Origin of the sequence: Variovorax sp. YR216 (assembly GCF_900107745.1) — a bacterium.
Classification (GTDB): Bacteria; Pseudomonadota; Gammaproteobacteria; order Burkholderiales; family Burkholderiaceae_C; genus Variovorax.
The window spans coordinates 456094-511571 of the sequence record NZ_FNRO01000002.1; the positions used below are offsets into that span (position 1 = coordinate 456094).

Sequence of the window (55478 nt, forward strand, 5' to 3'; positions counted from 1 at the left end):
CGCTGCGCTGTACGCCGCCCGCGACGCATGAAACTGCGCAGCCCGGCTCAGGGCACCTGCGGAACCGGCTTTGCCGGGCCGCTGGGTGCGCCCCCGGAGAGGGGGTTGGCGCAGCGACACGAAGTGCGCGAAGCCTGGGGGAGATTTTGAATATGCGATCGCTGCTGCTGCGCCTTTATGGCGCGTTCACGACGATGGCCAAGCCGCTGGTGCGCCGCAAATTGCGGCGGCGCGCGGTGGCCGAGCCCGGCTACGCGGTGGCCGTGGAAGAACGCTTCGGTTACTACGACGAATCGGCCCAGGGGACCGGCTGGTGCTGGATCCACGCCGTGTCGCTTGGCGAAGCGCGCGCGGCCGGCATCCTGATGGCCGAGCTGCGCCGGCAGATGCCCGGCATCCCGATCCTCCTGACCAACGGCACGGCCACCGGACGGGAGGAGGGCGCCAAGCTGCTCGAACCCGGCGATCTGCAGGTGTGGCAGCCGTGGGATTCGCCCGATGCGGTGGCGCGCTTTCTCGACCGCTTCCGGCCCCGCATCGGCGTGCTGATGGAAACCGAGGTCTGGCCCGAGATGACGGCCGCCTGCGCGGAACGCCACATTCCGCTGGTGCTGGCCAACGCCCGCTTGAACGAGAAGTCGCTGGCCGGCGCCGAGCGCCTGGCCTGGCTCGCGCGGCCCGCCTATTCGTCGCTGGCCGCGGTCTGGGCGCAGACGGAGGCCGATTCGCACCGCCTTGTGTCGCTGGGTGCGAAGGTTTCGGGCATCTTCGGCAATCTCAAGTTCGACGCCACGCCCGATGCGCGGCAACTCGCGGCCGCAGCCAAGCTGCGCACGCAGCTCCCGCGGCCGGTGATCGTGTTCGCGAGCTCGCGCGACGGCGAGGAGCAGCAACTGCTCGATGTGCTCAAGCGCTTCGGCGCATTGGCGCCGGTTCCGCCGGAGCGCGAAGGCGTCCAGTCGATCGTCAAGCGGGTGCACGACGTGCAATGGATGATCGTGCCGCGGCATCCGCAGCGTTTCGACGAGGTCGCGGCGCTGATCCAGGCAAACGGCTTCACGGTGGCGCGGCGCAGTGCCGCCGGTGCGCCGACGGAGTCGGAAATCTGGCTCGGCGATTCGCTGGGCGAAATGGCGCTGTACTACGGCCTGGCGGACGTGGCGCTGCTCGGCGGCAGCTTCGAGGCGCTCGGCGGCCAGAACCTGATCGAGGCGGCCGCGTGCGGTTGTCCCGTGATCATGGGGCCGTCGACCTTCAACTTCGCGGAGGCGGCCGAGTTGTCGCTGGCGGCGGGCGCGTCAATGCGCGTGCCCGACATGGAGCATGCAGTGACCGCGGCGCTCAAGCTGGTCGAAAAGGCGGAGCGGCGCGAGGCGATGGCGCAGGCGGCGCTGGCGTTCGCGTCATCCAATCGCGGCGCGGCCGAACGTACGGCCGCCGCACTGCTGGCGATCGCAGAAAACGCGGTTGTCACGGAAACAGCACCGGTGCCGCCGGAAGAGCGTACCGAGCCGAGCCTCGACTGAAACCCTACCAGGCGTACCGCATGCCCGCGCGCACCGTCCACGCCTGATAGGACTGCTGGCCCCACTGCATGCCGAGGTCGCCCCAGGCGGCCATGCCCGGCGAAACGTCCACGTTGACGCCAGTCTTCAGCTCGTAGCGATTGCTCGGATAGAGCGTGGTGGACGAGTAGGTATTGGCGATGACCTCGGCGTTCGACTCGTCGTGCCACCAGTTCGCCGCAGCGTACGGGCGCAGCTTCATCCCCCAGGCCTGGAGGCCTTCCGGCTGCACGCGCACGCCGAGCCGCGACATCCAGCCGTTGCGCCGCATGCCGTCGACGGTGGTGAACTGCGTATCCGCAAGGTTGTAGTTGTTGCTGCGCAGATAGATCAACTGCCCCTGTGGTTTGATCGTCCAGGGGCTGCTGTCGCCAAGTTGCAACGAATAGCCGGCCTCGGCGGATGCGACGCCAGCGTTCGAAGGGTAGTTCGTGCGATTCACCCAGGGGGTCTCGGCGCTGTTGTCCATCCAGGCGACCTGGCCGGAGACATCGCCGTACCAGCCGAGGCGCGAACGGTCGTCCTGATACCAGGTGCTGTAGACGCCCGCACTGCCGCTGCTGGCGCGGCCTGTCGTGTCAAAGGCATTGCCCGAGGAGCCGGCCCCGCTCTGGCCAAAGCCGTAGCCGCCCATGGCGCCCAGATGCAGCTTGTCGGCGGTGTTGAAAAGCGACCACTGGCTCGTATCACCGCCAAACCGGGCGGTGCCGGTGCGGCTGTCGGTCTTGAGACCCAGCGCACCCAGGGTCGAACCCAGCCCCTGGCCGGCCACGCGCATCGTGAGCGGCTGCGCGGCGGAGCCGTCGGCGAGCGACTGGCCGCTGCTACGCGACGGATCGCCCCAGCGCTCGTCGAGCGAGTGGACAAGAAGAATGCCGGAGGTCTGCTGATCGCCAAGGTACGCCGCCGCCAGGGGCGGGCGGCTCGGTGAGCAAAGGCTCGTCGAGCCGGCCGACGGCGGGCCGCACTGGGCGAAAACCGCGTAGCTGCCGGCGCAAAACACCATCGCGACGGCCCGCGGCAGCACGGGTCGCCCCAACCTCTCCCCAATTTTTTCCGCCTTGCGTGTCAGCACCCAACGCATGGTGTACCCCCATCAGGCAAGTCCGGCGATTTGTAAGAACCGTCAGGAAACGGATCAGCCCGCGGACATTCTGCGTCGGATCGGCGGCCGAAGCCAGCCCCCGTCGATGTGCGGGAGCAAATCGGGGAATCAGCGGGTCGGCGGGGGGACGATCGTGGGCGGCGGCAGGGGTGCGCCCTGGCCAGGCGAGTGCTGCGGGTTGACCGGCGGCGCCTGCACCGCGGGCGGCGCGAAGGGCTGGGTGGGCGGCACCGGGACCGGGCTTTGCGTCGCCGCCGAGGGCTGGTCGGGCGATGCGGCACTGGCGCCGCTCGCCGGCCCGTTGGTCGCCAGCGTGTTGTTGATGGCCTGCAGGTCGTCCTGCTTGAGCGAGCCATTGGCCTGCCGAAGCTTCAGGTTGCCCACCAGAACGTTGTAGCGAGCCACCGCGAGGTCGCGCTTGGTCTGGAACAGTTGGCTTTGAGAGTTCAGCACGTCGATATTGATGCGCACGCCGACCTGGTAGCCCAGCCGATTGGCGTCCAGGGCGCTCTGGCTCGAGGATTCGGCGGCTTCGAGCGCCTTGACCTGCCCGGCGCCGGAGACCAGCCCGAGATAGGCCGACCGCGTGGCCTGCGACACGCTGCGGCGCGTCGATTCGAGCGACTGGCGCGACTGCTCCTCGAGGGCCAGGGTCTCCTTGATCCGGTTCTCGGTTGCGAAGCCGGCGAAGAGCGGCAGGTTGAACACCACGCCGATGCTCGCGGCGCGCACGTTCACGCGGCCGGTCGACGTGCTGGTGGTGGTGCCCTGCGGGTTGTTCGTGGCGTTGTAGCCGAGCTGCGCATCCAGCGTCGGCTTGTGGCCGGCGCGTGCCTTGTCGACTTCGAGCGAAGCCACTTCGACGCCGAGCCGTGCCTGCTGGATCGCCGGGTGTGCCGCGTCAGCCTGCGAGACCCAGGCCTCCATGTCGGCCGGGAGCACCGGCGGCAGGAGCACCGGCGCCGCCAGCGGGATCGGATTGGTGCCCGGCCGGCCGACCAGCTGGTCGAGCGCGATCTTCTTGACCTGCAGGTCGTTCTCGGCCGCGATCTCCTGCGCGATGACGAGGTCGTAGCGGGCCTGCGCCTCGCGCTGGTCGGTGATGGTGGAGGTGCCGACCTCGAAGTTGCGCTTGGCCGAAGCGAGCTGCTCGGCGGTCGCGACCTTCTGCGCGCGCACGAGAGCCAGCGTGTCCTGGCTCGACAGCACGTCGAAATAGGCCTGGCTCACGCGAACGATCAGGTCTTGCTCGGCGATCGTGAGCGTGTCCTGGGCGATGTCGACCTGTCGCTTGCTCTGCTCGTACGCAGCCCAGTTGGCGGGGCGGTACAGCGGCTGCGTCGCGTTGACGCCGGCCGTCTGCGACGGAAGGCCGCGGCGAATGCTCAAGTTGGCGGTCGAAAGCTCCTGCTCGGTCGACGTCGCATTTGCCGACAGCCCGACCTGCGGAAGGATCCCCGCCTTGGCCTGTGCGGCCCGTGCCACGCTCGCGTCGTACTGCGCGAGCGCGCCCTGGTAGGTCGCGTCGTACCCTCGCGCCGATTCATACAGATCGATCAGGCTCTGGCCGTGAGCCGGCAGCGCGAGGGCAGCGGCGAACATCGCCGCAAGCGCTGCCGAAAGGGGAAGAGGCCTGGGAACGGGCATGAATCGTCCTTGAAGTCAGTAACTTGGTTTTCTTATTCAGACCAGGAACACCGCGGAACCGGCTCCGCCGGGCCGCCGGTGTTGCCCCCGGTGGGGGGTGGCGAAGCGACACGAAGTGCGCGGAGCCTGGGGGCGAGCATCAGTACCGGGGCACGGAAGGATCGTGGCCCGACCACGCATCGATCCCGCCCGCGATGTTCGCGACCTCGGTGAAGCCGTTCTGCGCGAGGAAGGCCGCCACGCGCTGGCTGCGTGCGCCGTGGTGGCACAGGCACGCGATGCGCTGGTCGGCGTTGAGCTCCGAGATGCGGGCCGGGATCTCGTTCATCGGGATCGTTGCGAGCGTGAAACCCTTGGGCGCGACGCTGGCGGTCTGCAGCTCCCAGGGCTCGCGCACATCCAGCACGACCGGCGTCGCGCTCGGGTTCCTGGCGAACCAGTCGGCAACCTCGGCCGGGTGGATTTGATCGATCATGAAATAAGGAGGCGGATCAGAAGTTGAAGCGCGAGGGCTCCGGGAAGTTCAGCAGGCGCGGAGCGACCGTGTCCCACGGCTGCACCGTGTCCCACTTGCCTTCACCGACGCGGGTGACGAAGTGGGCGCGCATCATCGGCTCGTCGCCGACGATCGCCGCGAGGCGGCCGCCCATCTTCAGCGAGCCGAGCAGGCCCTGCGGAACGCGCGCGACCGAACCGCTGAGGACGATCACGTCGAAGGTCGGACCGCTGGGCAGCGGTTGCGCGCCGTCGGCATGGCGGACTTCGACGTTCATCACGCCGTTGCGGCGCAGGGTCTCGGCCGCGGTTGCGGCCAGCTTGGAGTCGATTTCGAGCGTCAGCACCTGCGCGGCGCGCTGCGCGAGCAGGGCGGCCATGAAGCCGGAGCCCGTGCCGATCTCCAGCACCGTCTCATGCTTCTGGATATGGAGGTCCTGCAGCATGCGTGCTTCCACCTTCGGGGAGAGCATGCACTGGCCCGGCTCGCGGGCAGTGGCGACATCTTCGAGCGGGATTTCCAGGTCGAAGAAGGCGAGCCCGCGGTGCGCGGCGGGCACGTAGTCCTCGCGGTGGATCTTGGCGAGGAGTTCGAGGATCTCGAAATCGAGCACATCCCAGGGACGGATCTGCTGTTCGATCATGTTGAAGCGAAGGTGCTCCAGATCAGTTGTGGCGGCGTTCATGTGCTTTTCCTAGGTGGGGCTCAGGACAAACCTTCCATTTTAGGGGGCGCCTCCGACGCCGCCGTGACGGCGTCCGGCTTCGGCTGGCGGTGCCACTTGCGGCGCGCCCAGTTCGCGAGGTCGTCCATGTAGCAGTAGACGACCGGCACCACGACCAGCGTCAGCAGCGAAGAAGTGATGACGCCGCCGATCACCGCCTGGCCCATCGGCGCGCGCTGCTCGGAGCCCTCGCTGATCGCGAAGGCCAGCGGCACCATGCCGAAGATCATCGCCAGCGTGGTCATCAGGATCGGGCGAAGCCGCACGCGGGCGGCGAGCAGCAGGGCTTCCGAGCGCGGAAGACCCGGCACTGCGTTGCCCTGGTCGTCGACGCCGGGCTCGCGAGCGCGGATGGCGAAATCCACCAGCAGGATCGCATTCTTGGTCACGAGGCCCATCAGCATCACGATGCCGATGATCGAGAACATCGAAAGCGTCGAGCCGAAGACCAGCAGCGCGAGCACCACGCCGATCAGCGTGAGCGGCAGCGAGGTCATGAGCGCCAGCGGCTGCAGAAAGCTCTTGAACTGGCTCGCCAGGATCATGTAGATGAAGATGATTGCCAGCGCGAGCGCCGAGACCGCGTAGCCGAAGGACTCCTGCATGTTCTTGGTCGAGCCGCTGAACTGCCAGCCGTACCCGGGCGGGAAGGCGATGCCGGTGAGCGCCTTGCGGATGTCGGCCGAGACCTCGCCCGCCGAGCGTCCGTCGACGTTGGCGGTGATTGCGACTTCGCGCGACAGTGCGCGCCGGTTGATCTGGTTCGGGCCGGTGGATTCGCGAACATCCGCCACTTGCGCGAGGCGCACGATGCGGCTCGATCCGTCGGCATTCGCGCCCATCGCGGTGCTGATGAAGGGCAGCCGTGCGAGGTCCTCGGGCGAATTGCGCACTTCCGGCGCGAGGCGCACGTTGACGTCGTAGGTCTGGTCGTCCGGCGCGCGCCAGTTGCCGACAGTCGTGCCGGCCACCAGCGTGCGAAGCGACGCGGCGATCGGCGCCACGCCGAGGCCGAGGTCGGACGCGGCATCGCGACGCACCACGACGCTCACCGTTGGCTTGTTCGGCTTCTGGCTGGTATCGAGATCGACCAGGCCCGGGATGGGGCGGACGGCGTCCAGTACCTGCTGCGCGAGGCGCTCGAGTTCCTTGAGGTCGGTGCCCTGCAGCGAGAACTCGATCTGCTTGTTGCCGCCGACCGAGTCTCGCAGGCCGACGTGAGTGACCGTGATGCCCGGGATCGCGCGCAGCCGCTCGCGCAGCACGCTCGACATCTGGTCGACGCTGCGCGTGCGCGCCCTGCGGTCGACCAGCCGCACGTAGATGCTCGCGTACATCTTGCCCTGGGCATCGCCGGTGTTGATGGTGGTGAGCGTGTAGCGCACTTCGGGCATCTCGCGCAGCACCGCCTCGACCTGCCGGGCCTTGGCCTCGGTGACTTCGAGCGCGGAACCGACCGGTGTGTAGAAGCTGATCGTGGTTTCGGAAAAGTCCGCCTTCGGCACGAACTCGGTGCCCAGCAGGGGGACCATGAAGATGCTGCCGACGAAGATGCCGATGGATGCGAAAACCGTCGCGAGCTTGTGCTTGAGCGCCCAGCGCAGGATCGACTGGTAGCCCTCGGCCAGCCGCTCGGTGGCGCGATCGAACCAGCCGGTCACGCGGCCGATGGTCTTGTCATAGAACGTGACCGGCTCCTCGCGTTTGCCGTGCTTGTCGATCGACGGGTCGTGCCAGATGCTCGACATCATCGGGTCGAGCGTGAAGCTCACGAACATCGAGATCAGCACCGCCGCCACGATGGTGATGCCGAACTCGTGGAAGAACTTGCCGATGATCCCTTCCATGAAGCCGATCGGCAGGAACACCGCGACGATCGACAGCGTGGTCGCCAGTACCGCAAGCCCGATCTCCTGCGTGCCGTCGAGCGATGCCGCGTAGGGCGACTTGCCCATCTGCACATGGCGCACGATGTTCTCGCGCACCACGATCGCGTCGTCGATCAGGAGGCCTACGCACAGCGACAGCGCCATCAGCGTGACCATGTTGATCGTGAAGCCGAACATCGCCATGAACCAGAAGGTGCCGATCAGCGCGATCGGCAGCGTCAGGCCGGTGATGACGGTCGAGCGCCACGAGTTCAGGAACAGGAACACGATCAGCACGGTAAGCGCCGCGCCTTCGATCAACGTCTGGCGCACGTTCTGAACCGCGACGCGGATGGGGCGCGAGGCGTCGGCGATGGGCTGGAGCTTCACGCCTGCCGGCAGTTGCGGCTGGATCTCGGCGATCGCTTTGGTCAGGCCGTCGACCACCTGGATGGTGTTCTCGTCCTGCGCCTTCTGCACCGACAGCAGCAGCGTGCGCTCGCCGTTGTAGAGCGCGAGACTGTCGAGTTCCTGCGCGCCGTCCTTCACCGTGGCGACCTGGTCCACGCGGATCGGCGCGCCGCCCTTGCGCGTGATGATGATGCGGCCGAAGTCCTCGGGCCGCTCCATGCGCGCATCGACCTGCACCACGCGGTCCTGCTCGAGCGAGCGCACCGAGCCCACCGGCAGCGCCTGGTTCTCGTTGCGCACCGCGTCGACCACCTGCGTGGCGCTCACGCCGAAGGCCTCCATCGCCTGCGGATTGAGATAGATGTTGATCTCGCGCTTGGTGCCGCCGACGAGGGTGACCGAGCCGACGCCGCGGACGTTCTCCAGGCGCTTCTTGAGCACCTGGTCGGCCCAGTTCGTGAGTTCGACTGCGCTCGGCTGCTTGCCCTTCTCGCCTTCGGGCAACACCGCGACGGACCACACCGCGCGCGATGCCGGATCGAAGCGCAGCACGCGCGGCTCCTTCACCTCGTCGCGGAAGAGCGGCCGCACGGACGCGACCTTCTCTCGCACGTCATCGGCCGCCTTGCGCCCGTCGACATAGAGCTGGAATTCGATGATGACGACCGACTGGCCTTCGTAGCTGCGCGAGGTGAGGGCGTTGATGCCGGCGATCGAGTTGACGCCTTCCTCGACCTTCTTGGTCACTTCGCTCTCGACGATTTCGGGCGATGCCCCGGGGTACTCGGTGATCACCACCACCACCGGAAAGTCGATGTTCGGGAACTGATCGACCTGGAGGCGCTGGTACGAGAACGCCCCCAGCACGACCAGCGCGAGCATGAGCATCGTCGCGAAGACGGGGTTTTTCAGACTGACGCGGGTGAACCACATGGCGCTCTCGTCGCTCAGGGCGCGGTGCGGGCCGCTGCCGGCGTGCCGCCGGTGGCCGCCACCGGCGCGAGGCGCACCGCGGTGCCGTCGCGCAGCGTGCCGACGCTGCCGGCCACGACCACGGCACCTTCGTCGATGCCGCGCACCGCGACCATGACCTGGCCGTTGGCCTGTCCGCGCAGCCCGGTCTCGACCTGACGGTGGACGATGCGCCCTTCGGTCACGAGCTGAACGTAAGGCGCCGGCTTGTCGGTGCGCACGGCCGTCAGCGGCAGGGCGAGCGTGTCGGTGCGGCCCACGTCGATCGAACCCTGCGCGAACAGCCCCTGGCGGAAGCCGGTGCTGCGGTCGAGTTCGAGGTAGACGAGCACGCTGCGGCTGCCCGCCTGCGCCGTGGGGTTCACGCGCACCACCGTCGCGCCGACACTGCGTTCGCCGCTCTTGGGGTCGATCGCGCTGCCGCCTTCGATCTGCAGCGTCGCGCGCTGGCCCACGCGCACGGCGACCGAATCGGCGGCGGCCAGTGTGGCTTCGACCTCGATGCGGCTCAAGTCGACCACCTCGATCACCTTGGCGTCGATGCCCACGCGCTCGCCGGGTTGCGCAAAGCGTTGCGACACCTGTCCGTTGATGGGACTCTTGAGGACCGTGTCGTCGAGCGACTTGCGCATCACGTCCACCGCAGCGAGGGCGGCGCGATGCGTCGCCAGCGCGGCATTGAGGTTCGATTGCGAGGTGTCGAGCGCGGTGCGGGAGATGAAGCCCTGGTCTACCAGCGCCCGGTTGTTGTCGTAGTTGCGCTGCGCGACTTCCGCCTGGGCGCGCGCCGAGTCGGCTTGCTCCTGCGCCTGCCGCATGCGCGAATGGAATTCGATCGGATCGATGCGCGCGATGACCTGCCCGGCCTTGACCGTGTCGCCTTCGCGCACCGTGAGGCCGATGAGCTCGCCGGCCACGCGCGCCTTGAGCTGCGCGGAGTCGACCGCCCGGAGCGTGCCGGAGACGGGGAGCGTCTCGGCCAGCTCGCGCCGCTTTGCGCGGACCACGTCGGCGGCCGACAGCTCGATCACGGTTTCGGCCGGCTTCGCGCTGGCCGCGGCGGCCGACTGGTGCGCCCTGCGCGCACCGATGGCGCGCAGCACGCCGCCGATCACGAGGACGAGGATGAGGGCCACGACGACCCACTTGATGGAGCGCTTCATGCCGCCGCCTTGGGCTTGCAGAGCCCGTTGAGCACGATGTCGGTCTGGATCGCGAGGTACTTTTCGGGATCGATGTCGGATTCTCCGTCGACGCAGATAGGTGCGGAGTGCTTCCACAGCATCAGAAAGATCATGGGTGAGATGACGGCATAGATGGCGTTGTCCACGTCGACCGGCGCGAATTCGCCGCTGTCGACGCCGCGCCGGATGATTCGCCGGAGCAGCGTGTGCCCGGGTTTGACCACTTCGCGGCGATAGAACTCCGCCAGTTCGGGAAAATTGCGTCCCTCGCTCAGCATGAGCTTGGTGAGGCCGGACGCCTTGGTCGATCCGACCCGCTCCCACCAGATGCGCATGCAGTAGCGCAGCATGTCGATGGTGGAGCCCTCGAACTCATCGAACTCGCGGTTCCATTCCGTGAAGCGGCCGGCGAGGTTCTCGACGACCACCGCCTTGAACAGCTCTTCCTTGCTCGGGAAGTAGAGGAAGAGGGTGCCCTTGGAGACACCAGCGCGGGCGGCGACTTCCTCCGAACGGGTGGCTGCGAAGCCCTTCTCGACGAAGAGATCGAGCGCCGCTTCGAGCAACTCGCCAGGACGGGCTTCCTTGCGACGTTCGCGCTTGGCGCGAACGGTGCAGATCTTGTCGCTGAGGAATCGGGGGGCTGGCATGGGAGTTAATGACTGGCGGGTTAGTAATGTAGTGAGGGCCTTGGTTGCCGTCAAGACGCCACAATCTCCGGTTTGGCCTGTCACAGCCCCTTTGTCTTCAACGCCAAAAATCGGAGTTCCCATGACCCACCCATCCACGCAAACCGAAACCATCGTCCTCGGCGGCGGCTGCTTCTGGTGCACCGAAGCGGTGTTCGATCGCGTGCGGGGCGTGGTCGACGTCGAGTCGGGCTACAGCAACGGCCAGGCGCTGAACCCGAGCTACGAACAGGTCTGCACCGGGCGCACCGGGCATGCGGAAGTGGTCAGGGTGGTGTTCGACCCCGAGGAGATCTCGCTGCACGAAATCCTCGAGATCTTCTTCGTCGTGCATGACCCGACCACGCTGAACCGGCAGGGCAACGATGTCGGCACGCAGTACCGCAGCGGCATCTACTACACGAGCGACGGGCAGAAGCAGGTGGCCCAAGAGGTGATCCGCGAGATCACCGACAGCAAGATCTACCGCGCGCCCGTCGTGACGGAAGTGCAGCCGCTGGCCAACTACTCGACCGCCGAGGCCTATCACCAGGACTATTTCCTGAACAACCCGAACCAGGGGTACTGCGCCTTCGTGGTCGGTCCCAAGGTCGAGAAGTTCCAGAAAACCTTCGCGAAGTACCTCAAGGCCTGATGCATTCCGTTTCCCGATCCACCGCGACCCGCACGCTCGTCTGCGTGCTGGCGCTCGCGTTGTGGGTCGCGGCGACGCTGGGGCTCGTGCACCGCACCCTGCACGTGCATGCGACGGACGATCATCCTGCACTGGCCGGGAAGGCGAGTTCTTCTCCTCCATCATCCCCTTCTTCTTCGCACGGCCTGTTCGCGCTTTTCGGCGACCACACCGATGCGGAATGCCGTCTCTACGACCAGCTTTCCCATGGGCCGGCCGCCATCGGCGTGCCGCTCGTGGTCTTGCCCGTGACGCTGCCTGCCGCCACCTTCGCCTGGCTCGAAGGTGAGGTGCTGGCGCGCTGGGCCGCGCTCTTCGACGCGCGCGGCCCACCTCCCACTCGCTGAATCCCCTTCCGTTCGCAGTCGCCTCCCGCCTGGCGGGTGGCGGCCTGCGTCTGTCGATTCAACGAGTGTTTCAACATGCCATTTCCATTCCGTCGCAATGCCGTGGGCATTGCCGTCCTGTCGCTCGCGTGCTGCGCATCGTGGGCCCAATCTTCCACGCTGGGTGAAGTCACCGTCACCGGCAATCCTCTTGGCGCGAGCGACCTGATCGCGCCCACCACGTCGCTGGCGAACGACGCGCTGCTGATGCGCTCGCGGTCGACGCTCGGCGAGACCCTGAACGGTCTCCCGGGCGTCGGCAGCACCTACTTCGGTCCCAATGCCAGCCGGCCCACCATCCGCGGGCAGGACGGCGACCGCATCCGCATCCTGCAGAACGGCGGTGCCGCGCCCGATGCCTCGTCGCTGAGCTACGACCACGCGGTGCCGGTCGACGCGCTCGTCACCGACCGCATCGAAGTGCTGCGCGGCCCATCGGCGCTGCAATATGGTGGCAGCGCTGTAGGCGGCGTCGTGAACCTGCTCGACAACCGCATCCCGACCGAGCCGATCGAAGGCTTTGGCGGGCGTGCGGATCTGGGCTACGCCACGGGCAACCGCGAGACATCCGGGGGCGTGGTGCTCGAGGGCGGCAACAACCGCTATGCGCTGCACGTCGATGCGTTTCACCGCGATTCGGACGATGTCTCGGTGCCGATCGATCTGCCGTGCGCCAACCCGCAGCGGCCGGGCACCGCCCGCAAGATCTGCAATTCGGCCAACCAGGCCGAGGGCGGTGCCTTCGGCGGCACGCTGTTCTTCGACCAAGGCTGGATCGGTGCATCGGCCAGTACGTACCGGAGCACCTACGGCACGGTGGCCGAGGACGACGTGACCATCCGCATGAAGTCAGACCGCTATGCGCTGGAAGGCGAATGGCGTCCCGGCGGGTTCTTCAGCAGCGTGCACGCCAAGCTGAGCCGCACCGACTATGGCCACACAGAGTACGAGGGCCCGGCGCCCGGCACCGTGTTCACGAAGAAGAGCGACGACTTCCGCATCGAGGCGCGGCATCGCAGGATCGGCGATCTGGAGGGCCTGATCGGCTTCACCAACGAGACCGGCGATTTTTCCGCCGAGGGCGAGGAGGCCTTCGTGCCGGCGAGCCGCACGCGCAGCAATGCGCTGTTCCTGCACGAGGAACTGGGCACCTCATGGGGGCGACTGAGCTTCGGCGCGCGCACGGAGCGGGTGAAGGTGCAGTCCTTCGGTTCGGACGATCCGTCGGTCACGCGCTTCTTCACCGGCGAGCGCGACTTCAGTCCGCGCAGTGCGGCAATGGGCGCGCTCGTCGACCTCGCGCCACAGTGGCAGTTGACCTCGAACCTCGCCTACACCGAGCGCGCACCCAAGGACTACGAGCTGTTCGCCAACGGCCCGCACGTGGCGACCGGCACCTGGGAACTCGGCAACCCGGACCTGCAGAAGGAGAAGTCGACCGGATTCGATCTCGGCGCCCAGTGGCGCTCGGGGCCGAACAATGCGAAGGTCAACGCCTACGCCACGCGGTTCAGCAACTACATCGGGCTCAATGCCACGGGCAATGTGCGTGGGGAGGACGGCGAGGTGAATCCGGCCGCGTCCGACGAAACGTTGCCCGAGTATGCGTACACCGGCGTGCGGGCGCGTTTCACCGGCCTCGAGGCCAGCGGGACCTGGCGCCTGTTCGGCAAGGACGGCTTCTCGCGTCCGGGCGATGCGGGCACGGTGGACCTCGAGTGGCGCGGCGACCTGGTGCGTGCCACCAACACCAACACCGACCAGCCCCTGCCGCGCATCGCGCCGGCGCGTGCCGGCGCGACGCTCGCCTATGGCAATGGCCCGTGGACCGCGCGCTTCGGCTTCGACTACTACGCCGCGCAGCGCCGGGTGCCGCCGGGCGATCGCGAAACCGATGCCTACACGCTGTGGAACGCCTCGCTCACCTACAAGATGAAGGTGCAACGCGCCAACCTCACCTGGTATGCGCGCATCGACAACATCACCAACGAACTGGCCTACAGCGCGACCTCGATCCTGACGACGACGGCCTTCCCGAACGTGCCATTGCCGGGGCGATCGGCGAAGGTGGGTCTGCGCGCGACCTTCTGAGGCTCGTTGCCGCGGGCCCGCTCACCATTTGAAACTTGGCGCGGCGAGCCCGTTCGACGATGCTCGCGCTTCATCCGTGAAGGACCCAGGGCGATGGACGCAGGCGACAACACTGGCACGGTCGATTGCCGCTTGATCCGGGTGGTCGGCAGGGTGCAGGGCGTGGGCTATCGACAGGCCTGCGTGCGCCATGCCCGTGCGCTCGGCATCACGGGCTGGGTTCGCAACCGGCTGGACGGCTCGGTCGAGGCGATGCTGCAGGGCTCGCCGAACCAGATCGCGCACATGTGCGACTGGCTGCGCACCGGGGTGCCAGGCGCGCGGGTGTCGTCGCTCGAAGTGAAGGAAGTGCCGCGGCCGTTCGACCGCCTTGCCGAGTTCGAGCGCCGGCCCACGGCCTGAACCCGCGCAGATGCGGCTTGGCGCGCGGGTATGCTCGCCGCGGTGAATGCGACCGTCCTCTCGTCCCTCCTGCCTGTCGTCCTGCTCATTGCCGTCGGATTCGTGGCAGGTCGCCGGGGCTGGGTCGGCGGCGGCGCGGTGCGCGACCTCTCGAATCTGATCTTCCTGCTGCTTGCGCCTGCGCTGCTGTTCCGCTCGATGAGCACGGTCCGCGTGGAGCAGCTCAGCCTGCGTCCGGTCGCCGCGTATTTCATTGCGGCGGGGCTCATCTTCGCGGGGACGCTGCTCTGGCGCGGCTTCAACCGCACGGCGGCGGTCCTCGCGCTGGCCAACACCTACAGCAACACCGTGATGATCGGCATCGCGCTGATCGGCCTTGCCTACGGGCCGGATGGAACGGTGGTGCTGCTCACGCTCATTTCGCTGCATTCGCTGGTGCTGCTGACGAGCGCGACCGTAGTCCTCGAACTCGCCGTGGCGCACGAACAGGCCGCCAGCAGCGGCGAGGCACGCAAGCCGATGATGCGCGTCGTCGGGCGCGCGCTCTACAACGCGATCATTCATCCGGTGCCGCTGCCGATCCTGGCCGGTCTGCTGTTCGGGCAGTCGGGCTTGCGGATGCCAGATGCCATCGATACGACGATCGCACTGCTCGGCGGCGCGTTCAGCCCGGTGGCGCTGGTCATGGTGGGCATCACGCTGGCGCTGACGCCGGTGGGCATGCACTGGCGCGCCGCGCTCGTGCAGGCGCTGATCAAGAACCTCGTGCATCCGCTGCTCGTCGCCGCGCTGGGCTGGGTGCTCGGGCTGCGCGGGTTGCCGCTGACCGTGATGGTGGTCGCGGCCGCGCTGCCGATCGGCGCGAATGTCTTTCTCTTTTCGCAGCGCTACCGCACGGCGGAAGAACTGGTGACCGCGAGCGTGGTGGTGTCGACCGGTCTCGCGCTGGTCACGTTGACGGTCGTGATGGCGCTTGCGGGCCGCCTCTGAGCTGCCTCACGGGGCGAGGCGTTCCCGCAGCCAGTCGCCACCTTCGAGCCGATAGCGCAGCCGGTCGTGCAGCCGGCTCCTGCGGCCCTGCCAGAACTCCCAGCGATCGGGCACGAGGCGGAAGCCACCCCAGTGCGGTGGGCGCGGCGGCGAAAGCAGGTGCCTGGCGGCGTAGACCGCGGCGTTCTTCACCAGCACGTCGCGGCCGCTGATGACCTCGCTCTGCGGGCTTGCCCAGGCGCCGATGCGTGAGTCGAGCGGCCGGCTCGCGAAATAGGCGTCGCTCTCGACGTCGCTGACTCGCTCGACCCGGCCCTCGATGCGCACCACGCGTTCGAGTTCGACCCAGTGGAACTGCAGCGCGGCAAAGGGATTGCCGGCGAGATCCTGACCCTTGCGGCTCTGGTAGTTGGTGTACCAGACGATGCCGCGTTCGTCGTAGCCCTTGATGAGCACGATGCGGGTGGATGGACGCAGGTCGCCGCCGACCGTGGCGAGCGTCATCGCGTTCGGTTCGGGCAGCTTGGCGTCGATGGCTTCGGCCAGCCAGCGCTCGAATTGCTTCAGCGGGTCGTCGGCGCTGCTGATTTCGTCGAGTTCGGCACGCTCGTAGCTTTTGCGCAGTGCGGCCAGCGATTCGTTGGGAGAGCTCATCATGGCGCCATTGTTGCGCAAGCAATGCGGAGATACTGCGGCGCATGAACGCCGCATCGCCATCTTCAGCTCTGCCGACCGTCATCGTCCTCGCATCGGGCCGCGGCGAGCGCTTCAGAGCGGCGGGCGGCACCGGTCACAAGCTGCAAGCGCCGCTGGTCGGGGCGACGGTGCTGGAGCACACGCTGGCAGCCGTGCGTGCAAGCGGACTCCCCTGGCATCTGGAGGACGTCGGGCACCCCGGCATGGGCGATTCGATCGCCGCGGCCGTACGGGCGACGCCGCAGGCACATGGATGGCTGATCCTTCCGGCCGATCTGCCGCTGGTCCAGCCGGCGACGCTGCAGGCGGTGGCGCATGCCCTGCAAGGCGCGGTGCAGGCGGCACAGCCGAGCTATCGCGGCTCGCGCGGGCATCCGGTCGGCTTTGCGGCGCCGTGCGGTCCCCGGCTCGCCGCCTTGTCGGGCAACCAGGGGGCCGCGCCGGTGCTGCGCGCCTTGCGCGAAGCGGGGCAGGTTGCCGAACTCGAACTTGATGATGTCGGCATCGTCACCGACATCGACACGCCCGAAGAACTGGGGCGCGCGGAAGCCCTGCTGCGGGAGCGGCTCAGCCGCGGGTGATCACGCCGCAGGCGACGCGCGGGCCGGAATTGCCGGCCGGCTGGGTCGTGAAGTCGTCGCGGTCGCGATGCACCACGACCGCCCGGCCGACCGCGTTGTTGGCGGCGCCTTCGGTCAGGGAGATGCTGTGCACCTCGACGCTGAACTTCGCCACGCCACCGGCGTCGGCCACGAGGCTCGGCAACTCGCCGGCATGGCTGCCGGGTGCGGCGAACTTGCCGTGCGTTCCGCCGGCGGGATTGAAGTGGCCGCCAGAGGCATTGCCGTTGTCGCCGCAGTCGCCCTTCTCGTGGATGTGGAAGCCATGCTCCGTCCCCGGCGGGAGTCCGCGCACTTCGCCCGATACACGCACGCCGTTGCCGATCGGCGTGAAGGTCACCTTGCCCATGGTCGGATTCGGCGAGATCGCGCCGGTCGGTGCAAGCGTGGCCGTGGCTCCCGGGCCGCCCTGGCCCATGGTGCCGCAGGCGGCGAGCACGCCGGCTGCGGCGAGGATGGCGGCAAGGCCGATGATTCGACGGGACATGCGAACTCCTTGAATGTTGATCAGGTCTGGGATTCGGGAGGGTATAGCGAAGACGGCAGCTTTTCGCTATCAGCCTCCGCCGACAAACGGAATTCGGCCAGCTTGATAAGCCGCGCCAGTGCGGCGTCATGAATCGAGTGACGCCTCAGCTCCAGCAACGTCTGATGCGCATAGTCAAGCGAGCTGCCGTAGCGGCCGACCGCGCTCGCGAAGATGTGGCGGTAGCGCTCGTCGCTGAGTTCCCCGGTGAAGTTCGGGCTGCGCCTGGACAGCGTGAAGGCCAGCGCCTTCACCCTGGAATGCGGCGTGTTGCATTCGAGCCAGCGCGGGTCGTAGACGCCAGTGGGCATCTCCCGCAGCCAGAGGCGGCCCAGCGTCTCGAGCCCATCGGCTGCCGGCACGCGGAAGACCATGCCGCGGCAACTGCCGCCCGACAGCAGCCCGAAGACGAGGCCCGGGTTCTCGACCGTGCCGCGATTCACCCGGCTCCACATCTTCAGGGCGCGATGCCAGCCATGCACGCGCGCCGGGTGCCGTTCGACGAAGCCGAAGTCCGGTCGCCAGATCAGCGAGCCGTAGCCAAAGAGCCACAGGTCCTGATGACCGCCCCATTCCTCGATGACGCGATCGAGCATCGGCTTGGGATCGCGCAGCGGTTTCGGCAGCGGATCGAGGCCAGGAGGACCCGGATCGCCCTTCGGCGGCTCGGGGGCGGCACCTACAATTTCGCGGTCATGGTTCACCGCACCATTATTTACCGACCCCTCAACTACGGAGATCCGCCCATGTCTGCGATCAGCGACGACGAGAGTCAACAGAATTTCATCCTTGCCTTCGTGCTCGGCCTGATCGCGCTGGTGATCCTGTTCGTGATCGGCATCGTGCTCTACTTCAAGAGCCACAACGCCAGCGTGCCAGAGCGGCCCGTGGCCGCGGCGGCGCCTGCGACGACCGTGGCAGTCGTGACCGAGACGGTGACGGTCGTGATCCCCGAAGGCGCGAGCATCCGTGTCGCGGGCGGCGTGGTGAACTTCTACTTCGCCACAGCCAGCGCCGACATCGCGCCCGGAGCGGCCGAGGCGCTGGCCATCGTGCTCAAGGGTGTCGAAGGCGGCAAGAAGGCGCTGATCTCGGGCTTCCACGACACCACCGGCGATCCGGCGCTCAACGACGAGCTTGCCAAGCGCCGCGCCCAGATGGTGCGCGACGTGCTCGTCGGCCTCGGCTGCCCGCCCGACAAGGTCCAGATGGAGCGGCCCGCGATCACCACCGGCAGCGGCAACAACGCCGAGGCGCGGCGCGTCGAGGTCAAGCTCATCGATTGACGCTCGCCCCCAGGCTGCGCGCACTTCGTGTCGCTCCGCCAACCCCCTGCCGGGGGCAATACCAGTGGCCCGGCGGAGCCGGTTCCACGGTATGAATAGGCCCGAGGTGAACGTGGAGCCTTCGAGCCCTTTCACACTGGCTTGATACCATGCACTCTCGGGCTGCCAATACAGGCGGCCCACCGGCAGTGCGACATATCCCATGACTACACACCCCACAGTCCGCGATGTCACCGACCGCATCCGCGAGCGCAGCCGAACGCTGCGAAGTGCCTACCTCCAGCGATTGAACGAAATCCGCCACCGCGAACGCGGCTCCGACCGCATGGGCTGCGCCAACGTGGCGCACGCCGTCGCGGGGATTCCGGCCAACGACAAACTCAAGGTGGTGACCGAACGCGCGCCGAACATCGGCGTGGTCACCGCCTACAACGACATGCTTTCGGCGCATGCGCCGTTCCAGGGCTATCCGGACATCGTGAAGCACGAGGCGCGGCGGCATGCCGCCACCGCGCAGGTTGCAGGCGGCGTGCCCGCGATGTGCGACGGTGTCACGCAGGGCACGCCCGGCATGGAGCTCAGCCTGTTCAGCCGGGACGTGATCGCGATGGGCACCGCGGTGGCGCTCACGCACGACATGTTCGATGCTGCGCTGCTGCTCGGCGTATGCGACAAGATCGTGCCGGGCCTGCTCATCGGTGCGCTGCACTTCGGCCACCTGCCGATGGTTTTCGTGCCGGCCGGCCCGATGCCTTCGGGCCTTTCGAACAGCGCGAAAGCCAAGGTCCGCGAGCAGGCTGCGCAGGGGCTGGTCGGCAGGCAAGGGCTGCTCGATGCCGAAATGCAGGCCTATCACGCACAGGGCACCTGCACCTTCTACGGCACAGCCAACAGCAACCAGATGCTGCTCGAGGCGATGGGCCTGCATGTGCCCGGAACCGCGTTCATCCAGCCCGGCGATTCGATGCGCGAGGCGCTCACGCGCGAGGCGGTGCGTACCGTGCTCGGGCGGGCGTCCGACAAGGCGTACGCGGTGCCGCCGATCGGCGAACTGGTCGACGAGCGCGTGATCGTCAACGCCATGGCCGCGCTGCTGGCCACCGGCGGCTCGACCAACCATCTGATCCATTGGGTCGCGGTCGCGCGTGCGGCGGGCATCCTGATCGACTGGAACGACTTCTCCGAACTCTCGGAAGTCGTGCCGCTGCTCACGCGGGTCTATCCGAACGGGACCGCCGACGTGAACGAGTTCCAGGCCGCGGGCGGCCCCGGCTTCGTGATCGGTGAACTGCTGGATGCGGGGCTGATGCACGCCGACGTGCAGACTGTGCGTGCCGGCGGCATCCGCGAGTACGCGAACATTCCCTCGCTCGCGGCGTCGCCGTCGGATGAGCACGCGCTGGCGTGGCATCCCGCCCGCCCGACGAAGGACGATGCAGTCGCGCGTCCGGTCGCATCGCCGTTCAGCGCCACCGGCGGGCTCAAGGTGCTGGTCGGCAATCTCGGCCGCAGCGTGATCAAGGTGTCTTCGGTGCCGGACGATCGCCATGTGATCGAGGCGCCGGCGCGCGTGTTCGACTCGCAGGGTGAGTTGCAGGAAGCCTTCAAGGCCGGCGAACTTCAACGCGATGTCGTCTGCGTCGTGCGCTGGCAGGGACCGCAAGCCAACGGCATGCCTGAGTTGCACAAGCTCACGCCGCCGCTGTCCGTGCTCCAGGGCAAGGGCTTCCGCGTGGCGCTGGTGACCGACGGCCGCATGAGCGGCGCTTCGGGCAAGGTGCCGGCGGCGATCCATGTGTCGCCCGAGGCCGCCGCGGGCGGGCCGCTCGCCAAGGTGCGCGATGGCGACCTGATCCGCCTCGATTCGATCGCCGGCACCCTCACCGTGCTCGTGCCCGATGACGAATGGGCGCAGCGCGAAGTCGCCCGGCAACCCGAAGAACAGCGCACCGCCAACGGTCACGGCCTGGGCCGCGAACTGTTCGCCGGCATGCGCCGCAATGCATTGACAGCAGAAGAAGGAGCCTGCACATGGCTGTGAATTTGACCGCGCTCGACGTGATGCGCGATGCACCGGTGATCCCCGTGATCGTGCTGCATGACGTGAAGGATGCGGTGCCGCTGGCGCGCGCACTGGTGGCTGGCGGGATCCGCATGCTCGAAGTGACGCTGCGCACGCGCGAGGCGCTCGAGTGCATCGAGCTGATCGCCAAGGAAGTGCCCGAGGCAGTGGCCGGTGCCGGCACCATTCGCAGCGCAGCCGACGCGCAGGCCTCGGCGCTTGCCGGCGCGAAATTCGGCGTGAGCCCGGGCTACACGCGCGCGGTCGGCAAGGCATGCCACGACCTGGGCCTGCCGCTGCTGCCCGGCGTGGCCACTGGAAGCGAAATCATGCTGGCCCAGGAAGACGGCTTCACCGAGCTCAAGTTCTTCCCGGCGGTGCAGGCGGGCGGCCTGGCGATGCTCAAGGCATGGCAGGGGCCTTTCGGCGATGTGAAGTTCTGCCCGACGGGTGGGATTCACGCGGGCAACGCACTGGAGTTCCTGGCGCTACCGAATGTCGCCTGCGTCGGCGGCTCGTGGATCGTGCCGACCGACGCCATCGCCGCCGGCGACTGGTCGCGCATCGAAGCGCTCGCACGCGAGGCGAGCCAGCTCGCACGATGAGTTCCGACACCAGCGAACTCAAGGTCATCGCCTTCGACGTCTTCGGGACAGTGGTCGACTGGTACTCGGGCATCGCGGCTGAGACCGAGCGCATCCTGCCGGGCATCGACGGCGGTGCCTTCGCGCTGGCCTGGCGTGCCGGCTACCAGCCGGCGATGAAGGGCGTGATGGAGCGCCTCGCGGCCGGAGAAGGCGGCTTCACGCTGCTCGACGAGCTGCACATGGGCATCCTCGGCGGCGTCCTGCGCGACTTCGGCATCGAGGATCTCGATGCCGCGCGCAAGCGCGATCTCAACAAGGCCTGGCACCGGCTGCCTGCTTGGCCGGATTCCGTCCCGGGGCTCGCGCGGCTCAAGCGGAAATACATCATCTGCTCGCTGTCGAACGGCAACATCGGCCTCTTGACCGAGATGGCGAAGAACGCCGGCCTGCCGTGGGATTGCGTGCTGTCGGCCGAGGTCTTCAAGGCCTACAAGCCGGACCCGCGGACCTACCTCGGTGTCGCGGCGGTGTTCGACGTGTCACCGGGGCAGGTGATGCTCGCCGCCGCGCACCATGACGATCTTGCGGCCGCGCGCACATGCGGCCTGCGCACCGGCTACATCGAGCGGCCCCTGGAATTTGGCCCGTCGCGGCCGAAGGATGTGTCGCCGCAGCCGGACAACAACCTGCACGCGCGCAGCATCGAGCATCTCGCGGATCTGCTCGGCTGCTGAGCGTGCGACAGGCGCGGATCAGCGCAGGCCTGCGCCCTGAGCGCCTTCTGCGCGCTGGATCAGCTCGATCTTGTAACCATCCGGATCGGTCACGAAGGCAATCACCGTCGTGCCGCCCTTCACCGGCCCGGCTTCGCGCGTGACGTTGCCGCCCGCGGCCTTGATCTTCTCGCAGGCCGCATACGCATCGGGCACGCCGAGCGCGATGTGGCCATAGGCGGTGCCGAGCTCGTAGCTTTCGGTGCCCCAGTTGTAGGTCAACTCGATCTCGGCCTGCGCCGGATTGCCCTCGTAGCCGACGAACGCGAGGCTGTACTTGTACTCGGGGTTCTCCGATGTCCGCAGCAGTTGCATGCCGAGGACCTTCGTGTAGAAGTCGATCGAGCGCTGGAGGTTGCCGACGCGCAGCATGGTGTGGAGGAGTCGCATTTCGTGGTCGCCATCAAATGTTGTCGATCCGCGATTGTCGCGTCCCGCAGCGTGCGCGCCGATGCGGTGGCTATTCGTGCTTCGGAGCCGGCGCGCGTCAGCGCATCTCGAACACCATGCAGGTGGTGGTGGCGTGCGCGTAGAGCGTGCCGTCGGGGCCGACCAGGCGCGCTTCGGCGGTCGCGAGCTGTCGGCCGCAATGAATCACCTTGCCCTCGGCGCGCACGCGCTCGACCCTGGGCGTCAGCGCCTTGACCAGATTCACGCCCAGTTCGGCGGTGGTGTAGGCGCGGCCGGCCGGCATCATGGTGTGGACCGCGCAGCCGAGGGCCGAATCGAGCAGCGTGGCGAACCAGCCGCCATGGATGGTGCCGAGCGGATTCAGGTGTTCCGGCAGTGGCTTGCCCTGGAACACCGCGCGACCGGGGCTGACTTCGATGATTTGGAAATTCAGGGTCCTGGCGATCGCGGCATAGGGGATTTCTGCGCGAAGCATCGCCTGCATGATTTCGAGGCCGGTCTTGCCGACGATCTGGTCCGGGCGGGCGAGGCCGGGACCCGGTCCGGCGTCGAGGCGATCGGAGATGGCTTTTTCCTCCGCGATCCAGGCGGCGAGTTGTTCGGTGGCTGTCATCGAATGTCCTTAAGGTTGCATATGCAATGATTGTAGCTACAATCATCGGCATGAATGCTATCGCAAAGCCCCAGGGCTGCACCAACTTCAGGCTGCGTCACCTGACGCGGCAGGTGGGGCGGCTCTATGACGCGGAGGTCGCCAGGAGCGGCCTCAAGACCACGCAGTACTCGCTGCTGTCGCATGTGCTGCACCTGGGCCCGATCCGGCCGGTGGATCTGGCGCAGGCCATGGGTGTCGATGCGTCGACGCTCACGCGCAACCTCAAGCCCCTGATCACCGAAGGGTGGCTCGTGCAAGGCGAAGGGCCCGACGCCCGCAGCCGCCTCATCGAAATCACGGACGCAGGCCGCAAGAAGCGCACCGAAGCGCAGCGGCACTGGCGCACCGCGCAGGAAAAGCTCAACGAGCTGCTCGGTGTGGAGCGCGTGCTCGCGCTTCATGCATTGATCGACGAAAGCATCGCGGTGCTGCAGACCGCGGGCGAGACCCTTGAAGGAGACCTCGATGACTGACCGCGCCGCCACGGGCACGACTTCCTCCACGAGCCATGCCGTCTGGCTGGTGCTGCTCGCCGCCGCCGGCACCTTCGCATTGACGATGGGCGTGCGGCAGACGATGGGGCTTTTCCTCTCGTCGCTCAACACGTCGACCGGGCTGGGCCTCGGCAGCATCAGCCTCGCATTTGCGTTCGGCCAGCTCTGGTGGGGCCTGACGCAGCCCTTCGCAGGCGCGGTCGCGGACCGCATCGGCACCGGACGCGTGATCTTCATCGGCGTGCTGCTGGTGGCGCTCGGCACCTTCATCACGCCGCTGATGACGACCACCGCCGGGCTGATCTTCGCGATCGGCGTGCTGGCGGCGGGTGGTGCGGGCATGGCCGGCCCCTCGGTGCTGATGGCGGCGACCACGCGGCTGGTGCCGGTGCACAAGCGCGGCCTCGCGACCGGCGTGGTCAATGCGGGTGGCTCCTTCGGGCAGTTCGCGATGGCGCCGATCGCCATCGGCCTGATGGCGGCCGTCGGCTGGGCCAGTGCGATGCAGTGGCTCGCAGTGCTGATCCTGGTCGCGCTACCCGCGGTGTTCGTGCTGAAGGGCAATTCGAAGGCGCTCGCCGCGCAGACGGCCACCAAGGGTTCGAGCCCGCTCACCGCGCGCCAGGCGATCAGCCAGGCGATCGGTACGCCGAGCTATCGTTACCTGAGCCTCGGCTTCCTCGTCTGCGGCTTCCACGTCGCGTTCCTCGCGACGCACCTGCCGGGCGTGGTCGCCGCTTGCGGGCTCCCGCCCGAGGTCGGCGGCTGGGCGCTGGCGATGATCGGTCTCTTCAACATCGTCGGCAGCCTGCTGATGGGCTGGGCGGTCAGCCGCTGGCGCATGAAGTCACTGCTCGCGCTGGTGTATGCAACGCGCGGGCTCGCAGTGCTGGTCTTCCTGTTCGCACCGAAGACGCCGGCCGTGATGCTGATCTTCGCCGCGGTGATGGGCGTGACCTTCCTCTCGACCGTTCCGCCGACCGCGGGTCTGGTCGCGAAGATGTTCGGTCCGGCCAACATGGCGATGCTGTTCGGCATCGTGATGCTGGCGCACCAGATCGGCGGCTTCCTCGGTGCATTCCTGGGCGGCTATGTGTTCCAGGCCACGGGCAGCTACGACATCGTCTGGTACATCGACATCGCGCTGGCGGCGGGTGCCGCACTGGTCAACCTGCCGATCCGCGAGTCGCGGCCGGCGCTGACGGCGAAGCCAGCATGAGCGCCCTCGATGCGCGCACGCGGCTGCTGCTCGAAGCGCCGATCGTTCCCACGCTGCTGCGCCTCGCGTTCCCGAACGTGCTGGTGATGGTCGCGCAGGCCGCCGTCGGCCTGATCGAGACTTACTTCGTCGGCAAGCTCGGCACCGACGCGCTCGCAGGCATGGCCCTGGTGTTCCCGGTGGTGATGCTGATGCAGATGACGTCGGCCGGCGCGATGGGCGGTGGCATCGCATCGTCCATCGCACGAGCGCTCGGTGCGCGGCGGCGTGACGCGGCCGATGCGCTGGTGCTGCACGCGATCGCGATCGCGATCGGCTTCGGCGTCGTCTTCATGCTCGCGCTGCTCCTCGGCGGGCGCTGGCTCTTCACGCTGATGGGCGGCTCGGGCGCTTCGCTCGAAGCGGCACTGCTCTACTCCAATGTGGTCTTCGCGGGCGCCGTGCTGGTGTGGATCTTCAATTCGCTTGCCGCGGTGCTGCGCGGCACCGGCAACATGGCGGTGCCGGCGAACGTGACCGTGGCGGGCGTCGTCATGCTGATTCCGCTGTCGCCGCTGCTGATCTTCGGCTGGGGGCCGATTCCGGGGCTGGGCATCGCGGGCGGGGCGGTCGCGCTGCTCATCTACTACCTCGGCGGATCGATCGCGCTTTGGCTCTATCTGCGCTCCGACCGCAGCCTGCTGAAGCCGTCGTTTGCGCATGCGCGATTCCAGTGGCCGCTCTTCCGCGACATCCTGCGCGTCGGCCTCGTGGGCGCGGTGTCCACGGTCGCGACCAACCTGTCGATCGGCATTGCGACGGCGCTGACCAGTCACTTCGGTCCGGGCGCGATCGCGGGCTACGGCACGGCATCGCGGCTCGAGTACCTGCTGGTGCCGCTGGTCTTCGGGCTCGGCGCGCCGCTGCTCGCGATGATCGGCACCTGCATCGGCGCGGGACAGCGCGAGCGTGCGTTGCGCGCGGCATGGACCGGCGCTGCGATCGCGTTCGTCCTGGCGGGCTCGGTGGGCGTCGCGGCCGCACTGTTCCCGCGCCAGTGGCTGATGCTGTTCGGCAGCGACCCCGCGATGCTCGATGCAGGCTCGCACTACCTTCGCGTGGTCGGGCCCTTCTATGGCTTCTTCGGCGTCGGGCTGGTGCTCTATTTCGCCTCGCAAGGCGCCGGCCGGCTGCTGTGGCCGGTGCTCGGCAACATCGCGCGGCTGATCGTCGCGGCGCTTGGCGGTTGGTTGGCTCTGCGCTGGGGCGGCGAGCTGGTCGACGTGTTCATCGCACAGGGCGTGGCGCTCGTCGTGTATGGCGTCGTCATCGCCTCGGCCATCGCCGGTGGCGCATGGTTCGGCCGCGTGGGGTGGCCGCGCACCACGGCGGGACTGCTGCGCCGCATCCAGCCTTCCTGATTCGACAAGCCAGATTTTCCGAAAGGGCTACACCATGCAGATCAAGGATTCGGTCGTCTTCATCACCGGCGCCAATCGCGGGCTCGGACTTGCGTTCGCGCGCGCCGCACTGGCGGCCGGTGCGAAGAAGGTCTATGCAGCCGCGCGCGACCCGAAGAGCGTCACGCTCCCGGGCGTCGTTCCGATCGCGCTCGATGTCACGCGTCCGGAGCAGGCCGAGGCGGCCGCTCGCGAATGCGGCGACGTCACCTTGCTGGTCAACAACGCCGGCATCTCGCGCGGCGTGAGCCTGTTCGGTGCCGATGGTGCGTTCGACGACACGCGCGCCGAGTTCGAGACCAACTTCTTCGGCCCCTGGGCGCTGAGCCGCGCCTTCGCCCCCGTGCTGGCGGCGAACGGCGGCGGGGCGATCATCAACGTGCTGTCGATCCTGAGCTGGCTCACTTTGCCAAGCGCCGCCGGCTACAGCGCCTCGAAGTCCGCGGCATGGTCGCTCAGCAACGCACTGCGCGCGGCGCTGCGCGGGCAGGGCACGAAGGTGCTGAGCCTGCATGTCGCGTTCATGGACACCGACATGACGAGCCGCATACCCGGCCCCAAGGCTTCGCCCGACGACGTGGTGACGAAGACCTTCGAAGCCCTCGAAGCCGGCAAGTTCGAAGTGCTGGCCGATCCGCTGACGCAGCAGGTCAAGGCGGGGCTTTCGGCCGAACTGCCGCCGTACGCCGTCGAAAGGGCCGGTTGAACTACAGGAGCGTGGTGCTGCAAATGCTCAGCGCGCGTGATCGCCGGTCAGGCGCGTAGCGCGCCTGCGAAGGCGGCGACGAAGCGCTGCGCATCCTCGCGCACCGCGGCCGCGCTCTTGCCGGGCTTGTAGAGCGCGGACCCGATACCGAAGCCGGCAGAGCCGGCCGCGCGCCAGGCGTCCATGTTGTCGGGCGTGATGCCGCCGACGGGCATCAGCGGCGTACCTTTCGGCAGCACCGCGAGCAGCGCCTTGACGACGGCCGGCGACGCGAGTTCGGCGGGGAAGAGCTTGAGCCCTGTGGCCCCCGCCGCGAGCGCGCCGAAGGCCTCGGTGGGCGTCATCACGCCGGGCAGGCCCACGAGGCCGAGGCGCTTCGCTTCGGCGACCACTTCGGCATTGAAGTTCGGCGCCACGATCAGCTCGCCCCCTGCGGCGTGCACGTCGCGCACCTCCTGCGCGGTCAGCACCGTTCCTGCGCCGACCAGCGCCTGCCGAAAGCGACGGCTGAGCAGCGCGATGCTTTCGAGTGGGCGCGGGGAGTTCAGCGGCACTTCGAGCAGCCGGAAGCCCGATTCGACGATGGCGTCGCCGACGGCGGGCGCCTCTTCCGGCGTCAGGCCGCGAAGGATCGCTACCAGGGGAAGCTGCCGCATGGCGGCGGTGAATTTGTCGTGCGGAGCAGTCATTGCTTGCGTTGGGTTGGATTGGGTGCGTGGAGTGCGTGCAGGCCGGCCCAGGTGGCTTCGGAGCCCAGCGTCCGCGCCTTGACGCCCGAGGCCTGCAGCGCAAGCAGGTAGCGCTGCGTGAGCGCCGGCGTGCCGATCAGCACGACCTCGCCCGCCGCGTGCAGCGACTGGGTGCGCAGTTCTTCGCCGATCAGGATGCCCGACAGGTAGCTCGTCAGCTCGCGCGCGGGCATGCGGTCGAAGAGCGAAAGCGTGCGCGCCCCGAAGGCGTTGTGCAGCAGACCCTGTCCGTTGTCGGACTGCGTCACGCCTTGCAGGAACGCCGCTTCGTCGAGCCCGGCCGAGGTGTCGAGCGTGCGCGAGAGGATCGAGTGCTGGCTCAGCAGCGCATAGAACTCGCCGGTCATGAAGGTGCGAAAGCCGGTGACCATCCCGTTCTTCACGCGGGCCCACTTGTTGTGCGTGCCGGGGAGCACGAAGAGGCCGTCGCGCAGATTGGTGAGCACCATCGCACCGAGGATCTGCACCTCTTCGCCGCGCATCACGTCGGGCACGCCGTCGTGCGTGTCGCTCAGGCCCGGCACGATCGAGATGCGGCCGGGTTCGATCTCCATGATCTTGCCGCGCACTTCGGCAAGGCCCGCGGGGCACGCGCAGTAGGGCGCCTCGACCCACCCCTGCTTGCTGCCCGCCATGCCGGAGATGAGGCAGCGCGTGCCGACCGGGCGCATCCAGTCCGCGAAGAGGGTCTCGAACACGTCGGTGAACCCGCCGTGCTTGACCGTGAGGATGCCCCGCGGATGGCTCTGTTCCTCGACGATGCTGCCGTCGGGTTCGAGCAGGGCGCCCCGAAGGGAGCTCGTTCCCCAGTCGACGGCGACAAGACGGGTGTGACTCATGATGCCGCCCTCCTGAATTGGCTCAGCCGCGGGGTTTGTACGCGGTGACGTCGATCTCGACCTTGGCGTCGATCATCAAGCGCGATTCGACCGTCGTGCGCGCCGGGCGATGGTCGCCCAGGCACTCCATGTAGACGCGGTTGAAGCTGCCGAAGTCGCGCGCGTCGTTCAGCCACACGCTGACCTTGGCGATGTCCGAAAGCGTGCAGTCGGCAAGCGCGAGCGCCTCCTCGATGCGCTTGAAGACCTGGCGCGTCTGCGCCTCGATGCCGCCGACGATCACCTGGCCCTGGTCGTCCGTGGGGACCTGGCCCGAGACGAAGACGAAATCACCCGCACGGGTGGCGGGCGAGAGGGGGCGTGCCTGGCGATCGGAGGCGATCGGCGATTGGCCGAGCATTTCAACGTGGGACATGGTGGTGTGTGGCTTGTAAAAAAATTACACGATTTACTAGGGTAAACCCGGTTTTGACGTCTTCATGTTCGCAAAATAGGATTGCCGATGTAATGTTATTACTCATGAGGCCACGATGCAAATGACCGCCACCACTGTACCGACATCTGGTTTTTCGTCTTCCAGCACGGTGCGCGCGCCGCGTTGGCGGGCATTCGCGGGCGCCTCCGCTGCCGTGCTGGCGCTGGGCCTCCTGCCCGGCGCCAGCACATTCGCCGCCGAACCTCCGAAGGGCGGCGCCGCCAACCTGGCGATGGTCGGCGAGCCGCAGGGCCTGGACCCGATGATCAGCACCGCCGACCTCGTCGGCACGATCATGCAGCACGTCTACGAGCCACTCTATACCTTCGATGCGAACTGGAACATCGCGCCGATGCTGGCCGAAGGCATGCCGGTGGTCTCCAAGGACGGCCTGACCTACACCATCGCGTTGCGCAAGGGCGTGAAGTTCCACAATGGCCGCGAAATGAACGCCGATGACGTGGTCGCGTCGCTGCAGCGCTGGATGGAGCTGTCGCCCCGCGGCAAGGCGGTGGGCAAGGAGGTTGCGTCGCTCGCGGCCAAGGGCCCGCAGACGGTGGAGATCAAGCTGAATGCCCCGTACTCGCCGCTGCTCGCCCAACTGGCGTTGCCCAGCGGAATGGCGGCGATCATGGCCAAGGAAAGCATCGCACCCCAGCTGAAGGACTTCATCGGCACCGGCCCCTACAAGTTCAAGGAGCGTCGCCCCGATCAGTTCACGGTGCTGGTGCGCTATGACGCCTACTCGCCGCGCAAGGAAGCGCCGAGCGGCTATGCCGGCCGCCGAGAAGCGTTGCTGGACGAGCTGCGCTTCGTGCCCGTGCCCAACGCCAACACGCGGGTCGAAGGCGCACTGTCGGGCCAGTTCCAGTACGCGGACCTGCTCCCGGTCGAGTCTGCGAGCCGCATCGAGAAGGGTGCTCCGGCGGTGGTGCCGATCGTGACCAAGAACTTCGGCTTCCCCTACATCGTGTTCAACACCAAGGAAGGCGTGCTGGCGTCGCAGCCGCTGCGCCGCGCGGTGCAGACCGCGGTGGGGCAGGGCGAGCTGATGGCCGCCGGATTCGGCGACAACCGCTTCTTCGTGGTCGAGCCCAACTTCTTCCCGAAGGGCACGCCCTACTACTCGACGGCCGGCAGCACCGCCTACAACACGCGCAACCCGCAGTCGGCCAAGGAAGCCGCTGCCAAGGCCGGCTACAACGGCCAGCCGATCCGCATCATGGCGAGCCGCCAGTACGAGTTCCACTACAACATGGCGCTCGTGATGTCCGAGCAGCTCAAGAAGGCCGGCTTCAAGACCGACCTGCAGGTGGTGGACTGGGCCACGCTGGTGCAGCGGCGCAACGACGCCAAGCTGTGGGACGTGTACTTCACCCATTCGGGCCTCTTCCCGGAGCCGATGCTCTCGCCGCCGCAACTCGGCGATGGCGCGCCGGGCTGGTGGGAGACGCCGGCCAAGAAGTCGACCCTGGCCGCCTTCAACCAGGAGAGCGACGTCGCCAAGCGCGGCGCGCTGTGGGGCCAGGTGCAGCAGACGGTGTATGACGAGGTGCCGTTCATCGAGGTCGGCAAGTTCAACAGCCTGTCGGCGCGCTCGGCCAAGCTGGAGGGCTATACGCCGGCGATCTGGCCGTTCTTCTGGAACACCGGCCTCGCCAAGTAAGGCCGCGGACCCTCGTCATGCTGCGCTTCCTGCTCACCCGCCTGGCCGGGGCCCTGGCGGTGCTCGCGATCGTCGCGGTGCTCGTCTTCGCGCTCACGCGCCTGGCATCCGGCGACCCCGTCGCACTGCTGCTCGGCGATCAGGCCACTGCCGCTGACATCGCCCAGGCCCGCGTGCAATACGGGCTCGACAAACCGCTGCCGACGCAGTTCGTGCTGTGGGTGGGCGAGCTGCTGCACGGCAACCTGGGGCAATCGCTGTTCCTGCAGCGCCCGGTGGCGCAGGCGCTGCTGGAGCGCGCCGAGCCGACGCTGTTCCTTGCGCTGTTCGCCGTGGCCATCGCGGCGCTCATCGGCATCCCGGCCGGCATGGCGGCTGCCGTGTGGCGCGGCAGCGCGGCGGACCAGGCCGTGAGCAGCGTTGCGATGCTCGGTGCGAGCGTGCCGAGCTTCTGGCTCGGGCTGATCCTGATCCAGTTCTTCGCGGTCAAGCTGGGATGGTTCCCGGCGTCGGGCTACGGCGACCCGACGTCGCCGCTGTTCGAGCGACTCCATCACCTGCTGCTGCCTGCGCTGGTGCTGGGGCTGCTCAACTCGGCGCTCATCATCCGCTTCACCCGCGCCTCGGTGCTCGACATCCTCGGCGAGGACTACGTGCGCACCGCACGCGCCAAGGGCCTGCCTGAGCGCGTGATCATGGTCCACCACGTGCTGCGCAATGCGCTGGTGCCGATCGTCACGGTGCTCGGGCTCACGCTCGCGCTGATGATCGGCGGCACCGTGGTGACCGAGACGGTGTTCAACCTGCCCGGCGTCGGCAACCTCGTGGTGCGCGCGGTGCTGCGGCGCGACTATCCGGTGATCCAGGGCACGCTGCTCGTGATCGCGGCCATCTACGTGTTCATCAACCTCGGCATCGACTTCATCTACACGCTGGTCGATCCGCGCATCCGGCTGGAGTCCAAATGAAGGCGGCCCTGACATCCTTTGCCGGCAGCCTGCTGCCGATGGCGCGCCGCCTCTTCCTGCGCCGGATCGTGCTGGTCTCGGCGCTGGTGCTGCTGCTGGTGGTGGGCGTGGCGGTGATTCTTCCTTTGGTGTCGGACGCCGACCCCGGCGCGATCGAGATCAGCCAGCGCCTGCATGCGCCTTCGCTGGAGCACTGGGCCGGCACCGACGAGCTCGGCCGCGACGTGATGCTGCGGATCGTGCACGGCGCGCGCTATTCGCTGCTGATCGGCTTCATCACCGCGGCCGGCGCCGTGCTCTGCGGCACGCTGCTCGGGATGCTCGCCGGCTTCTTCCGCCGCCTCGACGCGCCGCTGATGCGCGTGGTCGACGCGATGATGTCCTTCCCCGACATCCTGCTGGGCATCGCGCTGGTGTCGATCCTCGGCGTGTCGCTGTGGAACGTGATGCTGGCACTTGTCATCGTCTACACGCCGCGTGTCGCGCGGGTGGTGCGGGCCACCACGCTGGTGCTGCGCGAGCTGCTGTTCGTCGACGCGGCACGGGCCCTCGGCGTGCGCACGCCGCGTATCCTGCGCAAGCACATCCTGCCGAACCTGATGTCGCCCATCCTCGTGCAGGTGACCTTCATCTTCGCCTACGCGATCCTGGCCGAGGCGGGGCTCTCGTTCCTCGGGGTCGGCGTGCCGCCGGACATCCCGACCTGGGGCACCATGATCGCCGGCAGCCTCGAGTACGCCGACAAGGCCTTCTGGACCATCTTCTGCCCCGGTCTTGCGATCGTGCTGACCGCGCTGTCGCTGCAGATCCTGGGCGACGGCGTGCGCGACATGCTCGACCCCAAGCTGAGGAAAGCCGCATGAGCCAAACCACCACCACGCCGCGCCTCGAAGTGAGGGGGCTTTCAACCTCCTTCGCGACCGAGGCTGGGCGCGTGCAGAGCGTGGCCGATGTGTCCTTCACGATCCGGCCCGGCGAGACGCTGGCGCTGGTCGGCGAATCGGGCTCGGGCAAGTCCGTGACCAGCCTCACGCTGATGGGCCTGCACGCCCGTACCTCGCATGCGCAGGTGCAGGGCGAGGCGTGGTTCGTGCAGCGCGACGGACGCCGTGTCGACCTGCTCGCCATCCCCGAAGCCGACAAGCGCGCATTGCGCGGCAACGAGCTGGGCATGATCTTCCAGGAGCCGATGACCAGCCTCAACCCGGTGCTGACCATCGGCGAGCAGATCGCCGAATCGGCGCGCCTGCACCTCAAGCTCGATCGCGCGGCAGCCTTGGCGCATGCACGCCGCATGCTCGAACTGGTCGAGATCCCCGCGGCCGGCCAGCGCGTCAACGAGTATCCGCACCAGCTGTCCGGCGGCATGCGCCAGCGCGTGATGATTGCGCTTGCCATGGCCTGCAACCCGACGCTGCTGATCGCCGACGAGCCGACCACGGCGCTCGACGTGACCATCCAGGCGCAGATCCTCGCGCTGATGGGGCGCCTGCAGAAGGAGACCGGCATGAGCATGCTTTTCGTGACGCACAACCTCGGCGTCGTCGCGCAATACGCCGATGCGGTCGCGGTGATGTATGCGGGGCGCATCGTCGAATCGGCGCCGGTGCACGATCTCTTCGCACGGCCGGCGCATCCCTACACGCGTGGACTGCTGGCCTGCCTGCCGGGCGTTGCGCGACGGCGTGGTGCCCATGCGGCGTCGGGCCGGCGTCCTCAGCTCGTTGCGATTCCCGGGCAAGTGTCCAGTCCCTTCGCACCGCCGCCGGGCTGTGCCTTCGCGCCGCGTTGCGCCTACCGGCGCGAGGCCTGCGAGGTGTGTGTGCCGAAGCTGGAGCCGGCGGGTGGCGGTCGCATGGTGCGCTGCATCGGCTTCATCGAAGAGAACGTGGAGAAGGCCGCATGACGACAGCAACTTTCGCTCATGACAACCTGCTCGAAGTCCGCAACCTGCGCAAGTACTTCGGAAAGGGCAGTCATCCCGTGCGCGCCGTCGACGACGTGAGCTTCAGCATCCGCAAAGGCGAGACGCTCGGGCTGGTCGGCGAATCGGGGTCGGGCAAGAGCACCATCGGCCGGCTGCTCACGCGTCTGGTCGATCCGACCGACGGCGAGATGCTCTATCAGCCCGACGGATCGGATGCGGCGCCGCGCGATCTGGCGGGGCTTTCTCAGTCGCAGTTTCGCCCGCTGCGTTCGAAGATCCAGATCATCTTCCAGGACCCCTACGCCAGCCTGAACCCGCGCATGCGCATTCGCGACGTGCTGGGCGAGGCGCTCGACACGCACGGGCTGGCCAAGGGCAGCGCGCGCAAGCCGCGCATCGAGCAACTGCTGCAGCAGGTGGGCCTGCGCCCGGAGCATGCCGACCGCTATCCGCACGAGTTTTCGGGCGGGCAGCGGCAGCGCATCGGCATCGCGCGGGCGCTGGCGGTGGAGCCGCAGTTCATCGTTGCGGACGAGCCGCTGTCGGCGCTCGACGTGTCGATCCAGGCACAGGTGGTGAACCTGCTGGGCGAGCTGAAGGAGCAGTTGGGCCTCACGCTTCTCTTCATCTCGCACGACCTGGACGTGGTCGAATACCTGTGCGACCGTGTCGTCGTGCTGTACCTGGGCCGCGTGATGGAAATCGCACCGACCGAATCGCTCTACGCGAATCCCAGGCACCCGTACACGCGCGCGCTGCTGGCGGCGGCGCCGATTCCCGATCCGGCGCAGCGCCGCGTGGTGCCGCTGCTGCAGGGCGACCTGCCGAGTCCGGCGAACCCGCCCACGGGCTGTGTCTTTCGCACGCGTTGCCCGATGGCCGAGGAACGCTGCGCGAGCGCCGACATGCAGCTGCGCGAAGTGCAGTCCGGCCACTGGCACGCCTGCTGGCGCGATGATCTCTGACAAGGAACGAACATGAACGAAGAGCTGATCCTCGACCACCGCAGCAAGAGCTTCCCGCTGGAGGCCGCGCCGTGCCGCGCCGCCGACATCGGTAGCAAGGGATGGAACGTGCTCGCCGATGACCTGGCCTATCCGCTGGCCGTCATCCACCGTTCGGCACTCGCGCACAACATCGCCTGGATGCAGGACTACGCAAAGCGCAAGGGCGTGCTGCTCGCACCGCACGGCAAGACCACCATGTCACCCGAGCTGTTCGAGCTGCAGCTCGCCGGCGGTGCCTGGGGGCTGACGTTCGCCACGATCTTCCAGCTGGCGGTGGGGGTCGAAGCCGGCGCGCGCCGCGCCATCATCGCCAACCAGGTGTTGTGCGATGCGGACCTCGACGGATTGGACATGCTGCTCGCGGGGCAGAGCGACCTGCGCGTGTGGTTCCTCGTCGACTCGCTCGCGCAACTCTCGCTCATCGAGGACTGGGCGGCCCGCCGGCAGTCCCATCGCACCTTCGACGTGCTGCTGGAGATCGGCATGCCCGGCCAGCGCACCGGCTGTCGCACGCTGGGCGAAGCGCTCGAACTCGCGCGCGCCATTTCGCAATCGCCCGTCGCGCGGCTCGGCGGCATCGAATGCTATGAAGGCGGACTGGCGCGCTGCGACAGCGAGCATGACGCGCGTGAAGTCACTGCGCTGGTGGAGCGCGTCCTCGAAGTCGCGCGCCGCTGCGACGAAGAGCAGCTCTTCGGCGAGGACCCACCGTTGCTCACGGCTGGAGGCTCCGCGGTGTTCGACCTCGTGATCCCGCTGCTTCGCGCACAGGGGCTGTCGCGGCCGATGCAGGGCGTGCTGCGCTCGGGTTGCTACATCACGCACGACAACGGCAACTACGCCCGCTTCCTCAAGCAGGTCGAACAACGCGAAGGGTTGGACAGCTCCCTGCGCGCGGCGCTCGAAGTCTGGTCGTTCGTGCAATCCGTGCCCGAGCCGGGGCTCGCGCTGCTGACCTGCGGGCGCCGCGACATCTCGTATGACATTGAAATGCCGATCCCGGTACGGCACGCGCCCCGCGGCATGCGCGTTGCGGCCGCCACGCCAGCCGACTGGAAGATCAGCGCGCTCAATGACCAGCACGCCTACCTGCGCTTCGATCCGGCGGGTACCGTGCCGAAGGTCGGCGATCGCGTGGCGCTGGGCATCTCGCACCCGTGCACCACCTTCGACAAGTGGCGCTGGCTCGCGCTGGTGGACGACGATCTGGCGGTGACCGGCGCCATCGGCACCCGCTTCTGATGACCGCGATGAACAGTTCCCTGCTGCAGCGCCTGCGCGAAAGCATGGCCGCGTTGCCGGCAGCGCAGCGCAGCGTGGTGCAGGTCGTGCTGGACGATCCGCGCGCGGCGGTGGCCGCGACCGTGGAGCAGCTTGCCCAGCAGGCCGGCGTGTCGATGCCCACCATCGTGCGGACCTGCCGCGCGTTCGGCTTCGATTCGGTGCGCGAATTCATGCTCGCGCTGGCGCAGGACCTCGCGGTGACCGGCTCGTACCTGCACCGCAGCGTGCTGGCGGAGGACAGCGCGAGCGACGTCGCCAGCAAGATCATCCATGCGGCGGTGTCCTCGCTGACCGAGCTCGGCCGGCGCATCGACGTCGACCTGCTCGACCGGGTCGCGACGCGGCTCGCTGCGGCGAAGCGCATCGACTGCTACTCGGTGGGCGCCGCGTCCACCTTCATGGCGAGCGAGCTGCAAAGCCGGCTGTTCCGCCTCGGGTGCACGTCCAACGCAATCTTCGATGCGCACCAGCAGCTCGTGTCGGCCAGCACGCTCGGGCCTGAGGGCGTGGCTTTCGTGATCTCGCACGTGGGGCGCATGCCCTACACGCTGGAGGCCGCCCGCTTTGCGCGCTCGCAGGGCGCGACGGTGATCGCACTGACGCAGCCCGACACGCAGCTGGCCGAGATCGCGGACCTCGTGATCGGCGTCTCGGTCCCGCAGGACGCGGTGATGCGCGTCGGCACCGAAGCCTACCTGGCGCATCTCGTGGTCATCGAGATCCTGATGGTGCGCCTCGCGCAGAAACTCGGGCCGTCCGTCACGCACGGCCTGCAGCAGTTCAAGCAGTTGCTGCACAAGCATGGATTCGACAGCGCCGAATACTCCGGCGCCACCGAGGCCACCGACGAAGAAACATGACCATGAAAGACAACGCCTCTGCCACGCTGCTCAAGGACGGCCAGATCGTCGACGGCGGCGGCATCCCCGGATGGACGGGCGATGTGCTGCTCGTGGGCGAGCGCATCGCATCGGTCGCTGCCCCCGGGCAGACGCTGCCGCACATGCTCGCCGACCTGCGCGCCGCCGGCGGCGTGGAGGAGATCGATTGCACCGGCATGGTCGTCGCGCCCGGCTTCATCGATGTGCACACGCACGATGACGCCGCCGCGATCGAGAAGCCGGACATGCTGCCCAAGCTGTCGCAGGGCGTGACCACGGTGATCGTGGGCAACTGCGGCATCTCGCTGGCGCCGGTGGTGACCGACACCCCGCCGGCCCCGCTGTCGCTGCTGGGGCGCGGGCAGTTTCTGCATTCCACGATGCGCGCGTATGCCGATGCGGTGAATGCGGCGCGTCCCGGCGTGAATGTCGCGGCGCTGCTCGGGCACACGGCCCTGCGCATGCGCCACGTCGCTTCACTTGACCGGGCGGCCGACGGGCGCGAGCGCGCCGCGATGGCGGCGGACATGCAGGAAGCCATGGATGCGGGTGCGCTGGGGCTCTCGTCGGGCGTGTTCTACAAGGAAGCGTACGCCGCGGATCTCGACGAACTCGTGGCCGTGGCGAGCGTGGCCGCGCGCAACGGCGGCGTCTATGCCACGCACATCCGCGACGAACTGGCGGGCATTCTTCCGGCGCTGCAAGAGGCGGCGCTGACCGCGCGCCAGTCCGGCCTGCCGCTCGTGATCTCGCACCACAAGTGCGCAGGTCCCGACAACTGGGGCCGCACGCGCGAAACCCTGCCGCTGATCGAGACGCTGGCACGCGGGCAGGAGATCGGCATGGACGTGTACCCTTACACCGCCGGCTCCACCGTGCTGCGCGAGGACCTCGTCGACGGAATCATCGACGTCCTCATCACCGGCAGCGAGCCGCATCCGGAGATGGGCGGGCGCTACCTGGCGGACATCGCGACGACGTGGGGCGTGTCGCAGCAGGAAGCCGCAGTGCGCCTGAAGCCGGGCAACGCCTGCTACTTCCAGATGCGCGAGGACGATGTGCAGCGCGTGATCACGCACCCGCTGTCGATGATCGGCTCGGACGGCCTGCCGCACGACGAGCGCCCGCATCCGCGCCTGTGGGGTGCGTTCCCGCGCGTGCTGGCCAGCTACTGGCGCGAGAAAGGTCTTCTGCGCCTGGAGGAAGCGATCCACAAGATGACCGGCATGTCTGCTGCGCGTTTCCGCATCGGGGAACGCGGGCTGCTCAAGGCGGGCTACATGGCGGACGTGGTGGTGTTCGACCCGTTGCGCGTGAAAGACGGCGCGACCTTCGAGCAGCCGCGCCAGATCAGTGAAGGCATCGAGCTCGTCTGGGTCAACGGCGCGTTGAGCTATACGGCTTCGGGTCGCGCCACGGGTGCACGCGCGGGGCGGTTCGTCGTGCGCGCTTCGTCGCCCGGCGCTTCTGGCTGAACCCTTTTCCTTTGCCACTCTGGAGCGCGAACCAGCGCTTCGTTGCGATCCCTGACCATCAGGGTTTGTCCTGCCGGGTGTCGAGTTCAATCATCATATGATTCGACCGACATCGGAAGGTCGGAGGGACAAACGCATGACAGGGACCAGTGCTTCGAACGCGACCGCTCGCCCCGAGCTGCTGGCCGTCGCGCCCTTGATGCCTTTTCTCATGGAGGCCCTGCGGCGCGAGTACACGGTCCACGACCGCCTCCACCTCAGCGACCCGGCGGCCTTTGCCGCTGTGGCGCCGCGAATTCGCGGCGTGGTCGCGAACGGCGAAGCCAAGGTGCCGCGCGAGCTGATCGCGCAACTGCCCGCACTCGAAGTGATTTCCGTGTTCGGCGTCGGCTACGACGGCATCGACGTCGCCGCGGCGCACGAGCGCGGCGTGCCGGTCACCAACACGCCTGATGTGCTGAACGACGACGTGGCCGATCTCGCGATCGGTCTGATGCTCGCAGTGGCACGTCGCATTCCGCAGGCCGATCGATTCGTGCGCGGCAACGAATGGCCCAACGGGCCGATCGCGTTGAGCCGCAAGGTCACCGGCACCCGCCTCGGCATCGTCGGCATGGGACGCATTGGGCAGGCCATCGCGCAGCGTGCGAGCGCGTTCAAGATGGACATCGCCTACACCGCGCGTTCGCCACGCGCGAGCGTCAACTACACCTACTACCCGGACGCCGCCTCTCTCGCGGCGGCGGTGGATTTCCTCATCGTCATCACGCCGGGCGGCGCCGCCACGCGGGGGATGATCGATGCGCGCGTGCTCAAGGCGCTTGGGCCGCAGGGCTATCTGATCAATGTCGCGCGCGGCAGCGTGGTCGATGAGCCGGCGTTGATCGATGCGCTTCGCGACGGCGTGATCGCAGGTGCCGGGCTCGACGTGTTCGCGAACGAGCCGCATGTGCCCGAGACGCTTCGCGAGATGTCCAACGTGGTGCTCACGCCCCACATCGGCAGCGGCACGAAGCAGACGCGCGAGGCGATGGGCCAGCTCACCTTCGACAACCTGCACGCGCATTTCACCGGTGCGCCGCTGCTGACGCCGGTCGACGCCTGAAGAGCGCCACATGAGCAAGAGCACCCACGGCCGCCGAACACTGGACCTGCTGGGTGAAGCGATCGTTTCGCGCCGCTATGCGATCGGGGCGCCAATGCCTTCCGAGCCGCTGCTGTGCGAGGAATTCGGCGTGAGCCGCACGGTGGTGCGCGAGGCGGTGAAATCGCTCGTCGCCAAGGGACTCATCGTGACCGGGCCCAAGGTCGGGACGCGGGTGCTGCCCGACGATCAGTGGAACTGGTTCGACCCGGATGTCATCACCTGGCAGGCGCGCGCGGGGCTCACGCCCGAGTTCCTGCGCGACCTGCAGGACCTGCGCCGCGCGGTGGAGCCCGCGGCGGTGCGTCTCGCCGCGGAGCGCGCGACCGCCGAGGACATCGAGGAGATCGAGGCCGCTTACGCCGGCATGAAGCACGCTGTCGAATTCGGCGGTGACTACGTGACCTTCGATCTGCGCTTCCATCACGGACTGCTGCGTGCCGCCCAGAACCGGATGCTCGCGCAGATGAGCAAGGCGCTGCACGCGCTGCTGCGCACCAGCTTCGAGATTTCCACCATCAAGAAGGACGGCCCGGCGCAGTCGCTGCCGATGCACCGCGCGGTGCTCGACGCGGTGATTGCGCACAACCCTGCAAAGGCGGAGCGGGCCATCATCAAGTTGATCGACGGCGCGCGCGAGGACATCGAGGAAGTGCTCGGCTCGCGCCGACGCCTGCCGCGTCTCGGGCGGCCGCCCCCCAGACTCAAGGCCGCTTGAGCCGCCCCGAATCCGTTTCTTCCAACCTCTGCTCGTGCATCGAGCCAATCCCGTTCACAACAAGGAGACAGCTGTATGAAACTGAAGGCATTGATGGTCCCGGTATTGATGGCGATGGGCCTCACGGTCGCCGGCCAGGCGGCGGCGCAGGAGAAGCTCACCGTCTGGTGGGTCAAGGGCTTCTACAAGGCCGAGGACGATGCGCTCTTCGCCGCCATCAAGAAGTTCGAGGAGAAGCACAAGGGCGTCAAGGTCGAGCTGTCTCAATACCCGGTGCAGGACATGATCCCGAAGACGGTGTCCGCGCTCGATTCGGGCAGCCCGCCCGACGTGGCTTATGCCGACGTGTATGACTTCCAGGTCACAGGCAAGTGGGCCTTCGACGGCAAGCTGGAGGACATCAGCAGCGTGATCGCGCCGATGGTGAGTCGCTTCGCACCCAACACGGTCGAAACCACCTTCCTCTACAACGACCAGACGAAGTCGAAGGCCTACTACGCCTTCCCGATCAAGCAGCAGACGATGCACATCAACTACTGGATCGACATGCTGGCGGAGGCGGGCTTCAAGGAGTCGGACATTCCGACGACCTGGAAGGACTACTGGTCGTTCTGGTGCGAGAAGGTGCAGCCCGCCAGTCGCCAGAAGAGCGGCAAGCGCACCTTCGGCACTGGCATGCCGATGGGCGTGGATTCGAGCGATTCGTTCTATTCGTTCCTGACCTTCGCCGATGCGTACAACGTGAAGATGGTGAACGACAGCGGCAAGCTGCTGGTGGACGACCCGGCGGTGCGCGCGGGCCTCATCAGTGCCATGACCGACTACGTCGCGCCCTACCAGAAGGGCTGCACGCCACCGTCGTCCACGAGCTGGAAGGACCCGGACAACAACGTCGCCTTCCACAACAAGACGACGGTGATGACGCACAACGCGACCATCTCGCTGCCGGCCAAGTGGCTCGACGATTCGAACAACGCGTCGCTCACGCCCGAGCAGCGCGAGGAGGCCAAGAAGAACTACTTCGAGCGCATCCGCACGGCCGGCTTCCCGTCCAAGCCCGACGGCAGCAAGATGGTCTACCGCACCGCGGTGAAGACCGGGGTGGTGTTCAAGGACGGCAAGAACAAGCAGCGCGCCAAGGAGTTCGTGACCTTCCTCATGCAGGAGGAGAACCTCACGCCGTACGTCGAGGGTTCGCTGGGCCGCTGGTTCCCGGTGACCAAGGCGGGGCAGGCGAGCCCGTTCTGGCAGGCTGATTCGCACCGCAAGTCGGTCTACAACCAGTACGCGGCGGGCACGGTGACGTTCGAGTTCACCAAGAACTACCGCTTCACCATCCTCAACAACGAGAACGTCTGGGCCAAGGCCATGAACCGCATCGTGAGCGACAAGGTGCCGGTGGACAAGGCGGTCGACGAGATGATCGAGCGTATTAAAACTGTCGCGCGCTGAGGCGTTGAGTTTCGGAGGTAGCCAGCCATGAGTTCCACCGCAAGCGCCGTCGTGGCGCCCGGCGCCGCCGAGGCGCCGGCCTCGAAGACCGGACGCTGGCAGTTCTGGGGGCGACTGATGGTCGTTCCCTACCTGCTGGTGTTCGTGGTCTTCGTGCTCTACCCGGTGTGCTACGGGCTCTGGCTGGCGCGCCATCCGCAGAGCTACGAGCATCTGGTCGCCGATCCGATCTTCTTCAGGTCGGTGATCAACACGATCATCTTCCTGGTCGTCGCCATCAACGTGAAGATGGTGGTGGCGCTGGTGCTCTCGGGCTTCTTCGTGCAGTCGCGGTGGTGGATCAAGATCCTCTCGGGCATCTTCATCCTGCCGTGGGCGGTGCCGTCGATCCCGACGATCCTGTCGGTGCGCTTCATGCTCAACCCCGAGTGGGGCGTGATCAACAGCACCATCTTCCGGTTGACGGGGCTCGACGGGCCGAACTGGCTCAACGATCCGACCCTCGCGCTCTCTTTCGCGATGCTGATGCACATCTGGAAGTCGCTGCCGTTCTGGACGCTGATCCTGGTGGCCGGGCGTCTCGCGATCCCCACTGAACAGTACGAGGCCGCATCGGTCGACGGCGCGAGTTCGTGGCAAAAGTTCAAGTTCATCAGCTGGCCGGCGCTGCGCACGCTCTATGTCACCTCGCTGATCCTCTCGATGATCTGGACGCTGGGTGATTTCAACAGCGTCTACCTGCTGACCGGCGGCGGCCCCGCCGACCTCACGCACGTGCTGGCGACGCTCGGCATCCGCTATCTGCGGCTCGACCAGGTCGACCTCTCGATGGCGTCGATCGTGGTCGCGTTGCCGCTGGTGCTGCCACTCGTCTATCTCATGATGAAGAGGCTATCGAAATGAAATGGACAATGAAGTCCGTCGGCAACGAGGCCAAGCTGCTGCTGATCGGCATTCCGGTGCTGCTGTGGACGCTGATTCCGGTCTACCACATGGTGCTGTTCGCGATCTCCCCGCGCGGCAAGGCGACCAGCGGCCATTTGTGGCCGGATTCGCCGACCTTCGACAACTTCGCGACCGTCTTCCAGCAGAAGCACTTCTATCTCGATCACTTCTGGGTGCAGCTCGGCAATTCGGTGCTGATCGCGGTGGCGGTCGGCGTCATCACGCTGTTCGTCGCGACCACCGCGGCCTTCGCGATCAGCCGGCTGCGTGTGAGGGGAGGGCGCACGGTGATGAACATGGCGCTGTTCACTTACTTCATCCCGGCGGCGTTCCTCGCGGTGCCGATGTACAAGACCATGGGCAACTACGGGCTGCTCAACAGCCAGTGGTCGCTGATCCTCGCGATGGTCACCATTGCGTCGCCGTACTGCATCTGGGTGCTCAAGCAGGCTTCGGACAAGCTGCCCTACGAGCTCGACGAAGCCGCGCGCATGGACGGCGCATCGCCACTGCAGCTTTTCCGGCTCGTGTATCTGCCGCTGATGGTGCCTTCGCTGGTTGCGGTGGGGACCTACGCGCTGCTGCTTGCCTGGAACGAATACCTCTACGCGTTCCTGCTGCTGTCGAACGACCGCAGCGTCACGCTCGCTGTTGCGCTCGGCAACTTCCTCGCGGCCGATGATTCGCCGTGGGAACTGCTCATGGCCACCGGCCTGATCTATGCGCTGCCGCCGGCGGCGATCTATTACGCATTCAAGCGCTACATGGTCGGCGGCATCACCGCCGGCGCGGTCAAGAGCTAACCCCCAGGCTTCGCGCACTTCGTGTCGCTGCGCCAACCCCCTTTCAGGGGGCAACACCAGCGGCCCGGCGAAGCCGGTTCCGCGGTGTTCCCCGCTTAGTCAGAAAGAGAAGCAACATGGCATCGGTAACTTTTCGCGACGTCCAGAAGTCCTACGGCAAGACGCGGATCATCGAACGGCTCGGCTTCGAGATCGAGGACGGCGAGTTCGTCGTGCTGGTCGGCCCCTCGGGCTGCGGCAAGTCCACGCTGCTTCGCATGCTCGCGGGCCTGGAGGAGATCTCCGGTGGCGAGATCCTGATCGACGGCCGTGTGGTCAACGAGCTCGAATCGAAGGACCGCGACATCGCGATGGTCTTCCAGAGCTATGCGCTCTATCCGCACATGACCGTCGGCGAGAACATGGGCTTCAGTCTGCGCCTGCGCAATGCCGACAAGGCGGTCACGCAGCAGCGCGTGGCGGCCGCGGCGAAGATCCTCAATCTCGACCACCTGCTGGGCCGCTATCCGCGCGAGCTCTCCGGCGGCCAGCGGCAGCGCGTGGCGATGGGACGCGCGATCGTGCGCGATCCGAAGGTGTTCCTCTTCGATGAGCCGTTGTCGAACCTCGACGCGAAGCTGCGCGTGGCGATGCGCGCCGAGATCAAGGCGCTGCACCAGCGCCTCAAGACCACCACGGTTTACGTCACGCACGACCAGATCGAGGCCATGACGATGGCGGACCGCATCGTGGTGATGCACGACGGCATGGTCGAGCAGATCGGCACGCCGCTCGAGCTCTACGACCGGCCGGACAACCTCTTCGTCGCGCAGTTCATCGGCTCGCCGGCGATGAACGTGATCGAGGGCGCCGTCCAGCGCAGCAACGGCGCGTGCCGTGTTCAGGCGCACGGTGAACTGTGGCCGGTGTCGTCGGCGACCTCTGTCGCGGATGGCCAGGCGGTTCACTACGGCATCCGGCCTGGCGACATCACGCTGACATCTCCGGAGAACGGCGTGCCGGCGCGCGTGGTGGTGGTGGAGCCGACGGGCGCAGAAACCGAGCTGTTGGTGCAGGTCGGCGAGGCCAGCCTGACGCTGGCGGTGCACGGCCGCGTCGATGCGCAGCCGGACCAGATCGTCGGTCTCGCGATTGCCAGCGAGAGCGTGCATCTCTTCGACCGGCAGGGCGGGCAGCGTCTGAGCTAGCGGCGCAGTCCCGTCTCTCCAAGACGAAAAAGGGCGCCGAAGGCGCCCTTTCTTTCAGCAGAGGATTCCGCTCAGCGGCCGAACGAGCGGCCACCGCCGCCGTATCCGCCACCGCCGGAGCGGCCGCCACCCGAGCGGCCACCGCCGCCACCGCCGGAACGATTGCCGCCGTACCCGCCACCGCCGCGACGGCCCCGGCCGCCCAGGCTGTCGACGCTGGTGCGCAACGGATCGGGCTGGCCTGCGCCGCCGGCGATCGCTTCGGCGCGCAGGTGCGCCACTGCGTCGGCCTGCGTGGGGCTGTGGCTGTTGCCGTGATGGCGCGGCTGGCGCTCCTCGTGGTCATGGGCGTGACGATGGTGCGTCGGCGCCTGGTGCGGCGTGCGTGCCGGTCCCTGGGGTCCGCGCGGAGCCTGTTGGCCCCGACCGCCTTGACCCCGGCCCGCTTGGCCGCCGTTGCCGTTGGCGTTGCGGCTCGCCTGGGCGCCCTGGCCCTGTGCGCCCTGGCCCTGTGCGTTGCCGCCGCCGCGGCGTTGGCCGTTGCCCACGCCGCCGCGCTCGCCCTGTCCGGCCTTGTTGTCGCGGATGCGCTGCATCATTTCCTGGCGCGCCGCCTTGGCAGCCGCCTGCATGACTTCGCGGCTCGGCGGACGGCCGGCGCCGCCCCAGATGGTCTGGCGGCCCATCGCGATGGGTTCGGCGCGCTCGCCTTCTTCGGGGCCGAAGCCGTCGATGACCTTCACCGGGATCTGCTGCTTGGTGAAGCGCTCGATCTCCTGCATGAAGCCTTCTTCGTCGAGGCAGACGAGGCTCACGGCCTCGCCGCTCGCACCGGCACGGCCCGTACGGCCGATGCGGTGGACGTAGTCTTCGCTGACGTTCGGGATTTCGTAGTTGACGACGTGCGGCAGTTCGTCGATGTCGATGCCGCGCGCCGCGATGTCGGTCGCGACCAGGGCGCGGATCGCACCGGTCTTGAAGCCGGCCAGCGCCTGCGTGCGTGCGCTCTGGCTCTTGTTGCCGTGCAGCGCCATCGCCTCGATGCCGTTCTTGGTGAGGAATTCGGCCACGTTGTTGGCGCCGAACTTGGTGCGGGTGAAGACCAGCACCTGGCTCCAGTTGTGCTCGTTGATGATGTGGGCGAGCAGGGCCTTCTTCTTGGTGCGGCCGACCGGATGGATCACCTGCGTGATGCGCTGCACGGTCGTGTTGCGCGGCGTGACCTGGATGTGCTGCGGATCGCGCAGCAGGCCCGCGGCGAGTTCGCGGATCTCGTCGCTGAAGGTGGCCGAGAACAGCAGGCTCTGCTTTTCCTTCGGCACCAGCGCGAGCACCTTGCGCACGTCGTGGATGAAGCCCATGTCGAGCATGCGGTCGGCTTCGTCGAGCACCAGGATCTGCACGGTCGACAGGTCGAGCATGCCCTGCTGCTGCAGGTCGAGCAGGCGGCCGGGCGTGGCCACGAGGATGTCGACGCCGCGCTTGAGGCGGTCGATCTGCGGGTTCATGCCGACGCCGCCGAAGATCACGGTCGAGGTGAGCTGCAGGTACTTGCCGTAGGTGCGGACGGATTCCTCGACCTGGGCCGCGAGTTCGCGCGTGGGCGTGAGCACCAGGGCGCGAACGCCGGTGCCGCCGAACTTGTTGTTGGCGCTGCGGCTCATCGTGAGCTTGTGCAGCAGGGGGAGGGTGAAGGCGGCGGTCTTGCCGGTGCCGGTCTGGGCGCCGCCGAGGAGGTCGTGGCCTTCGAGGACGGCCGGGATGGCCTGGGCCTGGATGGGGGTGGGGTTTTCGTAGCCCTGCTCACGCACGGCTTTCAAGATGGCCGGGGCCAGCTTCAGATCGTCAAAGTTCATTGAGTTCAACAAGCGCCCTACACGGCGCAGTGGTATCCACCCGCTCGGTCGTCTTGTTGACGGCGAGCCAGTAAGGGCGGATGAAGGTCAGGGGTGGGAGCCTGAAGACCTGATTCATCGAAAGGAGATAGGCCTTCTTCGTCCCCGGCGGAGAGCCGGCGCTGCGGGCAACTGGACCCGACAACAGCCACTATTGTCGCATGAGTCGCGCCGGAGCGCCCGGGCCCCGCCTCAGCGGGCGTTTTCCGGACGCCGGAGGTAGACGAACATGCCCGCGATCGATTCGCGCTGGTCATCGCGGATCGGCGCGTGCACCAGTCGCACGACATCGAGGCCGTGATCCGCCGCGAGGCCGCGCAGATAGCGTTCCGAATGCGCGTAGCGCAGGCTCGGCAGCAGTTCGAAAGCCGCGTTTTCGTCGGCCGCTGTCTCGGCAGAAAAACAGAAGATGCCGCCCGGCTCCAGCACCCTGTGCAGCGCGGCAAAGACTGGCGCGAGATCGCCCACGTAGATGAAGACATCGGCGGCCGTCACGAGGTCGTGTCGCTCATCCGTCTGCGCCAGATACGCCGTGATGTCGGCGTGCACCAGCCGCTCGTAGAGCCCGAGCGCGTCCGCCTTCTGCAGCATCTGGCGGGACAGGTCGACGCCGACTAGCTTGTCGGCGAGCGGCTTCAGGTACGGCGCGCAGAGACCGGTCCCGCAGCCGAGGTCGAGCGCCGAGCGGAAGCCGCGACCCAGCTCGGCAAGATGCGTCGCGAGCGTCCTGTGCGCCTGGTAGCCCAGTTGGCCGACCAGATGTGCGTCGAAGTCATGCGCGTAGTCGTCGAACAGCGTTTCGACATAGTGGCCGGGCGCTGTCGTCGGCGTTGCGTGCTCGCCGGACACCGAGGCGAGGTAGTACCGGTGCAATTCGGGATCGGCGCCGAGCGCCAGCGCCTGCCTGAACGCGGCGGCGGCTTCTTCGCCGCGCTTCATGTCGCGCAGGATGCTGCCGCGGTTGGTCCAGGCCTGGGCGATGCCCGGGTCGGCGGCGAGCGCGCGATCGTACGAATCGAGCGCCTGCGCAGGCCGCCCGAGTGCCTGCAGCGTCTGGCCGTGGCGCAGCCAGGTTTCGCCGGGGGGCAGGGTGCCCAGTTGCAGCACTTTCTCATGGCTCGCGAGCGCTTCGGGATGGCGGTTCAGTTGCCCGAGCGCATTGGCCTTGTGAAACCATGCTTCCGCGTTTTCGGGCTCGATGGCGAGGATCTGTTCGATCACGACGAGCGCGTCCTGCGGGCGTCCGAGCCCGAGCTGGGCGGCGGCGAGGTTGATCAGCGTGGACACCCGCCCCGGAACCAGCGCGAGCGAAGCGAGATAGGCCTGCTCCGCGTCGGCGAATCGTCCGGCCTTGAAGGCCTCGAGGCCCTCGAAAAAGCGCTGTCGGGCCTGTTCGAAAGCCTCGGGTGCAGGTGTGGTGCTCATGGATGGGGCCGGAGAATAGCAGCGCTGCCGTGGGGTTCCGGCCCTGGATTCCACGGGGAGTGGGCCCCTGCGGTAGACTTCACCCCCAATCCCGGTCGGAAATCGCGCTGCAGCAGCAAGCGCCTGCCATGAAGGCAGATCCGCAATCGATCCTCGCGCAAGGTTCGTTGCTGGTTTCCCGATCACCCCGTGCAGTCCCCCATCATCGAGCAGAGATAGACATGGCCCAGTACGTCTACACCATGAACAAGGTCAGCAAGACCGTGCCGCCCAAGCGGCAGATCTTGAAGGACATTTCGCTTTCGTTCTTCCCCGGCGCCAAGATCGGCGTGCTGGGCCTCAACGGCTCGGGCAAGTCCTCGCTGCTGAAGATCATGGCCGGCGTGGACAAGGAAATCGAGGGTGAAGCCATCCCGATGCCCGGCCTGTCCATCGGCTACCTGGAGCAGGAACCCAAGCTCAACCCCGAGCACACCGTCCGCGAATCCGTCGAGGAAGCGATGGGCGAGGTCAATGCGGCCAAGGCCCGCCTCGAGGAAATCTACGCCGCGTACGCCGAGCCCGACGCGGATTTCGACGCACTCGCCGCCGAGCAGGGCCAGCTCGAAGCCGTGATCGCCGCCGCGGGCACCGATTCGGAGCACCAGCTCGAGATCGCCGCCGACGCGCTGCGCCTGCCGCCGTGGGACGCCAAGATCGGCCTGCTGTCCGGCGGTGAAAAGCGCCGTGTGGCGCTGTGCAAGCTGCTGCTGTCCAAGCCCGACATGCTGCTGCTCGACGAACCGACCAACCACCTGGACGCCGAATCGGTCGAATGGCTCGAAGTGTTCCTGCAGCGCTTCTCCGGCACCGTGGTCGCGATCACCCACGACCGCTACTTCCTCGACAACGCCGCCGAGTGGATTCTCGAACTCGACCGCGGCCGCGGCATTCCATGGAAGGGCAACTACAGCACCTGGCTGGAGGGCAAGGAAGCCCGTCTCGAGGCCGAGCAGAAGGGCGAGGAAGCCCATGCCAAGGCCATGAAGAAGGAACTCGAGTGGGTGCGCCAGAACGCCAAGGGCCGCCAGGCCAAGAGCAAGGCGCGTATCCAGCGATTCGAGGAACTGTCCGACTACGAATACCAGAAGCGCAACGAGACGCAGGAAATCTTCATTCCCGTCGCGGACCGTCTCGGCAGCCAGGTCATCGAGTTCAAGAACGTCAGCAAGAGCTTCGGCGATCGCGTGCTCATCGACAACCTGAGCTTCAACGTCCCCGCTGGCGCGATCGTCGGCATCATCGGCCCGAACGGCGCCGGCAAGTCGACGCTGTTCAAGCTGATCGCCGGCAAGGAGCAGCCCGACAGCGGCGAAGTGGTGATCGGCCAGACCGTCAAGATGGCTTTCGTCGACCAGACCCGCGATGTCCTTTCCGACGAGAAGACCGTCTGGGAAGACATCTCCGGCGGCCTCGACATCCTCAACGTCGGCAAGTTCCAGATGGCGAGCCGCGCCTACGCGGGGCGCTTCAACTTCAACGGCGGCGACCAGCAGAAGAAGGTCGGCTCGCTCTCAGGCGGTGAACGCGGCCGCCTGCACCTCGCCAAGACGCTGATCGCCGGCGGCAACGTGCTGCTGCTGGACGAGCCCTCGAACGACCTCGACGTCGAAACGTTGCGTGCCCTCGAAGACGCGCTGCTCGAATTCGCCGGGAGCGTGCTCGTCATCAGCCACGACCGCTGGTTCCTCGACCGGATCGCGACGCACATCCTCGCGGCCGAAGGCGACAGCCAGTGGACCTTCTTCGACGGCAACTACCAGGAATACGAAGCCGACAAGAAGAAGCGCCTCGGCGAAGAAGGCGCCAAGCCCCACCGCGTGCGCTTCAAGGCCCTGAAGTAATCAGGGCGAGGGCTTCGCGGCCCCGTCGGCGGACGGCGGGCCCGCCAGCACCCGCTTGCGGACCGCATAGATGTTGTTGCGCAGGGCGTAGAGCTCGTCCGCGTACGACAGCGGCACCGCCACCTTGTTGACGCGGCCGTCCAGGTCGTCGAGTTCTTTCAGCAGTGCATCCCGCTCGCCCTTGTGCGTGTCGAGCTTGTGCTCGACCTCGCGCAGCCGCGCATACCAGCGGAACACCCGCCGCCGGACGCGGAACTGGTAGAGCGGCGGCACCACGCGGGTCAGCGGCAGCATCAGCACCAGCAAGCCGCCGAGCACCAGCCACATCCGCTCCACCAGGTTGCTTGCCCAGAACGGCAGATAGCGCTGCCAGAACGGCGGCGTGCCATTGATGGCGCGATCGCCCTCGGGGCTCACCGGCAGTTCGCTGGTGCGGGTGTTCGGGAAATCGCGCGCACGATGGAACCAGCCCGCGCCGCCGTGCAGCGTTTGCGCGTTCTGCGCGAAGAGCTGCCGGATCGCCGGATGCGTTTCCTCGCGCGACAGCAGGGACGTGGTGGCGGCCAGCAGCGACAGGTCGTGCGATGGAAGATCGGCCGCGAGATCGACCACGCCGCGCGGCAGCGTCACCGGTTGCAGGAAGGAGAAGCGGCGCGAATACGCGTCGCTCTGCGCGAAATCCATGAGCTGGATGTCCGGCGCGCGCAGCAGTCGCTGCACCAGCGGCGATTGCGGCGCCGAGGCCAGCACGATCACGTCCAGCAGCCCGGCCTGCAGCGCCTCGGTGGCCGGTGTCTGCTCCAGGTTCGACAGGTTCAGCGTGGCCGGGTCCATGTGGTTGGCGCGAAACATCCGGTCCATGATGTCCGGCACGCCGCTGCCGGGCTTGTCGACGTTGATGCGCAGCCCCTTCATCTGCGGGAGCGCGGTGAGCTGCGCGGTCTTGCGGTCGATCTTGCGCGCCGCGTCGGTGCGGTAGAAGAACCAGAGGGGTTCGAAGAACAGGCTGCCCAGCGACGTCAGGCCCGCTTCCTCGTCCTTCACCGGATCGGCGCTGCCGCCGCGAACGAAGCCCACGTCCGCCTCGTGCTTGCGCAGCAGCTGCAGGTTGTCCAGCGAGCCGTCCGTCGGCTTCTGGATCACCTCGATCCCGTTGGCCTTCAGCGCGGCCGCATAGCGCTTGCCGAATTCCGCATAGGCGCTGCCGGACGGGCCGGTCGCGAGTGTGACCTGCTTGGGCGGCTGCGGCTGGAGCCACCAGTACGCCGCAACGAGCAGTCCGATGACGAGAAAGACAATGGGTCCGGCGGAGACGATGAGATCGCGGATCGCGAGAAGAAAAAGTCGGATGGCTTGGGGCATGGGCACGGCATTTTCTGTGGGTTTGGCGCAGCCTTCGTTACAAAGCGCTCGCATGCGGCGCACGAGGCATAGGGCGTTCAGCCAGAAAGACTAGGCCTTCGACACTGACGCACGGCGTATTGATGCAGTGCAGCGTACGAGGCCCAATGGAGGGACCGGGCAGCAGGCCAGGCGGACCGCGGGGATTCACCTGGATGCTGTTCGGACTTCACTCCACCCTTCATTTGCCTTTCGCCGGACCATGACGCACCTCAAGACTCATCTGCTGCTCTTCGGCAAGGTGCTTGTGGCCTTGCTTGCGATCTCGATGCTGCTGCTGATCGCGGGGCAGGACCTGTTCCCGCTCATGTCGCCGGTCGACCTGTTGCTGAGCGCCGGCTCCGGGGTGATCCTGCTCATCGTTGTGGTGTACCTGCCCGCGCTGGCGTGCAAGGTCCTTCAGGCGAGATCCGCTGCAGAGGGGAAGTAGGCCTCCGCGGTGCGCACGCTGCGCGCCGCCCGCACCGCACGCAAGGTCGCGCGCGCCACCACCTCGGCGGCCAGTGCGCTCAACACCGTCATGCCCGGCGCGTCGCCCTGCAGCGGAACGCGGCCGGTGGCGAGCGCGAACAGCGTGTCGCCGTCGCTCATCGTGTGCACCGGGTTGATCGCGCGTGCGAGCCCGTCATGCGCAGCGGTCGCGAGCCGGTTCGCCTGCACCTTGGTGAGCACCGCGTCGGTCGCGACCACCCCCAGCGTGGTGTTGGTGCCCGCGAGCAGCGGCGTCGGCAGATGCCCGCGCAGCAGTGCACGGCGCGTGTCGAGAAGGGACTTGCCGTCCTCCGTGCGTGCGCCCGCGACGACCCGGCCCGTATCGGGGTCGATCACGTCGCCAAGCGCATTGCAGGCGATCAGCGCACCCACCGTCACGCCGTTGACCTTGACCGAGGCGGTGCCGATGCCGCCCTTCATCGCGCGATGCACGCCGAACAGCTTGCCCACGAGCGCGCCGCTGCCGGCGCCGACATTGCCTTCGGCCGGTGCTGCCGACGAAGCGGCCTCGCAGGCCGCATAGCCGGCCGCTGCGTCGGGACGGATGCGCGCATCGCCGACCGGCAGGTCGAACAGCACGGCGGCGGGAATGATCGGCAGCGTGCCATAGCGGACATCGAGGCCGATGCCGTGCTCTTCGAGCCAGCGCGTCGCGCCGTCGGCTGCGGCCAGCCCCCACGCGCTGCCGCCGGCCAGCATCACCGCATGAATGTGCTGCACGAAGTTGCCGGGCGCGAGCAGATCGGTCTCGCGGGTGCCGGGTGCGGCGCCGCGAACATCCACCCCAGCCACCGCGCCGTCGCGGGCCAGGATCACGGTGCAGCCGGTGGGGCGGCGGGTGTCGGAGAAATGGCCGACCTCGATGCCGGCAACGTCGGTGATGGCGCCCTCGTAAGGGGCGGGGGAGGAGGGGGAATCGGGCATCCGAAGATTATGGTTGTTCATGTGCCTCATTTGCAGGCAACTCAGCGGCAACCCGCATGGAATGGACCTGCAGCACCTGCTGTCCTCGCGCAACCCACAACGTTATCCACAGAAGTCCGGTGTAACTCGGGACAAGGTCCGGCGTGAGTTGCCGAGCACGCCGCCTGCTGCGACCATCGGCTCCATCGATGTCAAGCCCAAGTTTCACCATGCCGGATGCAAACCATGCTGCGCAGGCCTCTTACCGTATCGGCGATGCCGCCGCTCGCAGCGGCGTAAGCGCCGCAAATATCCGCTACTACGAAAAGGAAGGGCTGATCACCCCGCAGGGACGCGCCGACAACAGCTACCGCGTCTACAGCGATGCCGACGTGCACCGCCTGCGCTTCATTCGCCTGTGCCGCGCGATGGACATGTCGCTCGACGAGGTACGCACGCTGCTCGCGCTCGACCTGCGCAGCAAGGCCGATTGCGACGCGGCCTGCGTGACGCTCGATGCGCATCTCGGCCATGTGCGCGAGCGCCTTCGCGAGTTGCGCTCGCTTGAAAAGGACCTGATCGCACTGCGCGACTGCTGCGACGGCACCGATGCCGAGTGCCACATCATCGGAACGCTGCATGCGCGCGCCGACCGCGAATCGCCGCCCGACCCGCCGCGCGCGCGGGCCACGCGCCACGTGTGAATCTTCAGCGGCCGCGCGCCGGCAGCGGCATCTTCTTCTCGCTCATCACGTCGCGAAGAATCGCCGGGTCGTCGGTGATGATGCCGTCCACGGCCCAGTCGATCAGCCGGATCATGTCCGCGCGCTCGTTCACGGTCCAGGGCAACACCTGCAGGCCCATCGCATGCGCTTCCTTGACGAGCTCGGGCGTGAGTTCCTTGAACGCCGGCGACCAGATGACCTTGCCCGGGCCACCGCCCGCTGCAGCCTTCACGAGGCGCGGCGCGGAGCCGAAGTCCTCTAGGCGCAACCCTGCCGTCCAGCGGCTGTCGCGCAGGGTGCGGCTGGTGGTGAGGTAGGCGCGCTGGATTTGCGGCGCCTGGTCACGCACCAGCGCGAGCGTGCGCCAGTCGAAGCTCTGGATGGTCACGCGCTGCGCCATGCCGGCCTTGTCGATCTCTGCCAGCAGCGCGCGCACCATGCGTTCGGGCGACGCGGTTTCGTCGGGCTGCGAGGGATCGACCTTGGTCTCGATGTTGAACCGCACCTGGTCCGCGCCTGCCGCGCGGACGCGCTCGAACAACGAGGCCAGCGTGGGGATGCGCTCGCCGTCGCGAACCAGTTGCTTCGAGAACTGCTTGCCGTAGTTGCTGTCCGGGTCGATGCGTCCCACGTCGTACGTTTGCAGCTGCGCCAGCGTCAGGGTGCGGATCGCCGGTCCGTTCGACGGCAGAAAATTGCCCTGCGCATTGCGTGTGTGATCGGGGTTCAGCGACGTGTCGTGCGAGATCACCACGACATCGTCGGCGGTGAGCCCGATGTCCAGCTCGAGGGTGTTCACGCCCATGTCGATGGCGTTCGAGAACGCGGCCAGCGTGTTCTCCGGCATCAGTGCGCGACCCCCCCGATGCGCCTGCAGATCGATGGCCGCCCGCGGCGCGGGCGCCAGCGCCGTGCACCCCGCAACGGTGACTGCTGCCGCAATGAGCGCGCAGGCCGAGCCAGGAACACCGCGGAACCGCCTGGGGGTCATCTCAGCTCTACCGTAATGGCGTCGTTCTGCACAGTGATGGCTCCGATCTCGTACGTCTTGCGTCCAACGGTCAGCTCCTCGGCAGTGAAGGTGCGCAGCGGCTGGTCGCGAAGCAGCTCCTGCGCGACGACGGCGCCGATCTGCTGGAGCCGCTCGGCATCGCGGCCGGTCACGCCCTGCAGTTCGAGCCGTTCCGCCTGTGGCTGATCGAGCCGCAGCGCGCGCGCGGGCGCATCGTACTTGAGCGCGCTGCTGACCGAGACAACGCCCTGTACGGTCGAGGGGCGCAGCAGCGGGCTGGTGATCGTGAGCGCCGCGGTGATCGCGGCGCGATTCGTCGCAGCGTCGAGCCCGAGCTGCGGATTGCTCAGGCTGACGGTGAAGATGTCCGCATAGCGCTTCTGCACCGGGAAATGCTTCGCGATCTGTGCTTCGAGTTCCTGCCGGCTCGCGGTGTATTCGCTGGTGAAGAAGTTGAAGCCCGCCACCGCCGCGAACGGCGCGGGCAAGACCGCGGCGCCCAGCAGCGCGCGCAGCATCAGACGGCGGGACGAGGAGGGGGAGCGGTTGCGCATACCGCTCCGAGCTTGCCACAGACGCCCGGGTTCCCGCCGCCCGGCGGTACGGGACTCAGTCGTGCAGCGACGAAAGGAACTGTTTCAACTCGGCGGTCTGCGGATGGCCGAACAATTCCGCCGGCGGCCCCATCTCGTGCACCCGGCCCTGATGCATGAAGATCACCCGGTCGCTGACCTTGCGCGCGAAGTTCATCTCGTGCGTCACCATCAAGAGCGTCATGCCTTCCACGGCGAGCGACTCGACCACGCGCAGCACTTCGCCCACCAGCTCGGGATCGAGCGCCGAAGTGATCTCGTCGCACAGCAGCACCGCCGGCTCCATGGCCAGCGCACGGGCGATGGCCACGCGCTGCTGCTGGCCGCCGGAAAGCTGGTCGGGCATCGCATCGAACTTCTCCGCCAGCCCGACGCGCGCGAGCAGCTTGCGCGCCTGCGATGCGGCTTCCATGCGGCTGCGCTTCTTCACCAGCGTGGGCGCGAGCATCACGTTGCGGCCGACCGAAAGATGCGGAAACAGGTTGAAGCTCTGGAAGATCATGCCGACGTGCTGCCGCAGCTCGCGCATCGCCATCGCGCTCTCATGCAGGAGCGGCTTGCCATCGACGGTCAGCGAGCCTTCCTGGAACACTTCCAGCCCGTTGATGCAACGCAGCAGCGTGCTCTTGCCCGACCCGCTTTTGCCGATGATCGCGATCACCTCGCCGCGCTTCACGTCGAGGTCGATGCCCTTGAGCACTTCGTTGCTGCCGTAGGACTTGCGCAGCGCGGTGATGCGCACGATGGGCGCGGCCGCCGGAGCGACGGCCGGCCGGGGAGCTTCAGCGACGAGCGCCATGGAATTTCCTCTCGAGGTTCTTGGCGTACAGGCTCACGGGAAAGCACAGCACGAAATAGAGCAGGGCGACGCAGCTGAACACCACGAAGGGCTTGAAGGTCGCGTTCGAGATCATGCTGCCCGCCTTGGTGAGCTCGACGAAGCCGATCACCG

55 protein-coding genes (1 of these 55 running past the window's edge) are annotated in these 55478 nt (G+C 67.4%); 32 read left to right on the top strand and 23 right to left on the bottom strand.

Annotated elements, in window-relative coordinates:
• Window positions 1-152: 152 nt before the first annotated feature.
• Window positions 153-1526, top strand: coding sequence for a 3-deoxy-D-manno-octulosonic acid transferase (locus BLW05_RS07000; RefSeq protein ID WP_093161343.1), 1374 nt, complete (start codon window positions 153-155; stop codon window positions 1524-1526).
• A 4-nt stretch (window positions 1527-1530) separates the two neighbouring features.
• Here the strand turns inward: BLW05_RS07000 and BLW05_RS07005 are convergent, their stop codons facing one another.
• The 7 genes from BLW05_RS07005 to BLW05_RS07035 form a co-directional block, all read right to left on the bottom strand.
• Window positions 1531-2592, bottom strand: a complete 1062-nt coding sequence (locus BLW05_RS07005; protein WP_177142582.1) for an autotransporter outer membrane beta-barrel domain-containing protein — start codon at window positions 2590-2592, stop codon at window positions 1531-1533.
• A 186-nt stretch (window positions 2593-2778) separates the two neighbouring features.
• Window positions 2779-4317: a TolC family outer membrane protein gene (locus tag BLW05_RS07010; RefSeq protein WP_093161346.1), complete on the bottom strand. Its 1539-nt coding sequence runs from the start codon at window positions 4315-4317 to the stop codon at window positions 2779-2781.
• Window positions 4318-4456: 139 nt separating this feature from the next.
• Window positions 4457-4792 (bottom strand): rhodanese-like domain-containing protein, encoded by a 336-nt coding sequence (locus BLW05_RS07015; protein ID WP_093161347.1) that lies wholly within the window; start codon window positions 4790-4792, stop codon window positions 4457-4459.
• Between the two features lie 16 nt (window positions 4793-4808).
• Entirely contained in the window at window positions 4809-5498 is a 690-nt protein-coding gene (locus tag BLW05_RS07020) for a protein-L-isoaspartate O-methyltransferase family protein (protein WP_093161349.1), read from the bottom strand.
• 20 nt (window positions 5499-5518) lie between these two features.
• Window positions 5519-8749, bottom strand: coding sequence for an efflux RND transporter permease subunit (locus BLW05_RS07025; RefSeq protein ID WP_093161350.1), 3231 nt, complete (start codon window positions 8747-8749; stop codon window positions 5519-5521).
• Window positions 8750-8763: 14 nt separating this feature from the next.
• The gene (locus BLW05_RS07030) at window positions 8764-9951 is read right to left on the bottom strand and encodes an efflux RND transporter periplasmic adaptor subunit (protein WP_093161352.1); all 1188 of its coding nucleotides are present in this window, start codon (window positions 9949-9951) and stop codon (window positions 8764-8766) included.
• On the bottom strand, window positions 9948-10622 hold the full coding sequence (locus tag BLW05_RS07035; RefSeq protein WP_093161353.1) for a TetR/AcrR family transcriptional regulator: 675 nt from the start codon (window positions 10620-10622) through the stop codon (window positions 9948-9950). Before BLW05_RS07035 ends, BLW05_RS07030 begins: the two co-directional genes overlap by 4 nt.
• A gap of 121 nt (window positions 10623-10743) precedes the next feature.
• Between BLW05_RS07035 and msrA the strand changes: the two genes are divergently transcribed.
• The 5 genes from msrA to BLW05_RS07060 all read left to right on the top strand — a co-directional run bounded on the left by msrA (window position 10744) and on the right by BLW05_RS07060 (window position 15203).
• Complete coding sequence (gene msrA, locus BLW05_RS07040) at window positions 10744-11295, top strand: peptide-methionine (S)-S-oxide reductase MsrA (protein ID WP_093161355.1); 552 nt, start codon at window positions 10744-10746, stop codon at window positions 11293-11295.
• Window positions 11295-11681 (top strand): hypothetical protein, encoded by a 387-nt coding sequence (locus BLW05_RS07045; protein ID WP_093161356.1) that lies wholly within the window; start codon window positions 11295-11297, stop codon window positions 11679-11681. The genes msrA and BLW05_RS07045 overlap by 1 nt, the downstream gene beginning before the upstream one ends.
• A 75-nt stretch (window positions 11682-11756) precedes the next feature.
• Window positions 11757-13811 (top strand): TonB-dependent receptor, encoded by a 2055-nt coding sequence (locus tag BLW05_RS07050; RefSeq protein WP_093161358.1) that lies wholly within the window; start codon window positions 11757-11759, stop codon window positions 13809-13811.
• Between the two features lie 93 nt (window positions 13812-13904).
• Window positions 13905-14213, top strand: a complete 309-nt coding sequence (locus tag BLW05_RS07055) for an acylphosphatase (protein ID WP_093161359.1) — start codon at window positions 13905-13907, stop codon at window positions 14211-14213.
• Window positions 14214-14255: 42 nt separating this feature from the next.
• Window positions 14256-15203 (top strand): AEC family transporter, encoded by a 948-nt coding sequence (locus BLW05_RS07060; RefSeq protein ID WP_093162109.1) that lies wholly within the window; start codon window positions 14256-14258, stop codon window positions 15201-15203.
• Window positions 15204-15209: 6 nt separating this feature from the next.
• On the opposite strand, the gene pdxH is transcribed toward BLW05_RS07060, so the two are convergent.
• Window positions 15210-15857 (bottom strand): pyridoxamine 5'-phosphate oxidase, encoded by a 648-nt coding sequence (pdxH, locus tag BLW05_RS07065; protein ID WP_093162111.1) that lies wholly within the window; start codon window positions 15855-15857, stop codon window positions 15210-15212.
• A 44-nt stretch (window positions 15858-15901) separates the two neighbouring features.
• Here pdxH and BLW05_RS07070 point away from each other — a divergent pair, with 44 nt between their 5' ends.
• Complete coding sequence (locus BLW05_RS07070) at window positions 15902-16480, top strand: nucleotidyltransferase family protein (protein WP_093161361.1); 579 nt, start codon at window positions 15902-15904, stop codon at window positions 16478-16480.
• Here BLW05_RS07070 and BLW05_RS07075 read toward each other — a convergent pair.
• The gene (locus BLW05_RS07075) at window positions 16467-17006 is read right to left on the bottom strand and encodes a superoxide dismutase family protein (protein WP_093161362.1); all 540 of its coding nucleotides are present in this window, start codon (window positions 17004-17006) and stop codon (window positions 16467-16469) included. The genes BLW05_RS07070 and BLW05_RS07075 overlap by 14 nt on opposite strands.
• A 20-nt stretch (window positions 17007-17026) precedes the next feature.
• Complete coding sequence (locus BLW05_RS07080) at window positions 17027-17821, bottom strand: gamma-glutamylcyclotransferase (RefSeq protein ID WP_256330084.1); 795 nt, start codon at window positions 17819-17821, stop codon at window positions 17027-17029.
• Here BLW05_RS07080 and BLW05_RS07085 point away from each other — a divergent pair.
• The 4 genes from BLW05_RS07085 (at window position 17801) to BLW05_RS07100 (ending at window position 21714) form a co-directional block, all read left to right on the top strand.
• Window positions 17801-18331 carry an OmpA family protein gene (locus tag BLW05_RS07085; RefSeq protein WP_093162114.1) on the top strand — a complete coding sequence of 177 codons (531 nt, stop codon included), beginning with the start codon at window positions 17801-17803 and terminating at the stop codon, window positions 18329-18331. The genes BLW05_RS07080 and BLW05_RS07085 overlap by 21 nt on opposite strands.
• Window positions 18332-18533: 202 nt before the next feature.
• On the top strand, window positions 18534-20372 hold the full coding sequence (edd, locus tag BLW05_RS07090; protein WP_093161364.1) for a phosphogluconate dehydratase: 1839 nt from the start codon (window positions 18534-18536) through the stop codon (window positions 20370-20372).
• On the top strand, window positions 20363-20998 hold the full coding sequence (gene eda / locus BLW05_RS07095) for a bifunctional 4-hydroxy-2-oxoglutarate aldolase/2-dehydro-3-deoxy-phosphogluconate aldolase (RefSeq protein ID WP_093161365.1): 636 nt from the start codon (window positions 20363-20365) through the stop codon (window positions 20996-20998). Before edd ends, eda begins: the two co-directional genes overlap by 10 nt.
• Window positions 20995-21714, top strand: a complete 720-nt coding sequence (locus tag BLW05_RS07100; RefSeq protein ID WP_093161367.1) for a haloacid dehalogenase type II — start codon at window positions 20995-20997, stop codon at window positions 21712-21714. Before eda ends, BLW05_RS07100 begins: the two co-directional genes overlap by 4 nt.
• An 18-nt stretch (window positions 21715-21732) precedes the next feature.
• On the opposite strand, the gene gloA is transcribed toward BLW05_RS07100, so the two are convergent.
• Both gloA and BLW05_RS07110 read right to left on the bottom strand, forming a co-directional pair.
• A complete protein-coding gene (gloA, locus tag BLW05_RS07105; protein ID WP_093161368.1) occupies window positions 21733-22143 on the bottom strand; it encodes a lactoylglutathione lyase in 411 nt (136 codons plus the stop codon).
• 97 nt (window positions 22144-22240) lie between these two features.
• A complete protein-coding gene (locus BLW05_RS07110; RefSeq protein WP_093161370.1) occupies window positions 22241-22777 on the bottom strand; it encodes a PaaI family thioesterase in 537 nt (178 codons plus the stop codon).
• 50 nt (window positions 22778-22827) lie between these two features.
• Here BLW05_RS07110 and BLW05_RS07115 point away from each other — a divergent pair, with 50 nt between their 5' ends.
• The 4 genes from BLW05_RS07115 to BLW05_RS07130 are packed head-to-tail and all read left to right on the top strand — an operon-like array spanning window position 22828 to window position 26677.
• Window positions 22828-23292: a MarR family winged helix-turn-helix transcriptional regulator gene (locus tag BLW05_RS07115; RefSeq protein ID WP_093161371.1), complete on the top strand. Its 465-nt coding sequence runs from the start codon at window positions 22828-22830 to the stop codon at window positions 23290-23292.
• The gene (locus tag BLW05_RS07120; RefSeq protein ID WP_093161373.1) at window positions 23285-24532 is read left to right on the top strand and encodes an MFS transporter; all 1248 of its coding nucleotides are present in this window, start codon (window positions 23285-23287) and stop codon (window positions 24530-24532) included. The genes BLW05_RS07115 and BLW05_RS07120 overlap by 8 nt, the downstream gene beginning before the upstream one ends.
• Window positions 24529-25932, top strand: a complete 1404-nt coding sequence (locus BLW05_RS07125; RefSeq protein WP_093161374.1) for an MATE family efflux transporter — start codon at window positions 24529-24531, stop codon at window positions 25930-25932. Before BLW05_RS07120 ends, BLW05_RS07125 begins: the two co-directional genes overlap by 4 nt.
• A gap of 34 nt (window positions 25933-25966) precedes the next feature.
• A complete protein-coding gene (locus BLW05_RS07130; RefSeq protein WP_093161375.1) occupies window positions 25967-26677 on the top strand; it encodes an SDR family oxidoreductase in 711 nt (236 codons plus the stop codon).
• Window positions 26678-26724: 47 nt separating this feature from the next.
• On the opposite strand, the gene BLW05_RS07135 is transcribed toward BLW05_RS07130, so the two are convergent.
• The 3 genes from BLW05_RS07135 to BLW05_RS07145 are packed head-to-tail and all read right to left on the bottom strand — an operon-like array spanning window position 26725 to window position 28680.
• Window positions 26725-27366 carry a 2-dehydro-3-deoxy-6-phosphogalactonate aldolase gene (locus tag BLW05_RS07135; protein WP_093161376.1) on the bottom strand — a complete coding sequence of 214 codons (642 nt, stop codon included), beginning with the start codon at window positions 27364-27366 and terminating at the stop codon, window positions 26725-26727.
• Entirely contained in the window at window positions 27363-28265 is a 903-nt protein-coding gene (locus tag BLW05_RS07140) for a 2-dehydro-3-deoxygalactonokinase (protein WP_093161377.1), read from the bottom strand. Before BLW05_RS07140 ends, BLW05_RS07135 begins: the two co-directional genes overlap by 4 nt.
• A gap of 22 nt (window positions 28266-28287) precedes the next feature.
• Window positions 28288-28680 carry a RidA family protein gene (locus tag BLW05_RS07145; RefSeq protein WP_093161379.1) on the bottom strand — a complete coding sequence of 131 codons (393 nt, stop codon included), beginning with the start codon at window positions 28678-28680 and terminating at the stop codon, window positions 28288-28290.
• 121 nt (window positions 28681-28801) lie between these two features.
• Here BLW05_RS07145 and BLW05_RS07150 point away from each other — a divergent pair, with 121 nt between their 5' ends.
• The 14 genes from BLW05_RS07150 (at window position 28802) to BLW05_RS07215 (ending at window position 44197) form a co-directional block, all read left to right on the top strand.
• Window positions 28802-30406 (top strand): ABC transporter substrate-binding protein, encoded by a 1605-nt coding sequence (locus tag BLW05_RS07150; RefSeq protein WP_093161380.1) that lies wholly within the window; start codon window positions 28802-28804, stop codon window positions 30404-30406.
• 17 nt (window positions 30407-30423) lie between these two features.
• Entirely contained in the window at window positions 30424-31374 is a 951-nt protein-coding gene (locus BLW05_RS07155; protein WP_093161381.1) for an ABC transporter permease, read from the top strand.
• On the top strand, window positions 31371-32237 hold the full coding sequence (locus BLW05_RS07160) for an ABC transporter permease (RefSeq protein ID WP_093161383.1): 867 nt from the start codon (window positions 31371-31373) through the stop codon (window positions 32235-32237). The genes BLW05_RS07155 and BLW05_RS07160 overlap by 4 nt, the downstream gene beginning before the upstream one ends.
• Window positions 32234-33280, top strand: coding sequence for an ABC transporter ATP-binding protein (locus BLW05_RS07165; RefSeq protein WP_093161384.1), 1047 nt, complete (start codon window positions 32234-32236; stop codon window positions 33278-33280). The genes BLW05_RS07160 and BLW05_RS07165 overlap by 4 nt, the downstream gene beginning before the upstream one ends.
• The gene (locus tag BLW05_RS07170) at window positions 33277-34266 is read left to right on the top strand and encodes an ABC transporter ATP-binding protein (protein ID WP_093161386.1); all 990 of its coding nucleotides are present in this window, start codon (window positions 33277-33279) and stop codon (window positions 34264-34266) included. The genes BLW05_RS07165 and BLW05_RS07170 overlap by 4 nt, the downstream gene beginning before the upstream one ends.
• A gap of 12 nt (window positions 34267-34278) precedes the next feature.
• Entirely contained in the window at window positions 34279-35550 is a 1272-nt protein-coding gene (locus BLW05_RS07175) for an amino acid deaminase (RefSeq protein ID WP_093161387.1), read from the top strand.
• 8 nt (window positions 35551-35558) lie between these two features.
• A complete protein-coding gene (locus tag BLW05_RS07180; protein WP_256330088.1) occupies window positions 35559-36452 on the top strand; it encodes a MurR/RpiR family transcriptional regulator in 894 nt (297 codons plus the stop codon).
• A 2-nt stretch (window positions 36453-36454) separates the two neighbouring features.
• Complete coding sequence (locus BLW05_RS07185) at window positions 36455-37948, top strand: N-acyl-D-amino-acid deacylase family protein (RefSeq protein WP_093161390.1); 1494 nt, start codon at window positions 36455-36457, stop codon at window positions 37946-37948.
• Window positions 37949-38084: 136 nt separating this feature from the next.
• On the top strand, window positions 38085-39053 hold the full coding sequence (locus BLW05_RS07190; protein ID WP_093161392.1) for a 2-hydroxyacid dehydrogenase: 969 nt from the start codon (window positions 38085-38087) through the stop codon (window positions 39051-39053).
• A gap of 10 nt (window positions 39054-39063) precedes the next feature.
• Complete coding sequence (locus tag BLW05_RS07195) at window positions 39064-39810, top strand: FadR/GntR family transcriptional regulator (protein WP_093161393.1); 747 nt, start codon at window positions 39064-39066, stop codon at window positions 39808-39810.
• A gap of 75 nt (window positions 39811-39885) precedes the next feature.
• Window positions 39886-41262: an ABC transporter substrate-binding protein gene (locus BLW05_RS07200; RefSeq protein ID WP_093161395.1), complete on the top strand. Its 1377-nt coding sequence runs from the start codon at window positions 39886-39888 to the stop codon at window positions 41260-41262.
• A gap of 27 nt (window positions 41263-41289) precedes the next feature.
• Window positions 41290-42165 (top strand): carbohydrate ABC transporter permease, encoded by an 876-nt coding sequence (locus tag BLW05_RS07205; protein ID WP_093161396.1) that lies wholly within the window; start codon window positions 41290-41292, stop codon window positions 42163-42165.
• Window positions 42162-43010 carry a carbohydrate ABC transporter permease gene (locus BLW05_RS07210; protein ID WP_093161398.1) on the top strand — a complete coding sequence of 283 codons (849 nt, stop codon included), beginning with the start codon at window positions 42162-42164 and terminating at the stop codon, window positions 43008-43010. The genes BLW05_RS07205 and BLW05_RS07210 overlap by 4 nt, the downstream gene beginning before the upstream one ends.
• Before the next feature lie 116 nt (window positions 43011-43126).
• A complete protein-coding gene (locus tag BLW05_RS07215) occupies window positions 43127-44197 on the top strand; it encodes an ABC transporter ATP-binding protein (protein ID WP_093161399.1) in 1071 nt (356 codons plus the stop codon).
• A gap of 71 nt (window positions 44198-44268) precedes the next feature.
• On the opposite strand, the gene BLW05_RS07220 is transcribed toward BLW05_RS07215, so the two are convergent.
• A complete protein-coding gene (locus tag BLW05_RS07220; protein ID WP_093161401.1) occupies window positions 44269-46053 on the bottom strand; it encodes a DEAD/DEAH box helicase in 1785 nt (594 codons plus the stop codon).
• A 231-nt stretch (window positions 46054-46284) separates the two neighbouring features.
• Complete coding sequence (locus BLW05_RS07225) at window positions 46285-47517, bottom strand: methyltransferase domain-containing protein (protein ID WP_093161402.1); 1233 nt, start codon at window positions 47515-47517, stop codon at window positions 46285-46287.
• Between the two features lie 221 nt (window positions 47518-47738).
• Between BLW05_RS07225 and ettA the strand changes: the two genes are divergently transcribed.
• Window positions 47739-49400 (top strand): energy-dependent translational throttle protein EttA, encoded by a 1662-nt coding sequence (gene ettA, locus BLW05_RS07230; protein WP_093161403.1) that lies wholly within the window; start codon window positions 47739-47741, stop codon window positions 49398-49400.
• Here ettA and BLW05_RS07235 read toward each other — a convergent pair whose 3' ends face one another.
• Window positions 49401-50762: a TAXI family TRAP transporter solute-binding subunit gene (locus BLW05_RS07235; RefSeq protein ID WP_371126919.1), complete on the bottom strand. Its 1362-nt coding sequence runs from the start codon at window positions 50760-50762 to the stop codon at window positions 49401-49403.
• A gap of 241 nt (window positions 50763-51003) precedes the next feature.
• On the opposite strand from BLW05_RS07235, the gene BLW05_RS07240 reads away from it, so the two are divergent.
• Entirely contained in the window at window positions 51004-51231 is a 228-nt protein-coding gene (locus BLW05_RS07240; RefSeq protein WP_093161406.1) for a hypothetical protein, read from the top strand.
• Here BLW05_RS07240 and BLW05_RS07245 read toward each other — a convergent pair.
• The gene (locus tag BLW05_RS07245) at window positions 51201-52217 is read right to left on the bottom strand and encodes a P1 family peptidase (protein ID WP_093161408.1); all 1017 of its coding nucleotides are present in this window, start codon (window positions 52215-52217) and stop codon (window positions 51201-51203) included. The genes BLW05_RS07240 and BLW05_RS07245 overlap by 31 nt on opposite strands.
• Window positions 52218-52426: 209 nt before the next feature.
• Here BLW05_RS07245 and BLW05_RS07250 point away from each other — a divergent pair, with 209 nt between their 5' ends.
• Window positions 52427-52900, top strand: a complete 474-nt coding sequence (locus BLW05_RS07250; protein WP_093161409.1) for a Cd(II)/Pb(II)-responsive transcriptional regulator — start codon at window positions 52427-52429, stop codon at window positions 52898-52900.
• A gap of 4 nt (window positions 52901-52904) precedes the next feature.
• Here BLW05_RS07250 and BLW05_RS07255 read toward each other — a convergent pair whose 3' ends face one another.
• From BLW05_RS07255 to BLW05_RS07270, 4 genes are all read right to left on the bottom strand, one after another.
• A complete protein-coding gene (locus BLW05_RS07255; RefSeq protein ID WP_093161411.1) occupies window positions 52905-53912 on the bottom strand; it encodes a glycerophosphodiester phosphodiesterase in 1008 nt (335 codons plus the stop codon).
• A complete protein-coding gene (locus tag BLW05_RS07260; RefSeq protein WP_256330090.1) occupies window positions 53909-54451 on the bottom strand; it encodes a YceB family lipoprotein in 543 nt (180 codons plus the stop codon). The genes BLW05_RS07255 and BLW05_RS07260 overlap by 4 nt, the downstream gene beginning before the upstream one ends.
• A gap of 91 nt (window positions 54452-54542) precedes the next feature.
• Complete coding sequence (locus tag BLW05_RS07265) at window positions 54543-55325, bottom strand: amino acid ABC transporter ATP-binding protein (RefSeq protein ID WP_093161414.1); 783 nt, start codon at window positions 55323-55325, stop codon at window positions 54543-54545.
• A protein-coding gene (locus tag BLW05_RS07270; protein ID WP_093161416.1) for an amino acid ABC transporter permease crosses the window boundary here: on the bottom strand, window positions 55309-55478 show its end. It continues 484 nt past the right edge of the window; 170 of the gene's 654 nt are visible here — the last part of the coding sequence; the start codon falls outside the window, past its right edge; it ends in the stop codon at window positions 55309-55311. Before BLW05_RS07270 ends, BLW05_RS07265 begins: the two co-directional genes overlap by 17 nt.

Bases quoted from the DNA above. Each gene is read 5' to 3' on its own strand.
- BLW05_RS07200 (WP_093161395.1), top strand. From the start codon at position 39,886: ATGAAACTGAAGGCATTGATGGTCCCGGTATTGATGGCGATGGGCCTC.
- BLW05_RS07210 (WP_093161398.1), top strand. From the start codon at position 42,162: ATGAAATGGACAATGAAGTCCGTCGGCAACGAGGCCAAGCTGCTGCTG.
- BLW05_RS07030 (WP_093161352.1), bottom strand. From the start codon at position 9,951: ATGAAGCGCTCCATCAAGTGGGTCGTCGTGGCCCTCATCCTCGTCCTC.
- BLW05_RS07010 (WP_093161346.1), bottom strand. From the start codon at position 4,317: ATGCCCGTTCCCAGGCCTCTTCCCCTTTCGGCAGCGCTTGCGGCGATG.
- BLW05_RS07130 (WP_093161375.1), top strand. From the start codon at position 25,967: ATGCAGATCAAGGATTCGGTCGTCTTCATCACCGGCGCCAATCGCGGG.
- BLW05_RS07115 (WP_093161371.1), top strand. From the start codon at position 22,828: ATGAATGCTATCGCAAAGCCCCAGGGCTGCACCAACTTCAGGCTGCGT.
- BLW05_RS07135 (WP_093161376.1), bottom strand. From the start codon at position 27,366: ATGACTGCTCCGCACGACAAATTCACCGCCGCCATGCGGCAGCTTCCC.
- BLW05_RS07100 (WP_093161367.1), top strand. From the start codon at position 20,995: ATGAGTTCCGACACCAGCGAACTCAAGGTCATCGCCTTCGACGTCTTC.
- BLW05_RS07175 (WP_093161387.1), top strand. From the start codon at position 34,279: ATGAACGAAGAGCTGATCCTCGACCACCGCAGCAAGAGCTTCCCGCTG.
- BLW05_RS07235 (WP_371126919.1), bottom strand. From the start codon at position 50,762: ATGCCCCAAGCCATCCGACTTTTTCTTCTCGCGATCCGCGATCTCATC.
- BLW05_RS07225 (WP_093161402.1), bottom strand. From the start codon at position 47,517: ATGAGCACCACACCTGCACCCGAGGCTTTCGAACAGGCCCGACAGCGC.
- ettA (WP_093161403.1), top strand. From the start codon at position 47,739: ATGGCCCAGTACGTCTACACCATGAACAAGGTCAGCAAGACCGTGCCG.
- BLW05_RS07170 (WP_093161386.1), top strand. From the start codon at position 33,277: ATGACGACAGCAACTTTCGCTCATGACAACCTGCTCGAAGTCCGCAAC.
- BLW05_RS07120 (WP_093161373.1), top strand. From the start codon at position 23,285: ATGACTGACCGCGCCGCCACGGGCACGACTTCCTCCACGAGCCATGCC.
- BLW05_RS07165 (WP_093161384.1), top strand. From the start codon at position 32,234: ATGAGCCAAACCACCACCACGCCGCGCCTCGAAGTGAGGGGGCTTTCA.
- BLW05_RS07020 (WP_093161349.1), bottom strand. From the start codon at position 5,498: ATGAACGCCGCCACAACTGATCTGGAGCACCTTCGCTTCAACATGATC.
- BLW05_RS07050 (WP_093161358.1), top strand. From the start codon at position 11,757: ATGCCATTTCCATTCCGTCGCAATGCCGTGGGCATTGCCGTCCTGTCG.
- BLW05_RS07000 (WP_093161343.1), top strand. From the start codon at position 153: ATGCGATCGCTGCTGCTGCGCCTTTATGGCGCGTTCACGACGATGGCC.
- BLW05_RS07075 (WP_093161362.1), bottom strand. From the start codon at position 17,006: ATGTCCCGTCGAATCATCGGCCTTGCCGCCATCCTCGCCGCAGCCGGC.
- BLW05_RS07045 (WP_093161356.1), top strand. From the start codon at position 11,295: ATGCATTCCGTTTCCCGATCCACCGCGACCCGCACGCTCGTCTGCGTG.
- BLW05_RS07220 (WP_093161401.1), bottom strand. From the start codon at position 46,053: ATGAACTTTGACGATCTGAAGCTGGCCCCGGCCATCTTGAAAGCCGTG.
- edd (WP_093161364.1), top strand. From the start codon at position 18,534: ATGACTACACACCCCACAGTCCGCGATGTCACCGACCGCATCCGCGAG.
- eda (WP_093161365.1), top strand. From the start codon at position 20,363: ATGGCTGTGAATTTGACCGCGCTCGACGTGATGCGCGATGCACCGGTG.
- BLW05_RS07155 (WP_093161381.1), top strand. From the start codon at position 30,424: ATGCTGCGCTTCCTGCTCACCCGCCTGGCCGGGGCCCTGGCGGTGCTC.
- BLW05_RS07240 (WP_093161406.1), top strand. From the start codon at position 51,004: ATGACGCACCTCAAGACTCATCTGCTGCTCTTCGGCAAGGTGCTTGTG.
- BLW05_RS07145 (WP_093161379.1), bottom strand. From the start codon at position 28,680: ATGTCCCACGTTGAAATGCTCGGCCAATCGCCGATCGCCTCCGATCGC.
- BLW05_RS07180 (WP_256330088.1), top strand. From the start codon at position 35,559: ATGAACAGTTCCCTGCTGCAGCGCCTGCGCGAAAGCATGGCCGCGTTG.
- BLW05_RS07255 (WP_093161411.1), bottom strand. From the start codon at position 53,912: ATGACCCCCAGGCGGTTCCGCGGTGTTCCTGGCTCGGCCTGCGCGCTC.
- BLW05_RS07140 (WP_093161377.1), bottom strand. From the start codon at position 28,265: ATGAGTCACACCCGTCTTGTCGCCGTCGACTGGGGAACGAGCTCCCTT.
- BLW05_RS07250 (WP_093161409.1), top strand. From the start codon at position 52,427: ATGCCGGATGCAAACCATGCTGCGCAGGCCTCTTACCGTATCGGCGAT.
- BLW05_RS07055 (WP_093161359.1), top strand. From the start codon at position 13,905: ATGGACGCAGGCGACAACACTGGCACGGTCGATTGCCGCTTGATCCGG.
- BLW05_RS07265 (WP_093161414.1), bottom strand. From the start codon at position 55,325: ATGGCGCTCGTCGCTGAAGCTCCCCGGCCGGCCGTCGCTCCGGCGGCC.
- BLW05_RS07015 (WP_093161347.1), bottom strand. From the start codon at position 4,792: ATGATCGATCAAATCCACCCGGCCGAGGTTGCCGACTGGTTCGCCAGG.
- BLW05_RS07110 (WP_093161370.1), bottom strand. From the start codon at position 22,777: ATGACAGCCACCGAACAACTCGCCGCCTGGATCGCGGAGGAAAAAGCC.
- BLW05_RS07125 (WP_093161374.1), top strand. From the start codon at position 24,529: ATGAGCGCCCTCGATGCGCGCACGCGGCTGCTGCTCGAAGCGCCGATC.
- BLW05_RS07215 (WP_093161399.1), top strand. From the start codon at position 43,127: ATGGCATCGGTAACTTTTCGCGACGTCCAGAAGTCCTACGGCAAGACG.
- msrA (WP_093161355.1), top strand. From the start codon at position 10,744: ATGACCCACCCATCCACGCAAACCGAAACCATCGTCCTCGGCGGCGGC.
- BLW05_RS07205 (WP_093161396.1), top strand. From the start codon at position 41,290: ATGAGTTCCACCGCAAGCGCCGTCGTGGCGCCCGGCGCCGCCGAGGCG.
- BLW05_RS07185 (WP_093161390.1), top strand. From the start codon at position 36,455: ATGAAAGACAACGCCTCTGCCACGCTGCTCAAGGACGGCCAGATCGTC.
- BLW05_RS07035 (WP_093161353.1), bottom strand. From the start codon at position 10,622: ATGCCAGCCCCCCGATTCCTCAGCGACAAGATCTGCACCGTTCGCGCC.
- gloA (WP_093161368.1), bottom strand. From the start codon at position 22,143: ATGCGACTCCTCCACACCATGCTGCGCGTCGGCAACCTCCAGCGCTCG.
- BLW05_RS07190 (WP_093161392.1), top strand. From the start codon at position 38,085: ATGACAGGGACCAGTGCTTCGAACGCGACCGCTCGCCCCGAGCTGCTG.
- BLW05_RS07070 (WP_093161361.1), top strand. From the start codon at position 15,902: ATGAACGCCGCATCGCCATCTTCAGCTCTGCCGACCGTCATCGTCCTC.
- BLW05_RS07260 (WP_256330090.1), bottom strand. From the start codon at position 54,451: ATGCTGCGCGCGCTGCTGGGCGCCGCGGTCTTGCCCGCGCCGTTCGCG.
- BLW05_RS07195 (WP_093161393.1), top strand. From the start codon at position 39,064: ATGAGCAAGAGCACCCACGGCCGCCGAACACTGGACCTGCTGGGTGAA.
- BLW05_RS07025 (WP_093161350.1), bottom strand. From the start codon at position 8,749: ATGTGGTTCACCCGCGTCAGTCTGAAAAACCCCGTCTTCGCGACGATG.
- BLW05_RS07245 (WP_093161408.1), bottom strand. From the start codon at position 52,217: ATGCCCGATTCCCCCTCCTCCCCCGCCCCTTACGAGGGCGCCATCACC.
- pdxH (WP_093162111.1), bottom strand. From the start codon at position 15,857: ATGAGCTCTCCCAACGAATCGCTGGCCGCACTGCGCAAAAGCTACGAG.
- BLW05_RS07150 (WP_093161380.1), top strand. From the start codon at position 28,802: ATGACCGCCACCACTGTACCGACATCTGGTTTTTCGTCTTCCAGCACG.
- BLW05_RS07160 (WP_093161383.1), top strand. From the start codon at position 31,371: ATGAAGGCGGCCCTGACATCCTTTGCCGGCAGCCTGCTGCCGATGGCG.